Origin of the sequence: Corynebacterium sp. HMSC063G05 (assembly GCF_001810555.1) — a bacterium.
GTDB lineage: Bacteria > Actinomycetota > Actinomycetes > Mycobacteriales > Mycobacteriaceae > Corynebacterium > Corynebacterium jeikeium_D.
Genome location: NZ_KV801839.1, coordinates 1 through 57,671, shown reverse-complemented (window position 1 = coordinate 57,671; position 57,671 = coordinate 1). Strand labels below are relative to the sequence as shown.

The window sequence follows — 57,671 nt, the reverse complement described above, 5'->3', positions numbered from 1 at the left end:
GAGCGGCGGGAAGGTTGAACTGCTGACTTAGAACTTTGGGCATTGTCGGGCATACTAGCCAGGTTAGAGTACCGCCCGGATTTGGCTGCACCCGACATGACCCGACCCAACCAAACCCCAAAAGGAGCCCACACACCTATGGCATTGAGCGGACCATTCCAAGTCGGCGACCGAGTCCAGCTGACTGACTCGAAGAATCGCCACTTCACCGTCATCCTCGAGGAGGGTGGCAAGTTCTTCACTCACCGCGGCACCATCCTCCACGACGACCTCATCGGCGCCAAGGAAGGCACCACCGTCACCTCCAGCGAAGGCACCGTCTACCTGGCCATGCGTCACTTGCTGGTCGATTACGTCCTGTCCATGCCGCGCGGTGCTGCGGTGATTTACCCGAAGGATGCTGCACAGATCATCGTCGAGGGCGACATCTTCCCAGGTGCGCGCGTGTTGGAGGCCGGCGCTGGCTCCGGCGCGCTCAGCCTCAACCTGCTCCGCGCCATCGGCGCTGACGGGCAGCTTATTTCCTACGAGGTCCGCGAGGACCACATCGAGCACGCGGAACGCAACGTTGTCGACTTCATGGGTCACAAGCCCGACAACTGGGACTTGCGCCTGGGCGATCTCAACGAGGCCTCCGTCGAGTCGCTCGGCGGCCCGGTCGACCGAGTCATTCTGGACATGCTCGCTCCATGGGAATGCCTGGACACCGTTTCGAAGGTGCTTCAGCCTGGCGGCGTGCTCATGGTCTATGTCGCCACTGTTCCGCAGCTAATGAAAGTCATGGAGGGCATCCGCGCGCAGAAGTGCTTCACCGAACCACGCGCCTGGGAATCCCTGGTCCGCGACTGGAATGTTCAGGATCTCTCCGTCCGCCCGGCGCACCGTATGCAGGCGCATACCGCATTCCTGGTGTGGGCACGCAGGCTTGCCGACGGCACGGTGCCTCCGCGCCCACAGCGACGAAATCAAAAGAAGCTCTAGACCCGCCGCTTCGCGCTGGGAGGTGTAGCCGTCGTAAAGCGTGATGCGACACACGGTCTAAATCGACCAAGCAACAACGGCATCTGGCCCTATGGGTAATCTGGGATACATGACAACGCCGTCTGACAAAATCCGTGATCTTGAGCAGAAGAACTACAACCTCGGCATTCGTAATAATCGCCTGGTTGAGCTGTTGCGGGACTCCCGTAACAAGCTAGAGCTACTGCGCCAAGACATGGAGGACATGCTGGAGCCGCCTAGCACGTACGGTATTTTCCTTAAGCCGGGGCCGGAGAAAGGCACCGCAGAGGTTTTTACCGGAAATCGACGGATGCGCCTGCGGGTGCAGCCGGAGATTAATGAGCGGGCGCTTCGGCCGGGTGCGCAGGTGCGTCTGAATGAGGGCTCGATAATCGTGGAGGACTGCGGTTATCCGGAAAGCGGCGACATCGCCAATGTTCGTGAGGTGCTGCCGGATCGGGAGCGCATTCTGGCCTCGGATACTCACGGTGAGGAATTCGTGGTGTCTCTGGCTGGGGACTTGTCGCCGAAGCCGGGGGACTCGGTGATGATTGACCGCAAGTCGGGCTATGCGTTTGAGGTCATTCCGAAGTCCGAGGTGGAAAACCTGGTGCTGGAAGAGGTACCGGATGTCACCTACACGGATATCGGTGGTTTGGACAGTCAGATTGAGCAGATTCACGACGCCGTGGAGATGCCGTTCCTGCAGCCAGAACTGTTTGAGCAATACAACCTGCGTCCTCCGAAGGGTGTGCTGCTCTACGGCCCTCCCGGCAATGGTAAGACGCTGATTGCCAAGGCTGTGGCTAATTCGTTGGCTCGCAAGATTGCGCTATCCCGAGGTAAAACCGAGTCGGAGGCGCAGCGGGCGCAATCGTACTTCTTGAATGTCAAGGGCCCGGAGCTGCTGAACAAGTTCGTGGGTGAGACCGAGCGTCAGATTCGCCTGATTTTTGACCGCGCTCGCGACATTGCCGAGGATGGCAAGCCGGTTATTGTCTTCTTCGATGAGATGGACTCGATTTTCCGCACTCGTGGTTCGGGTATCTCCTCGGATATGGAAAACACAGTGGTCCCGCAGCTGCTCAGTGAACTTGACGGTGTGGAGGGGCTGGAAAACGTCATCGTGATTGGTGCCACCAACCGCGAGGAGATGATTGACCCGGCAATTCTGCGCCCAGGACGCTTGGATGTGAAAATCCGCATTGAGCGCCCGAATGAGGCTGCGGCGAAGGATATCTTCCGCAAGTACTTGACTCCAGAGCTGCCGTATAACGCAGCCGAGGTGGAGGCACACGGTGGGGTGGAACAGAATGTCGCACACCTCATTGACCAGGTTGTTGAGCGGATGTACGCCAAGACAGTAGAAAACGAGTACGTGCGAATTCGCTATGCAGATGGCACCAGCGAGGTTATGTACTACCGCGATTTCAACTCCGGCGCGATGATTTCCAACATCGTCGACCGTGCGAAGAAGTCCGCCATCAAGTCGGTTATCGCTGGCGGCGAGGCTGGTATTAGCTTGGATCACCTTCTATCCGCAGTGGCGGAGGAGTTCGCGCAGAACGAGGACCTGCCAAACACCTCGAACCCGGATGAGTGGGCTCGCATCTCCGGTCGTCCAGCGGCGCGCGTTGCCTCGGTCGAGGTGATTCGCCATGGCTAAATCCGCCGCCAGTTCTGCACAGCCGAACCGCTTCTTCGGCACGGAGATTGAGTACGGCATTTCCAGCCCGGACAACCCGGATGTCAGCCCAATTCTCACCTCCACGCAGGCCGTGCTCGCTTTCGCGCATGAGCAGGAGGAGGGCCTGTCGGGGCGCATCCGCTGGGATTACGCACCAGAGTCGCCACTGCGCGACAGCCGTGGTTTCGACCTGCGCCGTTACCACCAGCCACCGATTGTGGACCCGAACGCCGTCGGCGCTGCAAACCTGCTGGTGCAAAATGGTGCTCGCTTCTACGTCGATCACGCGCACCCGGAGTACTCCTCGCCAGAGACGGCAGCTGCCCGCGAGGCGGTTATCGCTGACCGCGCAGGTGACAAGATTATGCTGCGCGCAGCTCAGCTTGCCGCCGAAGCCACCGATGCCGAGGGCAATCTAGGTCCGACGCTGAAGCTCTACCGCAACAATGTCGATGGCAAGGGCGCCTCGTATGGCGCCCACGAGAACTACCTCTTCTCCCGGGAAACCGAGTTCGATGACATTGTCGCCGGTCTGACGCCATTTTTCGTCACCCGCCAGGTATTCACGGGCGCTGGTCGCGTAGGTCTGGGGCAGACGGGGCAGGAGTCGGGTTTCCAGATTTCGCAGCGCGCGGACTACATCGAATCTGAGGTCTCGCTGGAGACCACTTTGAACCGCGGCATCATCAACACCCGCGATGAACCACACGCCGACTCCGATCGCTTCCGACGCCTGCACGTCATCATCGGGGATGCCAACATGAGCGAGGTCGCCACCTTCCTCAAGCTGGGCACCACAGGTTTGGTCATCGACGCCATCGAGGACGGCGTGCGTTTCGACGACCTGCAGCTCCGCAACCCCGTCGAGGCCGTCCATAAGGTTTCCCGAGACCTGACTTGCACCGAGAAGCTGCAGCTGGCAGACCATGTCACGTGGATGTCCGCAGTGGAGATGCAGTACGAGTACCTGCGTCGCGTGGAGAGCTACGACCAGCAGGGCGACGTCGTCAAGCTCTGGCGTGAAGTGCTCGACGTGCTTTCCGACGACCCCCGCAAGGCAGCCCACCTGCTGGATTGGGTGGCGAAATACAACCTCATGGAGGGCCTGCGTACCCGCCTGGGCGCGGGCTGGGACCACCCGAAGTTGGCGTTGATTGATATTCAGTACTCGGATATTGATCCGGCTCGTGGGCTGTACCATGCGCTGGTGCGCCGTGGTTCGATGCGCACGCTCGTGACCGAGGAAGAAGTCGACCGAGCGGTTGAATACGCACCGGAGTCTACGCGTGCGTATGTACGCGGTGGCATTCTGCGCCGCTTTGGCAAGGATGTCGTCGCGGGCAGTTGGACCAGCTTGGTGGTGGACACCGCGGGGGTGTATCGGAGCACTCGTGACGTGGAGTCGCCTGGAATTACGCTGGCCTACATTACGCTGGATGAAGTTGACCGTTTCACTGCCGCAGAATGCGGTGACGTGTTGGAGTCTGCGGAGACAGTGGCCAAGGTGGTTGAGCATCTGCGTACTCTCGGGGCTATCCGCGAACAATAGGCACACATAGTGCAGTAATAGAGCAGTAATACTCAAAAGTTCATTTTTAAGGAGCAATATCATGGCTGGTAACACTCAGGTTTTCGGCGGCGGTTCCGGCGGAGGCGACGAGGAAGAGTTCGGCGAGGTCGCTGGCGGCGGTCAGGCTCAGGAGCACGTTGCAGCTGCTGACGACCTGCTGGATGAAATTGATGGTCTGCTGGAGAACAACGCCGAGGAGTTCGTGCGTTCGTATGTCCAGAAGGGTGGCCAGTAAAAAGTGACTGACCAGCAGGTAGGGCAGCAGGAGCCGGAAGCAACGCCGACACCGGTACCGGCACAGGCGTTGACCCGACGCATCACCGGTATTGAGACCGAGTTCGGCATCACTCTGACGCTGGATGGCTCGCGCCGTCTGGGACCGGATGAGATTGCCCGCTACATGTTCCGCCCGGTGATCGCTAAGTACGGGGCAACCAACATTTTCACCCCCAATGCTGGTCGTATGTACCTCGATGTCGGAAGCCACCCGGAGTACGCTACCGCTGAGTGCGATTCGGTCTCGCAGCTGGTAGCGTACGACCGCTCGGGCGAGGTCATCTTGAATGAACTCGCTGAAAAGGCTGAAGCAGAGCTTGCCGACGAGGGCATCGGTGGCAAGGTCTACCTGCTGAAGAACAACGTTGATACCGTCGGTAACTCCTACGGTTGTCACGAAAACTACCTGGTTGGACGTGAACTGGGACTGAAGTCCCTGTCCAAGCTGCTGCTACCTTTCTTGGTTACGCGACAGCTCATCTGTGGCGCGGGGAAGATTTTCCTGCCGTACCCAACCTCGCCGTATCACAACGATCCGATTCAGTACTGCTTCTCGCAGCGCGCGGATCATGTGTGGGAGGGCGTCTCCAGTGCAACGACGCGCTCCCGGCCGATTATTAACACTCGCGATGAGCCACACGCGGACTCCAACCGATTCCGCCGCTTGCACGTCATCGTGGGCGACTCCAACATGAGTGAGACGACGACTGCGCTCAAAATTGGCTCCACTCAGCTGGTACTGGAGATGATTGAAGCCGGCGTGAAGTTGCCGGACTTCGAAGTCGCCAACGAAATCAAGTCCATCCGTGCGGTGAGCCGCGATATGACCGGCAAGGCCGAGATTCCACTGCGCAGTGGCGAAACTGCCACCGCACTGCAGATTCAACGCGAGTTCCTGGACGCTGCGACGGAGTGGCTGAAGGTCCGCGAAGAAAACATGGTCAATGAAGACAAGGGCATTGCCGGGGCCGGCACGTCCAACGAGGAAATGGGCCGCATCGTCGAGCTGTGGGGTCGCGCGCTGGATGCCGTGGAAACCGGTGACTGGTCTCTCATTGAGCACGACATTGACTGGGCCATTAAGTACTCGCTCATGAAACGCTACCTGGATCGCGGTCTAACGCTGGAGGACCCCAAGCTTCATCAAATCGACTTGGCCTACCACGACATCCGTCCCGGCCGAGGCATCTTCCGTGCGCTGGAAGCCCGTGGTATTGCCTCGCGGTGGATTACCGATGAGCAGGTCGCTGAGGCGGTCCGCATCGCACCGCCAACTACTCGTGCGAAGCTGCGCGGTGATTTCCTCGTTGCAGCCGAAGACTCCAGTTTGAAGACCGTAGTGGACTGGACACACCTGAAAATCTCCGGCGACGATCCCATCTCCACTATGCTCGGCGACCCCTTTGCCACGGAAAACGATGAGGTCAATGAGATGATCGAGATTCTGACGGCCGCGAAGAAGACCTCGGATACGGATTCGAATAACTAGTTCCGTCCCCGGAAACTGCCCCAGGAAAAGGAGCCCCACAGTCGTGTCTGTCTCACCGGTATCGGAAAACCCCGGATCCGCTGCGATCAGTGAGAACCAACGTCAGGTTCAGCTGCTGTTGGCGCTTGCCGACGACACCGGGTGGGTCAGCGAGTCGTGGATCTCCAAACATGTCGAGGGTTACTCCCGTGTTTCCGAGGATTCCCGGGCTCGTTATTTACGTGCGGACACCGCGGCACTCCTGGCAGCCGGGGTCCCGGTGGAGGTTTCGTCGTCAAGCGCGGGCGATAAGGTCAAACGTCTGCGCCTGAACAGACTACGGTGGCCCCAGCACGACCCCGAGTTCACTGAAGCGGAGGCTTCGGTGGTTTTCCAGGCGGCGAATGCGGCGTTTGGTTCGGAGGAGCTGAGCTCGACGGCTGTGGCGGCGTGGCGGAAGCTCGCATCGTTTGCGCAGCGCAGCGCCATTGCGAAGCCGGATGAGTCGGTGGTGGTGGCCGATGCGGTGGATATGAGTCGAGTGGATTTCAGCACACTGCTGACCGCGATGACCTCGCCGCGCCGGACAGTGGAGATGTGGTACTCCCGCCAGTACGGCGTGGATGATGAACTGCGCATGCTGGAGCCGTGGGGTCTGATTAACCTGCGCGGGCGCTTTTATGTGTTGGGCTTTGATCCGCAGCGTGAGGCCGCGCGTATGTTCCGGCTCAGCCGTATCCGCGATGTGTCGGATACAGGGACGTCGGCGACCCAGCCAATGCCCGATGGTGACTTGCAACAGATTGCGGAAAACATGTTGCACCGCGGTGGCAAGACCTATCAGGCGGTTGTTCGTATCGCTCCGAATACCTGCGCTGATGTGGTGATGAAAGCGACCGCGTTGGGGGATGGGCGCTACGAGCTGCCAGCGGCACCTGTGAGTGAGATTGTGTCCACAGGTTTGAGTTACGCACCGGATTTGATTGTGGAATCACCTGAAGAGGCACGGTCGGAGATTATTGCTCGGTTGGAGCAGGTACTCGCTCGCCATGGCGGTTCGAATGGTGCGAAGAACGCTTTGGAGGGCAACTAATGACAGTGCATGCAGCCCGGGAACTGGACGCAGGTGTCAGTGTCGACGAGTTGTTGGCGGTCGTACCGTACTTTTCGCAGCACCGTTCAATGACAGAGGCCGCTACCGAACTGGCCATACCTTTTGCCCGAATTCGGGCAATCGTGGAACAGATTGCAGATATTGACCAGCCGGGACTCCTCGGAGTGCGGGCTTTTGAAGTTGATTACCGCAACAGCTTTGATGTCCGTATTCGCCCTCAGGCAACGGTGCTCAGCCAGCCACGTGCGCTCACAGCCGAAGAAACCGCGACCTTGCTGCTCATCCTGGAAACCATCGAGGACTCCGCAGCCACCACTTCCTCCGAGGCCGCGCAGACGGCCGCGACAAAACTACGCAGTGCTCTGGGAATAAACGTCCCCATCATTGACTCGACCGCTGCGGAAAATGGCAAGGCCTTTTCCTTTTCTGAGCAGATTTATTCCGCGCTGCATCAGCGCAAGGTGTTGAAGGTGCGCTACCGGAATGCCTCAGGGCAGATTACAGTCCGTGAGCTTGACTGTGTCAACGTTTATACAGTTGAATCCACGACGTATCTCCGCGCTGTCGACCGTGCGCAGGAAGACCGTCGTCAGAAGAGCTTCCGCGTCGACCGCCTGGAGGCCGCCGAGGTCCTCGACACTCCCTCCGGTTTCCACCGCCCCGAGCCTGTCGATATCCGTGATCCCCACGCCTTTGGTGCGGAAACGGGAACGTCCGAATGGGCAAGTGTGCTTATCGACGCCGACGCCACCTGGATCGCAGACTATGAACCGGTCTTCTTTACTGAAGATGAGGGAGAAGAAGAGGATACCGAACTGGTCTCTGACCAAGGCTTAGGGCAGTCGGAATTTGTCGCTGACGTGCCGATGTCCGACTTGGCCGCAACAGTCTCCTTTGTGCTCCGCCGTTCACCGAGCGTAACGGTCGCTGAGCCCTTAAAATTGAAAAACGCCGTTGTTGCGCGAGCCCGCGAAGCTTTGGCAGAGTATGGTCGAAACGACAAGGCTTAAATCAAAGCTTAAATCGCGCACGATGTGGCAACTTGCCACTTGTATTTGTATTCATTTGAAAGGTCTCTAAGCGGATGCCGAACCTAGGTCCCTGGGAAATCATCATTATCCTGGTCGTTCTTGTCTTGCTCTTTGGTGCAAAGAAGTTGCCGGATGCCGCACGTTCGCTCGGCCGCTCCATGCGTATCTTCAAGTCCGAAGTCAAGGAAATGCGCAACGATGACGAGCACCAGGAGCAGGCTGCAATTCAGCAGGCTCCGCAGGCCCAGCCACAGCAGCCGTACCAGCCGCAGCAGCAGTACCAGCAGCAGGCACCGCAGGCTCAGCCGCAGCAGCCGTACCAGCCGCAGCCTGGCCAGAACAACCCTGGCCAGCCGCAGCAGTAGTAGAAGGCCGGTTGAAGCGTGACTTCAGCTACATCCACATCACGTCCTCGGAAGCGCCAGCGTAGGCGCAATCCCGAGGGCGTGATGACTATTGTCGAGCACATTCAAGAGCTCCGGCGTCGCCTCGTTCTCGCCCTCGCTGGTATTGCCGTCGGCACTGTTGTGGGCTTTATCTGGTATCAGACCGCCTTTACCATTGGTCAGTTCCGCATACCGTTTACCTCGGTCAATGTTGGCCCTGTGCACTTTAAGTCCCTGGGTGAGTTGCTCAAGGATCCGTACTGTCAGCTTCCACCCGAGATGCGTCTCGGCGGCGGTGAGGGCGCGGAGTGTCGTCTGCTGGCGACCAGTCCGTTTGAAATGTTCATGCTGCGACTGAAGGTCGGTGCGCTGGCCGGTCTGGTGATGTCGTCGCCATGGTGGCTCTACCAGATTTGGGCCTACATCACTCCCGGCTTGGTTCGGAAGGAACGCCGCACCACGCGCAGAGTTGTGACTGCCGCCGCGCTGCTGTTTGTCATGGGTTCCGTCCTGGCCTACTACGTTGTCGCCATCGGTCTGGAGTTCTTGCTCCAGATTGGTGAAGAGACGCAAATTTCTGCACTCACCGGTTCGCAATACTTCGGTTTCCTCTTGGCGCTCATCGTCTGCTTTGGCGTGAGCTTTGAGGTTCCGCTTTTCCTGGTCATGTTGAACATGGCCGGTGTCGTTACCTACGAGAGCATCAAGGACAAGCGCAGCATCATCATTATGTCGCTGTTCATCTTTGCGGCCTTCATGACTCCGGGGCAGGAACCAATATCCATGGTCGCAATGGCAACGGCACTGACGTTGCTGGTGGAAATCGCAATCCAGATTTGTCGTCTCCATGACCGTCGTAAAGCAAATGAGCGACCTGATTGGTTGGACGTCGATGACGAGCAAGGCTCCGGACCCATTACAGCGTCCGGCCCGATTGGCTCCGCCGGCGGTATCGGTGATGTGGGCGGCATTGACGCCCCGACTTCAGTAAGTGCGCCGACGTCGATTCAGCCGGGCGGCATGCCGACGGCATCAGCGGCCCCGACGACCTCTCCGGTCTCTGGCCCCACGCCAGTGAACGCGCCGACGCCGACGCGGGCATCCCAGATGCGTCCTACTCGCAATTCGCGTCCACCACGGCCACAGGGCATGATTCCGGAGACTCCGATGCCGACGCAGGACTTGCGAAATCGTCCGACGAGCGACTTTGATGATGTTCTCTAGCGCGGTTTATGACACTCTAGAGGCATGACTCTTCTCGGCGATTTCGTCAGCCAACAGGATTTCGATCTTGACGACTTTCAGCTCCGCGCCTGCCAATCAATTGAGGCAGGGCGGGGCGTTGTCGTCTGTGCACCCACCGGTGCGGGCAAGACCATTGTTGGCGAATTCGCTATTTATGCAGCTCTTGAGCGCGGTGGCAAGTGCTTTTACACCACACCTATCAAGGCGTTGAGCAACCAGAAGTACCACGACCTAATCGAGGACTACGGCGAGGACCGCGTAGGCCTGCTCACTGGCGACACTTCTATTAATGGCGACGCGGACATCGTGGTGATGACCACCGAGGTGCTGCGCAACATGATTTATGCGGACTCGCCGACGCTGAAGAGGCTCACGCATGTGGTGATGGACGAGATTCACTACCTCGCAGACCGCGAGCGCGGCGCTGTCTGGGAAGAGGTTATTTTGAACCTCGACCAGTCCGTGGCCGTCATCGGTTTGTCCGCGACGGTGTCCAACTCCGAGGAGTTCGGCCGCTGGCTGTCCACGGTGCGCGGGCACACGGACGTCATTGTCACGGATCTGCGCCCGGTTCCGCTGCATCAGCACATGCTGGTGGGAAACCGGCTCTATCCGCTTTTCGAGGCGAAGTCGGACAAGGTCAATCAGGACCTGTTGGAGGCGTGCCGTCGTGCCGAGTTCGGCTACGGCGACGCTGGGGCCAGGGAGCGCTACCAGTACAAAAAGCACAAGGGCGGTGGACGCTCGTATAGCTGGGGCGATAAGGGGCAGCGCAAGTTCCGCCCGCCGAAGCGCGGCGATGTTATCCGCATGCTCGGCTCCATGAACATGCTGCCCGCGATCGTTTTCATCTTCTCCCGCGCGGGCTGCGAAGGCGCGCTGGCGCAGGTCGGTGCTACGCGCGCAGAGCTCACTGACCGGGATGAGCAGGAGCGCATCGCCAAGATTATCGATGACGGTGTTGCACACATTCCGAAGGAAGATCTGCAGGTTCTCGGTTTCCTGCGCTGGCGCCGCATTCTCATCCGTGGTTTTGCGGCGCACCATGCGGGCATGCTGCCTGCGTTCCGGCACATTGTGGAAGAGCTCTTTAACGAAGGCCTGGTCAAGGTTGTCTTCGCCACCGAGACGCTTGCGCTGGGCATCAACATGCCTGCCCGCACGGTCGTGCTGGAGAAGCTGGTCAAGTTCAACGGCGAAGCACATGTGGATCTCACGCCGGGTCAGTACACGCAGATGACCGGTCGCGCTGGCCGCCGCGGTATTGACACTGTCGGCAATGCAGTGGTGCAGTGGGCCCCGGCAATGGATCCGAAGGCTGTCGCAGGGCTGGCATCTACGCGCACATACCCGCTGATTTCCACCTTCGCGCCGAGCTACAACATGAGCGTCAACCTCCTGCAGACGCTCGGTTACGACGGCTCGAAGCGCGTCATGGAGCGCTCATTCGCACAGTTCCAGGCGGATGGCGACATCGTCGGAGTCGCCGCCGAACTGTCCAAGGCAAAGCAAGAAGCCGCGGCCCTGCGTGCGGAACTGCTCGGCAGGGGAGCCGACGCGCACGCTGAAGGGGCGGAGGCTGAGGGGTCGTCGTCAAGCGAGGAAGGCAGTTCGCGTGACGACGAGCGCCTGACCCAGATGCTTGAATATCTGGATCTGCGCGCGAAGCTGACCCAGGAGGAGAAGAACGCCAAGCGCCGCAATATTGAAGACCGCCACACGGAAACAGTGACCGCGCTGCGCAGACTCCGTCGAGGCGAGGTTATTCCTCTGCCGAAGGGTAAGAAGGTGCAGCTGGCGGTCGTGTACCGAGAGGACCATTCGAAGTCGAATCCACGTCCCGGTGTCATCAGTGTCGGCGGGTTCGTGGGGCGTGTAGAGCCGCATATCTTCCCAGCGGCGCCGCAGACGGTCGGCGCGATTAAGCTGCCTCGGGATGCGGACCGGCATCCGCGACGTGCGCTCGGAATTGTGCGCGCAGAGATTGGCCGCAAGGGGCTAAAGGGACCAAAGCGGCTGAAGCGTCGCACTGGTGGCAACTCGCCGGCGGTGAGGAAGCTGCGACAGGAGCTGCGCGAGCATCCGCTACATGGCGATCCTGCGGTGGAGACGATGGCTCGTCACGCCGATACGCTACGGCAGGCCGAGGCGCATGTGGCCAAGCTGCAAAAGCGCGTCGATTCCGCCTCGGATACGTTAGCGCGCACATTCGACCGCATGCTGCAGTTGCTAACACAGATGGACTACGTCGAATGGCCGGAGGGCGCGGAGCCGACAATTACCGAGGAAGGCCTGCGGCTGGCGCAGATTCACAACGGCTCGGATCTGCTGGTGGCCACGTGTCTGCGCCGCGGTATTTGGGATGATCTGGACCCCGCGGAACTGGCCGGTGCGGTGTCGAGTTTGGTCTTTGAAAACCGCAAGGCCAGCCAAGGCAGTGACGAGGTGCCGACCGAGCCGCTGGCCAAGGCGCTGGGGAATACTTATCGCATTTGGGAGGAACTGTCGGAGGATGAGCGCCGCTACCGGCTGCCGCTGACGGACTTGCCGGATATGGCTTTTGCTACGGCGATTCATCAGTGGACTGCGGGCGCACCGTTGGGGTACTGCCTGCAGGCAGCGGCCGAAAGCGGCGCGGAGCTGACCCCGGGCGACTTTGTCCGCTGGTGCCGTCAGGTCATTGATCTGTTGCAGCAGATTAAGAAGACCGGCTACTCCACGGAGATTCGCGACAATTCCGCCGAAGCTATTCAGGCGATTCGCAGGGGCGTAGTGGCGCTGAACAATTAGTTGCCGGTTACGTTGGTCAGCCGAAGCCTCGCCGCCCCGAGGCCACTCAACCGGCGACGGGCACAGGCCGACGGGTACAGTTGGCAACTATGAGCAACGGTATCTTTAGCTTTGACATCTATCAGCAGCGTCTGGATCGCACTGCGGAGCTTCTCCGCAGCCGCAATGCAGACGCTGCAGTCTTTGGAACCGGCGCTGACCTGCAGTATCTCATTGGTTCTGCGGTCACTTCGCATGAACGCCTGACGGCGCTGGTGGTCACTGCATCCGGCACCACCACACTGGTACTGCCCGCCGTGGAGCGCGGGGATCTGCCGCTGTGTGCAATCGGTGATCTCAACGCCGATGTGGTGTTGTGGGAAGACGGAGAGAATCCGCACCGCATTGTCGCCGACTTGGTGGGCCACGTGGGCACCCTCGCAGTGGGAGCCTCTTTGACCGCTGACCACTTGATTCCTATCCAGGATCTCACCGGAGCCAAGACTGTGTTGGCCGGAGACCTTCTGAAGGAACTGTTCATGCGCAAGGACGCCGCTGAGATTGATCAGTTGCGCGAGGCCGGCGCCGCTATTGACCGCGTTCACGCTCGAGTGCCGGGCATGCTGCGCGCAGGTCGCACTGAGAGCGAGGTCGCCGACGAGATCTCGGCTGCCATCCTGGAGGAGGGGCACGTCGCCATTGACTTCGTCATTGTCGGCTCCGCTGAAAATGGCGCGAATCCGCACCACGATTTCTCCGACCGCGTCATCGAGGAAGGTGACGTGGTGGTCGTCGATATCGGAGGCACCTTGCCGCTTGGCTACCACTCCGATTGCACGCGCACCTATGTCGTCGGCAAGCCGGGGGAGAAGGAAGCTGCAGCGTGGGCGGCTCTGCGCAAGGCGCAGGAAGCTGCCGTGGCGGCGGTGCGCCCCGGTGTGACGGCTGCAGAGATCGATGCGATTGCGCGTAATAGCCTCACCGCTGCGGGCTACGGCGAGTACTTCATTCACCGCACTGGTCATGGCATTGGCCTGTCCACGCATGAAGAGCCGTTCATTATGGCTGGCAATGAGCTCAAGCTCGAGCCTGGCATGGCGTTTTCGGTGGAGCCGGGTGTGTACCTGCCGGGTGAGTTCGGTATGCGGCTGGAAGACATCATCGTTGTCACCGAAGACGGCGGAGAATCGGTCAATAATGGTCCGCACGATTTAATTACCGTCTAATCGAGGTTTAGAGGAAAGGTATTTTCTAGCGCATGGGACACGTACTCGTTCTTGGTGCCACCAGCGAGATCGGCGGGGAAGTTGCCGCGCGACTGGCCAACCACAACACCTTCACGCTCGCTGCGCGCCGCACTGAGGCGCTCGACGGCATTGCCGGTCGGCTCATCGACTCCGGTGCCGTCGCGGTGCACCGCATCCACTTTGATGCCGATGACATCGCGGCACACCGCCAGTTCGTCGAGCACGCCTGGCAGCACGGTCCCATCGACACGGTGATTGTCGCGTTCGGTATCCTCGGTGATCAACGGAAGTGTGAGGAGTCCGGCGAGGCTGCTGCGGCAGTCATTCATACCGACTTCACAGCACAGGCATCGATTCTCACTGAGATTGTCGCGCGCATGGAGTCCGACATCGCCTCCGGCACGCTGCCTGTGCGCGATAAGGTCGCGGGCCGCATCATGGCCTTTTCCTCTATCGCAGGTGCCCGCGTGCGCCGCGCCAACTACGTCTACGGTTCGGCGAAGGCCGGTCTCGATGGTTTCCTCCAGGGCATGCAGGACCGCCTGCGCGGGAGCCATATTCAGCTGACGATTGTCCGGCCGGGCTTCGTCATCGGCCGCATGACCGAAGGCATGAAGCCAGCGCCGATGTCCTCGCGCCCCGCCGAGGTCGCGGAGGCCGCCGTCACTGCTTTCGACGGTCGGAAGCCCCACGTCTGGGTGCCGCGTAAATTGGCATTGCTCGCACGCGCCACACATCTGACTCCGCGCTGGATTTGGCGGAAGATGCCCCGATGAGCCCAAAGCTTCGCGTCGTCGGCATCGGCTGCGACGGGTACCCTGGCCTATCCGCCCGCGCTGTCGAGGCGTTGTCGTCGGCTCGCCGCATCATTGGCTCTCCCCGTCAGCTCCATTTGCTTGCCGACGTCAACCTGGACGCCGACCTCTCACCTTGGCCAGGTGGCTTCTGGAAGGATTGGCGGGCCACCCTGGCAGATATTGACCCCGCAGTCGATGTCATCCTCGCCAGTGGCGATCCCATGTTCCACGGTGTCGGCGTGTCCCTGGTCCGGGAGCTCGGCCGTGGCGCCGTGGAGGTTATTCCAGCGCCATCGTCAGCCTCATTGGCCTGCGCTTACCTCGGCTGGCCCTTGCATGACACTCCGGTGATTTCGCTGGTGACAGGCGAGCCGGGGCTACCTGGTGCCGCGCGTGTCGTACCGGTAGCGGATTCACTACGGCCCTTCCTGGTGCTGTGCCGAAACGCGGACTCAGTGAAAGAGGTCGCTACGGTTTTAGCCGACCGCCCAGACACCAAGCTCACCGCGCTGACCAATCTCGGCGGCACGGAAGCTACAGGGCTGCCGGAGTCCGTTGCCGCAGGCACGGTGGCGAACCCACCAGTTCCAGCTGGCAACCTCACGGTGCTGGCGGTGGAGCCGTCGGGAAGCGCGCGCGGCTGGCTGCGCGACGGTGACTTTGATTCAGATGGCCAGCTGACGAAGGCGCCGATTCGCCAAATGACGGTCGCTGCGTTGGATCCGCGGCCGGGAGCGCTGCTGTGGGATGTCGGCGGTGGCACGGGGTCGATTGGCATTGAGTGGGCTCGGCACGGCGGACGTGCGGAAATTTTCGAGCGCGATGCTGTTCGTGCAGAGCGAATTGCTAAGAATGTGGCGGCTCTGTCTGGCAATGTGACCGTCCACCGCGGAGCGGCACCAGCGGTGTTGGCGGACTCGAATCTTCGCCCAGATGCCATTTTCATCGGCGGAGGTCTCACTGCTGACGGAATGATTGAAACCTGTTGGCAACGCCTTGCCCCGGGAGGCACCATCGTCGCAAACACCGTGACGCTGGAGTCGGAGGCTCTGCTGTGGCAGGCGCGTCGCGACTATGGCGGGGATGTCACCCGGCTTTCCGTGGAGCGCGCAGGTGCAGTCGGCAGTTTCACTGCGTGGCGCCCTACGTTGCCGGTGGTGCAGTGGGTGGCGGAGAAGCCAGTAGAGCCTGCGCTACCATAGACGTAATTTCTCTGTCTAGAAAATATTGAGGACTCTGTAACTCACAATGACTGTGTATTTCATCGGTGCAGGCCCGGGGGCAGCGGATTTGCTGACGCTGCGCGCGGACCGGCTTATTCGTTCCTGCCCAGTGTGCCTTTACGCGGGATCGATTGTCCCGCCTGAGGTGCTGGAACACTGCCCCGAAGGCGCAGAGATCATCAACACCGCGCGAATGCCGCTGGATACCATCATCGAAACCATTCAGGCAGCGCATGCGGCGGGCAAGGATGTCGCACGCCTGCAGTCCGGCGACCCGTCGGTGTGGTCGGCGCTGGCAGAACAGGTCCGTCGTCTCAGCGAGCTCGGCATTGACTACGAAATCGTTCCGGGTGTGCCGGCATTTTCCGCGGCGGCGGCCGCTCTGGGCCACGAGCTCACGGTGCCAACTGTTGGCCAGTCGGTGGTGCTGACTCGTATCTCCGGGCGCGCTTCCAAGATGCCGGAGGGCGAGACCCTGGAGAACTTCGGCCGCACGGGCGCAACTCTGTGCATTCACTTGGCCGCCCACGACATCGATCGTGTGGTCGAGGAGCTCACCCCGCATTATGGTGAGCACGGTCCGGTGGCAGTCGTGGCTTTCGCATCCCGTCCGGAACAGGTTATTCTCCGCGGCACGCTGTCTGATATCGCGCAGCAGGTCAAGGATGCAGGTGTGACTCGTACGGCTGTCATCATTGTCGGCAAGGTGCTCACCGCCGAGGCGTTCCCGGATAGCTACCTCTACAGCGATGATCGTCCACGCGATGAACACGGACGGACCATTCCATGCGTGCACTAATTCTGGGTGGAACTGCTGAAGCCCGCGCCCTGGCCAAGCGCTTAGTGGGCGAGGGCTGGTTTGTCACCTCTTCACTGGCCGGTCGCGTTTCTAACCCGAAGCTGCCCGTCGGCAATGTCCGCATTGGCGGTTTTGGCGGTCCCGCAGGACTGACTCGGTGGCTCATCTCCGATGCCACTGAAGTCATCATCGATGCCACGCATCCGTATGCAGAACAGATCAGCGAATCTGCTGCTGAAGCTGCCCGCGCCACCGGTATTCCGCTTGTTGCGCTGCATCGCCCTGCGTGGGAGAAGCAGCCAGGAGACAACTGGATTGAGGTGTCCTCCATGCAGGAGGCCGCGGACGTTGTTGCCGACCGTTTCTACAGCCCGTTTCTCACTATTGGCCGTCAGCAGCTTGCTCCATTTACCGGTGACTCCAACGGCCGTTACCTCATTCGCTGCGTGGAACAGCCCGCCCCGCCGCTGCCGAAGAATCGGAAGATTATTCTCAGCCGTGGGCCTTACGACGTCGCAGCGGAGCGCAAGCTCATGCGGGATTACGCCGTGGACTGCGTGGTAACCAAAAACTCCGGTGGTGCTGCTACTTACGCCAAGATTGAGGCAGCCCGCGACCTGAAGAAGCCGGTCGTTATCGTGCAGCGCCCACAGCTGCCCGGCGCGGATATCGCCACCGTCGCCACAACGGTGGATGAGGCGTACAACGCCGTCATCCGCCGAGCGTAGCGGCTAGGGCAGCAACTCGCCAGTTCCGCTGGTGCCGCCCTCACCGTAGTGGCGTGCGGTGTAGACCCGAGTGGTCTTGCCGGCACGATACGCCTTCGTCGACGACGAACCGATAATCACCATGGTTCGCATATCGACGACATCCGGATCGAACTCCGCCAACGTGGTCACGGTAACGTTTTCCTGCTCCGAGCCAACTGCCCGTGCCACAATCACAGGCGTTGTCGGCTCGCGGTATTCCAGGGCCAAGGCTCGCAGCTCTCGGATCTGCCATCTCCGCGACTTGGATGCCGGGTTGTAGACAGCAAATGCCATGTCTGCTCCGGCTACGGCACGCACTCGCTTAACGACGACCTCCCAGGGCTTCAACCTGTCGGAGAGACTGAGCATCGCAAAGTCATGGCCAAGGGGAGCACCCACTCGACTTGCGACAGCCTGAGCAGCAGTCATGCCCGGCACGACTCGAACTGGAATGTTTCGCCACATATCGTCATCAGCGACTTCCAGCACTGCGGCCGCCATGGCGAAGACCCCCGGGTCACCGGAACTGACCACCGCAACTCGACCTCCACGCTTGGCGATATCCAGCGCCATAGTGGCTCGCTCTGCCTCTACGCGGTTGTCTGAGAGGTGGCGGCGTTGCCCGGCGCGCTCAGGAACCCGGTTGATGTAGGTGGAGTAGCCAACCAGATCCGTGGCTCGGGCCAGTTCCTCGGTGACTTCTGGGGTGGTCCAGCGCTCCGCACCCGGGCCTAGGCCGACAACGACGACTTCACCAACTGCTGGGGCAGCCGACTCAGTCGCCGTATCGGTGACTGTATCGCTCGCCGCATCATTAGCTGGCTCAGGCGCCCCAGAAACACTCCGTTCAGTTCCGTAGACAGCGGAAGGCACGACGGCTACTGCGAAGTACGGAACTTTCTCCGGGTCTGCATCGGCCAGCGGGTAGCTGGTGTGCTCATTCATGGTTGCTCGCTCGACAACGTAGGCGCGCTCGAGCATGCCTGCGGACTGCAACGCTGTACGAACCTTCTCAACGTTTTTCCCCAGCTTCATAATGACTACACAGTCTGAGGCGTCAAGAACCGCAGCGATGCGCTCGGAATCAGCGGTGGCGGGAACAACGCTGACGATTTCGGTAGCCTCGCCGAGCGGCTGACCAATCTCTGCTGCCGCCGCAGTAATGCTGGCCACTCCAGGGACAATCTCAGTGGGAAAGTCCTCGCTGAGGGCGTGATGCAGATGCTGGTACGAGCTATAGAGCATCGGGTCACCGAGCGAAAGAACTGCAACACTTCGTCCCTCGGCCAAGTGCTTGTGCAGGCGAGCAGTGGCCTCTGCATAGAAACCGGCGAGCTGCTCGCGGTAGTCGACTGGGCGCCCGGTGGTCACCGGGTATTGCAATTGCTCTTCCACGGCAGCGTCGTCACGCGCGTCAATCAGTTCGGCGGCGATTGAGCGCGCCGTGGAACGTCCGTGAGTTCCTGCATGGTAGGCGATGACATCGGCTGTGCGGATGATGTCGGCACCGCGGAGTGTAATGAGACCTGCGTCGCCGGGACCGAGTCCGACGCCGTAGAGATGACCAGGCTGAGCACTGTAGGAGCCGGACATGGTTTAGATGATCTCCTTTGCGGTCGCAATGGCATTGAGGGCAGCACAGGTGATAGCCGAGCCACCGCGACGGCCGGTGACGGTGATGTACTTCAGCTCTGGGTTTTCGGCACCGGAGTCGATAGTGGCCTGCTTTGATTCCGCGGCACCGACGAAGCCCACTGGCATGGCCAAAATGGCAGCGGGCATGGGGAAGGAGCCCTCATTAATGCGGTTGAGCAGGTGGAAGAGGGCGGTGGGAGCGTTGCCGATGGCGACAACCGCGCCCTCTAGGCGTGGCTTCCACAGCTCCACGGCGGCAGCAGTGCGCGTGGTGCCGAGTTCTTGAGCCAGCTTGGGGACGCGCTCATCACGCAGCAGGCAGATGACCTCGTTGTCAGCAGGTAAGCGCTTGCGGGTAATACCCGAGGCGATCATGTTGACATCGGTGAAGATAGGAGCGCCTTCCTCGAGAGCCTGGCGAGCTGCGCGCACAGCTCCCGTGGAAAAGACGATGTCCTTGGCCAGGTCGGTCTGACCTGCTGCGTGAATCATTCTGACAGCGACGGTTTCCTCATCGGCATCGAAGCGGGAAAGATCGCTTTCTTCGCGAATGATGGCAAACGAGTTACGGTAAATATCCGCACCGTCGGTGTTGTACTCAAAGCGCTTCATAGGCTTAAAGCCTAGTCCACAGCAGTGACTTCGTATTCTCCGTCCCCGGTGGCGAGATAGTCGAAGTAACCGCCCTTGGGCTTGCCGCAGCGACGCTCACAACCGGAGAAGTGCACGCGCCCCTCGGGCAGTCGGCCATCGGCAATTGCGTGAGAAGCATCGCCGCGGGTGTCAGCCAGAGACTTTTTGCAGCCGGGGCGTCCGGTGCAGGCGCTGACGCGCAGCCAGGTGGACTTCCGGTCGAAGATCAGGCCATTGGGCGCCAATACCTTGACGACCTGTTCGGCAACTTCCTCTTCCAAATCGTGCAGAATCAGCGAGTACCACGGAGTGACGTGCACAGGAACTTGCGTGTGCGAGATCGCACGGGCCAGACGCGCCGGGAGGACGCCAAAGCGCAGGCCAGCGGCCAGGCTAACCAGGCCATCCGGCTGGTCAATCCAACCGATCTGGCGGGAAAGCCCGGCGGTGGCATCAAAGCTCTCAGCCGGGGTCGGCTCCTGGCGACGGACTCGGGCGCCCAATTCCTCGATTACGGCATCGGCAATGCGCTCGGCCGCATTGGCTTCCGCGATGCGCCAGGCTGAACCACGGCTGTCATTCCACACCTTCGCTGTGGTGATGAGAGCCTCCACGACGTCGTCACGCGGGACGACAAGCCCCGAGGTCGCGCCGCCAATGATGAGTTCGAACGTGCCCTCATCGTGGGCGACAACGCCGAAGTCGGGGCGCTCACCGAGCACGTCACCGCGGCCGTCGTCGAAAGCCATGAGTGTGCGACCTGGCAGTGTTGCCAGCGACGGCTCCGCGATGAGAGCCTTGTCGAACTCTTGAACCAGGTCACGCACATCAGCTTTACCGCCGACGCGACCGGACAGCGGCGACTGAAGAACGTTGCGTACGCGGTCGTGGCTGGTGGAGGGAACCAGCTTCTCTTCTTCCGCGGCATCGGCGAATGCGCCGGTGTTGGTGATGCCGCGGATCTGAACATTGCCGCGGGAAGTGAAGTGAATATCACCGTCGCCGAAATTCTCGGCCAAATCGGCGAGTACGGCGAAGCCCGGCGCGGGGAGAAAGCCTCCGGGGAAGCGCAGACGACCAATTGCGCCATCAGCTGCGATATGAACCTTGCGGCTGCCGGGGCAACCGTCCTGACGAGTGCGGGTTCCTTGATCAGATGCAGTCATACTCTCAAGAATACGCAAACACACACAGAGCTGAGCCCCCGAAAACAGGGGCACATTATCCGACTCCTTTCCAGCCCAACGAAACCCTTCTGAAGTGGAGTTTTGATACCCCTCCGCGAAAAACATACAAATTCTTCACTAAAATCCACCGATTTACCTTTTTAAAACTTTATTGTTTTCATAACCTAACTTCCTCTGAATTAAGGGAAGTTTTCATTGGGTTTTCAATCTGGGGTTATTCAGGAGATTTCATGCCACATCACGACGCTGAGGCACTCACGCACGAGGCACACGACACCGTCGGCACCGGCCGTGCCTCGACACAGACACGCTCTGCTTCACGACGAAACCGTCGCACCATCCGAACGGGAATCGGGGTAGCGCTAGCAGGTCTTATGACCATCGGCCTGGCTACACCTGCAAACGCACAGCCACTAAACATCCCAGGCCTATCGGATAGTGGGCTGGCGGATAAGGTGTCGTCGTCAAGCGCAAACCGCGAACTGCCTGGTTTCGGCCATGTACCGAACCCGAATATGGAAAGGCTACTCGGCATCGAGAAGGACGATGAGGAGTCTGACAGCGAGGACGCAGGTAGGCAGCTGACCCCGGAACAGGCACGCGTGGCCGCAGCCTCGCCGCTGAATTCTCTGCCGCTGACCCCGTCGCGCACGGCAAATGCCGGCACGCTGGTCAGCAGCGAGGATGCCGAGATGATGGTGAACGACAAGCTGTGGAATGTGGATGCCAAGCGTATTCACTACAACTCCACGGATTCCCTCGGCAATCCCAGTGTGGACACAGCCCTTGTGGTGACTCCGAAGACGGAGTGGAAGGGCAGCGGTCCGCGTCCGGTCGTGGCAATCGCTCCGGGCACGCAGGGTGGCGCGGAAAAGTGCGACCCATCAATCTCCTCACAGACCGGCCTGAAGATTGAGTTCGGCCCGTTGGACATTATTGCTCCATACGAGACGATTCCGATGGTCGCGAACTTGAAGCGAGGCGCGACTGTGGTGATGATCGACCACCACCGCAATTCCCAGGGTAATCAGGACTATGTCGACAACATCGCCTCAGCACAGTCGCTGTTTGATGCCGTGTCTGCCTCACACGAGCTCGGCGTGGACAAAAATGCGCCCGTGGGAATTTATGGCTACTCCCAGGGTGGCTCCGCAGCCGCTGCAGCCGCTGAGCGTGCAAGTGTCTACGCTCCTGAGCTCAACGTCGCCGCATCTGCCGCCGGCGGCCCGCCGTCCGATCTCGCAAACGTCCTCGACCAGATTGATGGCACTACGCTGACCGCCGCGATTGCACTGGCAATCAATTCTGTCCTGGATAAGGATCCGGAGCTGCGCCGAGTCCTCAAGGAAGAAATCAGCCCCGAAGGCAAAGAACTGCTGGACAACGTAGGCAACTACTGCGCGGGTGGCTTGGGTTTCCATCACTCCTTTGAAACCACTGACCAGTACACGACTAGCGGTGAGTCGCTCAGCGAGATGATTAAGCGCTACGAGCCGGTGCAGAAGGAACTCGCACGCCAGCGCGTCGGCAACTTCGTCCCCAATGCGCCGGTATACCTCTACTCGGGTGAGCATGATGACATCATCCCCATCAACCAGGTTCGCAAGCTGCGCGATGCCTGGCTGAATCTCGGCTTCACCGATCTGGAGTACGTCGAAAACACGACTTCACCGGTGCTACCGAAGACGGGCATTAACCATATCGTTCCGATGCTCGCGGAACTGACTAATGCCACGGACTTCCTCTGGTCCCACTTCCCAGATCAGCCGGCGGAGCAGTCGCTGGAACTCTAGCAATAGACGCTGCAGTAGAGTGATGGAGAAATCCACTGCCATGCCACTGACGAGAAGCTCGGTGAAAATCCGCACGGTCGCGCCACTGTCACAGTCAGACCTCGTCATCGGCTAAAAGGCAGACTCCCGCCGACCGGGGACGCGTTGCTCCCCAGGAAGTGAATGACTACACCGTGATTCTGCTGCTGTCGACCTCGGATACCGACCTTCTGTCCGCCCGCGCGGCCGCTCAGGCCAACCCGGAGGTGTCCTACCGTTGGGCAAACCCGGCGCGTCTGCTCGACGATGATTTGCCCACGCTTGCCGACGGCGCCGATGTCGTCATCATCCGACTTCTCGGTGGCCGCCGCGCCTGGGAATCCGGCATTGACTACTTTGTGAACTCCGGTATTCCCACCGTCCTCGTCTCGGGCGAGCAGGCGCCCGATGCCGAACTCACCGAGTACTCGACAGTTCCCGCAAACGTCGCCACGCAAACGCACATCTACCTGGCGGAAGGCGGCGCGAAAAACCTCGCACAGCTGCACAATTTCCTGTCGGACACACTGCTTCTGACCGGTCTTGGCTTTGAAGAACCAGCTCGCATGCCGGCCTGGGGTTTCCTGGAGCGCGACTCCAAGGTGGCCACGGAAGATTCCCGCGGCACCGTCGGCATTATTTACTACCGCGCCCAGCACCTGGCGGGAAATACGCACTACATTGAGGCTCTCGCTGACGCTGTCGAGGCTCGCGGCTACGTCGCCAAGCCCATCTTCACCGCATCCCTGCGCACCGCCAGCGACGAACTGCTCGCAGAGCTGGCGACCTGCGACGCGCTCATCACCACGGTGCTTGCCGCTGGCGGCAACCGCCCGGCACTCGCGCAGGCTGGCCAGGACGATGACGGCTGGGATGTCGCCGCACTCGCCGACTTGAACATCCCAATCATCCAGGGGTTGGCTCTGACCTCTTCCAAGGCGGCATGGGAGGACAACGACGAGGGCCTGTCACCGCTGGACGTCGCAACACAGGTCGCCGTCCCCGAATTCGACGGCCGCATCATCTCGGTCGCGTTCTCGTTTAAGGAAATCGACTCCGACGAGCTCATTTCCTACGTCCCAGATCTCGAGCGCTGCGACCGCCTCGCCGGCATCGCCACCCGTTACGCCGCGCTCCGCCACATCGACAACGCTGACAAGCGCGTCGCCGTCATGCTCTCTGCGTACCCGACCAAGCACGCCCGCATCGGCAACGCTGTCGGTCTGGACACACCAGCATCCACGTTGAAGGTGCTGCACGCGCTTGCCGACGCCGGATACAACCTCGGCGACACCACCAAAATCCCCGGATATGCCACCGCCGAGGATGGTGCCGATGAACCAGATGCGTTCATGCACGCCATCATCGAGGCCGGCGGCCAGGACCCGGACTGGCTGACCGAAGAGGTTATGGAGGCAGCCGAACTCCGCCTGCCCGCTGCCACCTACGAGAAGTTCTTCGCTACCTTGCCGGAAGAACTTCGCTCCGACATGCAGGACAAGTGGGGTGCCGCGCCGGGCACCCTGTACGTCCACCCGGATACCCAGGACATCTACATTGCGGGCCTGACCTTCGGCAATGTCGTGGTCATGGTGCAGCCACCGCGCGGTTTCGGTGACAACCCGGTGGGTATCTACCACGACCCGGATCTGCCGCCGACGCACCATTATCTGGCTTGCTACCGCTTCCTGTCGCTGTCGCAGGCGCAGGGCGGTTTCGGCGCTGATGCCGTGGTTCACATGGGCAAGCACGGCAACCTGGAGTGGCTGCCGGGCAAGACCGTCGGCCTTTCCGCTTCTTGCGGCCCGGACGCTGCCATCGGCGAGCTGCCAATGATCTACCCCTTCTTGGTCAACGACCCGGGCGAAGGCACACAGGCCAAACGCCGTGCTCACGCCACGCTTGTCGACCACCTCATTCCGCCGATGGCCCGCGCCGAATCCTACGGCGACATCACCCGTCTGGAACAGCTTCTCGACGAGCACCAGAACATCTCCGCCATGGACCCGGCCAAGCTGCCGGCCATCCGCCAGGAGATTTGGACGCTGCTGACCGCCGCGAAGATGGACCGCGACCTCGGCTGGGACGAGCGCCCGGACGAGGAGGTTTTCGATGACATGCTCATGCATGTCGACGGCTGGCTCTGCGAGATTAAGGACGTCGCCATCCGCGGTGGCCTCCACGTGCTCAGCCAGGCACCGGAAGATGAATCCCTGATCGGCACTGTGACCACCATGTTGCGCGCCCGCCAGCTGTGGGGCGGCAAGCAGACCCTGCCGGGCCTGCGCGAAGCTCTCGGCCTGGCCGAGGATGGCACCGATGAACGCCACGCTGTGGACTCTATCGATGCACTGGCTACGGCGCTGGTAACCGCCGTGGTGAAGAATCCCGACCAACCAGTGGCACAGATCGCGGCTGATGTGCTCGGCTCCGAGGAATTTGCCGATATCGCGGCACCAAACGGCCTCGATCAGGTTGTCGAGCTGCTGCAGTTCACCCGCGACGAAATTCTCCCGCGCCTGGCTGCTACCAGCGAGGAGATCCCGCGCATTCTTTCCGCTCTCGATGGCGAATTCGTTCCGGCTGGCCCCTCCGGTTCACCACTGCGCGGCCTGGTCAACGTGCTGCCAACTGCCCGCAACTTCTACTCGGTCGACCCCAAGGCGGTGCCGTCGCGCCTGGCTTGGGAAACCGGCGTCAACCTCGCCGATGGCCTGATTGAACGCTACCGCGCCGACCACGGCGAGTACCCGAAGTCGGTTGGCTTGTCGGTATGGGGCACTTCCGCCATGCGTACCTCGGGCGATGACATCGCCGAGGTGCTCGCGTTGATTGGTGTGCATCCGGTGTGGGATGACGCATCTCGCCGTATTGTCGGCCTTGAGCCGATTCCGCTGGAGGAGCTGGGCCGACCGCGCATTGACGTGACCGTCCGTATTTCCGGCTTCTTCCGTGATGCGTTTCCGCATGTTATCGACCTTTTGGATGACGCGTTTCAGCTCGTCGTCAAGCTTGATGAATCCGATGAGGACAACTACGTGCGCGCCCATGCGAAGGCCGACCAGCAGGAGCGCCCGCGCCGTATCTTCGGTTCCAAGCCGGGCACCTATGGAGCTGGCCTGCTGCAACTTATCGATTCCGGTTCCTGGCGCGATGACGCGGACCTGGCGAAGGTCTACACAACCTGGGGCGGCTACGCCTATGGCCGCGGCGTCGACGGGGAAGAGGCCGCTGACGACATGAAGACGGCCTACCGCCGTATTCAGGTTGCCGCGAAGAATGCCGATACCCGCGAGCACGATATCGCCGACTCCGATGACTACTTCCAGTTCCACGGCGGCATGATCGCCACGGTCCGTGCACTGACGGGTTCCGCTCCAGAAGCGTATGTGGGAGATTCCACGCGCCCGGACGCCGTGCGTACCCGCACCCTGCACGAGGAGACGCGACGTGTCTTCCGTGCCCGCGTGGTCAACCCACGCTGGATGCAGGCAATGCGTAACCACGGCTACAAGGGCGCCTTCGAAATGGCCGCAACCGTCGACTACCTCTTCGGTTACGACGCGACGGCGAAGGTCATGGATGACTGGATGTACGAAACGCTTACCGACGAGTACGTTGCGAACCCGGAAAACCGCGAGTTCTTTGAACAGTCGAATCCGTGGGCTCTGCACGATATTTCCGAGCGCCTGATGGAGGCCGCAGAGCGCGGTATGTGGGAAAACCCCGACCAGGAACGCATGGATCTGCTGCGCCAGACCTACCTGGATACAGAGGGCGACTTGGAGGAGCGCGCTGACCGGTAGGCGACCGCTAGTCGTCGTCTAACCGGCCGATAGCCGTAACCACTTGCTCATCTAGTGGCGGTTACACTGGGGAACTATGAGCAAGTGGTTCACAATTATTTACCTCATCGCCGAGATTGCGGCCTTTATCGCACTTGGTGAATGGATTGGCTATGGCTGGACCGTCCTGCTGGTTCTGGGTCTATTCATTCTGGGATTGGTTTTCGCCGCCATCGAGTTCAAGCGCATCTACCAGAAGTTGCTGCTGGATACTTCTCGTACTCTTACTGAGTACGGACAGAAGCATCCGGAGGAGGCAATCAAGCGCTCGGCAAAGGGCGCGGGACACTTTGTGGCTGACTCGGCAATCCTGTTGGTTGGCTCTTGGCTGATTGCCCTGCCGGGCGTCGTCTCCACGGTTGTTGGTTTCCTCATGGTGCTACCGCCGACTCGCTGGCTGATTCGTAAGAGCGGATCGGTGGCGCTGCTCAACGGACTCCGCAACTTCAGTGACCGCAGCATGATGGTGGTCTCTCAGTACGGCATGAACCCGGGTGCTCCAGGAACTGGCGCTGGTGCTGGCGGTTTTTCGGGTTTCCCTGGATTCTCTGGTGGTTTCCCGGGTGCGGATGGCAAGGCCTTCCCACAGGATAAAATCGTCCCACCGGCACCGGACAACGCCTGGGATGATGACCAGGACGACAGCGACAAGCGCTAACTCAAAAACTCGCAAACGTAGAGAGTTCTCTTATACAAGTGCACACTAACCGCCAAGCGCGCTCCAGCGAGCACGGGAACGTCGCTCAGAAAGACGCTTCGAAAGACATTCTGGAGAATCCGAATCGCTGGCAGGCGCGCTTTCGCGCGCTTACCCCACTAAAGCAGCGCCTCGTTCTCGCCTTCATTGCAATCCTCGCTGGTGGATTGCAGTTCTTAAGCTATGCGCCCATGAGCTGGTGGTGGACGGCCTGGATCGGCCTCGCCCTGCTCATTTTTGCCTTCTTCTGCGCAGCCGATTGGAAATCCAGCGTAGTGGTGGGCTTCAGCTGGGCAACAGCGACGGCTCTTTTCTCACTGCCGTGGATCGGCTCCTTCGTCGGCATTGGCCCCTACGTGGCGCTCTCAATTGTGCTGGGACTGCTCGCAATTCCGGCGGCGCTTGCGATGTGGCTGATTGCCCAATCCAGTTTCCCCCTCGCGCTGAAGCTCCCTGGCATGGCCGCTGCGCTCGTGGCAGGGGAGGCGCTGCTAGCCCGCTGGCCTTTCGGAGGCTTCCCCTGGCTCCGCGTTGCCTGGGGGCAGGTCGACGGCCCGCTGGCCCCAGCAGTGGCAATCGGCAGCACTGCATTGGTCACTTTCCTCGCTGCTTGCGTTGGTGCGGGACTGGTCGCGCTCACGCTACGTTCCTATGCAACCTCCGCTGCGCTTTTGGTGGGAGCGTTATTCGTCGGCTGGGTTCTTCCTGCGTGGACCCAACCGCTGCCTGAGCCTACGGCCGCTGACAACACCCGTGTCGCGGTTATCCAGGGCAATGTTCCGCGCCTCGGTTTAGAGTTCAATGCCCAGCGCCGCGCAGTCCTGCAAAACCACGCCGATGCCACCAATGAGCTGGCCCGACGTGTCCACCAAGGTAAGGAAGAGCAGCCGGACATCGTCATCTGGCCCGAAAACTCCTCCGATGTCAGCCCGTTTACGGATGGGGAAGCGGCACGCATTATCGAAAACGCCGCGATGAATATTGGCGCTCCCATCGTGGTCGGCACCTTTACCTACACCAATGGGGTGCAAAACACCATGGTGGTCTGGGATCCGCAGACCGGCCCCGGCGACCAGCACGAGAAAATCTATCTCCAGCCCTTCGGCGAGACCATGCCATTCCGCGAACTGCTACGTCACTTTTCCGACATGGTCGCTCACGCCGGAGACATGACTCCGGGCAACGGCGATGCCGTGGTTACAACGCCAGGCACCGATGGTTTAAAGAAGATCAATCTAGGCGTGGCCACCTGTTACGAAGTGGTCTTCGATGGTGCCTTCCGCAACGCAGTCAAACACGGCGCAACCATGCTGGCCACGCCCACAAATAACGCCACCTTCGGTTTCACCGACATGACCTACCAACAGCTGGCCATGAGCCGCATGCGAGCCATGGAGTTCCAACGCTCCACGGCCGTCGCCGCAACCAGCGGTGTGAGCGCGATTGTGGATGCGCACGGAGACGTCGTAAAGCGGAGCAAAATCTTCGAGCAGAAGGTACTCACTGAAACTCTGCCTCAGTACGCCCACCTGACTTTTGCAGCCCGTTTCGGGACGTGGATTGAAGGTCTACTGACTGCATTCGGTATTCTTTGTGTGGTTGGTGCCGTCCTGCGTCGCCGTGGCGGAGATGCCAGGGCAGGCGCAGATGAAGTTGATGGCCGGGATACTGAGCAGAACATGCACTAAGGAGAATCACGAGTGACTGCCCTAAATGAGTCGACGCTGGTTGTCATTCCCACTTTCAACGAGCGGGAAAACCTGCCGGGCGTGATTGCACGCCTGCGCGCAGCGGAGCCTCGCGTCGACATTTTGGTTGTCGATGACTCTTCGCCAGACGGCACCGGTGAGCTCGCCGATGAAATCGCTGCCGCTGACAAGTCGGACAACAACGGCGAAGAGCACATCTACGTCCTGCACCGCGAGGGCAAGGGCGGTCTCTGGGGTGCGTACCGCGCGGGCTTCGCTTGGGGTCTCGAGCGCGACTACGAGGTTCTCTGCGAGATGGATGCCGACGGCTCCCACGCACCAGAGCAGTTCCATCTGCTGCTGGAGAAGCTCGAGGACGGTGCCGATGTCGTCATCGGTTCCCGCTACATTCCGGGCGGCAAGACCGTCAACTGGCCAATGAGCCGTCAGGTTCTCTCCCGCGGCGGCAACCTCTACATCTCGCTGGCGCTCGGCGCGGGCATCTCGGATATCACCGCTGGCTACCGTGCTTATCGACGGGAAGTTCTCGAAACCCTTGACCTCGAGAACATTGGCAAGGCTGCGTACCTGTTCCAGACCGAGCTCGCTTTTGAGGCTGTACAGGCGGGCTTCTTGGTGGAGGAGGTTCCGATCACCTTTACTGAGCGCGAGTACGGCGAGTCCAAGATGGATGGCAGCTTTGTGAAGCAGTCTCTGCTGCAGGTCACCAAGTGGGGATTCAAGCACCGCTCGCAGCAGGTAAAAAACCTGGGGTCGGAGATTGGTCGCCTGGCTGGTCACGAGTTTAAGCAGCGATTCCGCAAGTAGGGCTAGGGCAGCCCCAAAGATTGCGGCCTACCTGTGTGGAGACGGGCTGCCTGTATGACTGCGGGCTGCAAATGTGAATACGGGCTGCCTGTATGAATGGGGGCTGCAAATGTGAAACTGTCTTAGTTTATGACAGTTTCAAGCCATTTTTCAGGCCATTTTTGTCATAAACGCAGTCAGTAACTCGGATCGGCCCGCCGCAGCCAGGCACCAACAAAAAACGGGCCCGAATAAGGAGCAAAACCTTATCCGGACTCATTTTGCAGCATGTAATTCACAGCTGCAGCGCCCTAAAGCTCACTAGCGCAAGCCAGCTCAAACCTTAAGCGTTCTTCTCTGCTTCTTCGGCTTCCTTCTGAGCCTTCAGCAGGCGAGCGGCGTTACGACGACGCTTGCGCAGCAAGTCAACACGCTCATCCAGCAGCACGTCGAGCTCCTCGATGGAGCGGCGCTCACGGAGCATGTCCCAGTGAGTCCTCGGCGGCTTCACCGGCTTGGCTTCAGTGCCTTCGCCTTCAACCAGCTCACCAATTTGGCCATTCTTGCACAGCCATTCACCTGGAATTTCCGCGTCATCCGCGAATGGGACCTCGAAGATCTCACCGGATTCAGTGCGGTAGCGGACCATCATTCGCGGCGCGAGGTCATGATCGCGATCGGTCTCATACGAAACGGCGCCCATGCGACTGCCACGAAGAACTCGATCTGCCATGTGGAACGTGCCCCCTTTGGTAGAAATACTAGACCACACATTATAACGCCTTAATCTGTATTCATGCCATAATTGACTTCTGTGTCAGATCAAAAGCCGAGCACAACTACTGCCAATTGCCAGTGGTGTGGCCGCGAAATGGAGGTCGCCATCCGCGGTCGCCGTCGCAAGTTCTGCAGCCAAGCCTGCCGGCAGCGCGCGTACGAAAAACGCACTGGCGTAGCAAAAGGCGCTTCCAGGCCGATTGCCGAGCGAATCAATTCGGATCTCACGCTAAAGACCGCCACCGATGCCACGAGCAGGCCGGCGGGCGATGACGTCGTAAAGCGAATAGGGGACGGGCTCTTCGAAGTACGTTGTCTCGCCGAAGACTTGCGCACCGCGCTTGACGACGGCATGGAGACTGCCGTCCTGCAGGAGATTACGCAGGAATTGATTATGAAAACGCGCGAGGTGGAACGGTTTATCCCATAGCGGATTAAAAGGATAGGATGAGCACTATGAATTCTGGTGTCCGTAAGTCAATTATTACTTTGATAGCCGTTGCAGTTGTTGCGCTCGCAATTGTTATTGTGGGGCCAGTTTTGTATCGCGTTTTCACGCATGAAGGGGTGCGTACAGAGGATTTCGAGGCCACGGAGCTGCCTGCAGCAACAACTGATGCGAATGGCACCTGGAAGATTATCGGTGGCGATAACTCACAGAACACCTCCGTTGGTTTTACTTTTAACGAGGTACTGCCGGGCAGCAGGCGGACGACGTCCGGTTCCACTCACGATGTCACCGGTGAGCTGAAGGTTGCTGACAACAATCTTGAGGACGCATCCGTTGTTGTTGATATGGCAACTCTGACTAGCGATATTGAACGTCGTGACATCAATGTCCGCAACAATATTTTCAGCGTTGAGCAGTACCCAGAAGCTAAGTTTGAGCTTGCAGAACCACTCGATATTTCGAGCATTCCAGATAACGGCCAGTGGGCGAATATCGAGATTCCGGGACGCCTGACCATCCGCGGTGTCACCAATGATGTCACCGTACCAATGAAGGCCGCTCGTACCGAAAACTTGGTTTTGTTGTCGGGCTCTTTGCCAATCAACCGCCTGGATTACAACGTGCGCCTGCCACAGTTTGTAGCTGCATCCATCGAGGAGAACGGCGAACTCAATCTGCGCATTGTCGCAGAGAAGCAGGACGCGTAGGACGCGTAGGTTTCGCGGCTGGCAGACACAGCCATCTAAAGAGAATCGCAGTAGCGCTAATCCAAAGAGGCTTATAGCCAGCGAAAATACACCTCGATTCGTCACTGTGACGCAATAAAGCCATTTAGTCACACACCACAGAAGTCCTGCCAAAAACAATTTTGGTAGGCCAGTTGGGAGTCACAACGATATGAACACCTACGAAGCAATGCTGCTCGCACGAAAGGTGCGAATGGTACTACTGATTATCTTCATTGCATTCGTGGCCTACAAGGGCGCGTGGTGGCTCGTGGCTGTCGGCATACTCCTGATTGGCATGACGCTGTGGCAGAACAAGCGGCTGCGGGAAGAGATTGCCGTCCGCAACGCGGATGAGCTTGCAGCGAACGCCAAGGACAATGAGCAATAATCCCGACGGCATAGATCAAGCGCCAAGATAGAACACGGCAGCAGAAAAGCGGCGGCGGAAAAAGCGGCAGCCCTGGAAATTCAGAAAACCCCAGGGCCAACCACTTTCATTATTTGTCCGATAATATACATTATGACATTTTGGCCTAAGGGTCCCGTCCTCCCCATTACCGCCGATGCGCCATTACCGTCAGGTCTAACCAGCCGACCAGCCAGTCAGAATGAACCGCCAACCCGGACCGCTTTACTCACTCAGCAAACAACTATTTTTCGCTACACGTCTATTCAGGAATTTTTAGTAAGATTTCCCGCATGCCTGAACTCTCAGACACATCCAGCAGCTCAGACAGACCCAATGCGTCCGACACATCAGATAGATCTGGCTCGTCCGACGACCCAGAGCCTCGCGCCAACGTTGGCGGGCTCTCTGTAGCCGCAGTAAGCGCAATCACCGCAGCAACCGCCGCAGCATCCCCAGCGAACGCAGCGAACACTTCAGGTGATGCCGCGTGATTGTATCCGCACTCATCGTCTTAGCGGTCTTTCTATTCCTCGTTTTCGCCAACGCAATTTTCGTTGCTGTCGAGTTTTCCTACCTCACGGTTAACAGGAACGATGTCAAGAAGGCCGCAAACGCCGGCTCAAAGTCCGCATACTTAGTAGACCGTGCTCTATCACGCACCTCTACAAACCTCTCCGGCGCACAGCTGGGAATTACGGTCACCAGCCTCGTCGCTGGTTTCCTTACCGGGCCTTCCCTCGGCGTGCTCCTCGAAGCCGCATTTGGTGGCACTAGCATCTCTCCCGCCACCGTCACTGCAATCAGCACTACGGGCGCTTTCATTATCGCGACCTTCACTCAAATGGTCTTTGGCGAACTCGTCCCCAAAAACTGGGCCATCGCCGAGCCCACTAAAGTCGCAAACCTCGTGGTCAGGCCACAGAATGCCTTCATGTTCGCATTCGGCTGGCTGGTCTGGCTACTCAACAGCGCGGCTAATTGGGTGCTAAAACGGCTCGGCTTCTCCCCTGAGGAAGAGGTCGCCAGTGCCAGGACGGCGGAGGAACTCCGTGCCGTCGTCACGCGCTCTAGCGATGAAGGAAAGATTAACCCGCAGACCGCCGAGTTGGTGGCGCGATCGATCGAGTTCGGCGAGCGCACGGCGGCTGATGTGATGACGCCACGCACACAGATCATCTTTATCGAAGATCAGAGCGTCGCAGAGATGCTGACGGTCGTCGCAGATTCCGGGCACGCCCGCTTCCCCGTCGTCGGCAACAGCGTCGACGACATTCGCGGCGTGGTGCACTACACCGATCTGCTCAGCGTGCCACACGCACAACGCTTGACGACGTCGGCTGCGAGCCTGGCCAAAGATGTACTCGTGGTGAACGACTCGACCACACTTGATCCGCTGATGCGTCAACTGCGTGAGGACGCATACCAGTTCGCGGTGGTTGTCGATGAGTACGGCGGCACGGACGGCATTGTGACGTTGGAGGATCTCGTCGAGGAAATCGTCGGTGAAATTGACGATGAACAGGACGATCGTTCGTTGCTCTACAGCCGGATTAGCCCCAATACGGTGATTGTTTCCGGTCTCATGCGCCCTGATGAGTTGGGAGAGATCCTAAACCTGGTCCTGCCGGAGGGCGAAGAATCCGACACTATTGGTGGATTTATCACCGAACGCTTGGATCGCATGCCTCGCTTCGGCGACACGATTACGGTCGAAGCCACCGACCACGAAAACCTCGATGAGGAGAACTTGCCTACCACCGCTGAAGTTGCTTTTCGAGTCGAGCGCATGGCGCGTCACCGCGTTGGCCGTATTCGTGTCCAGGTGGACCTCGCCGGCAACAAGGTCACGCGCACGGATGAAGGCGCTGACCAGGACGGCACCAGTCACAACCACGTCGAGCACAACAGCGAAAAGGAGGGCTAGAACATGCCACTACTTACTCTTATTTTGCTGTTGGCCCTCAATGCCTGGTTTGTCGCCGCTGAATCTGCGATGGTCTCGGCTCGCCGCGATCAAATTGAACCGGATGCCGTCAGCGGCTCTACCAGCGCAAAGTACGCGCTGCGCGGTATCGAAAACGTGTCGGTCTCCCTGGCGGCAACACAGCTGGGCATTACCGCCTGTTCCCTGCTCATCGGTGCCGTCGGCGAGCCTGCGATTGCGCACTTCTTCGAGCCCTACATGACAGCGCTGGGACTCCCCGCGGGCACCGCCCACGTGGTTGCGCTGGCGTTGGCACTGCTGATTGTCACTTTCTTACACATGGTTGTCGGCGAAATGGTGCCGAAGAACATCGCTATTGCGGCCCCCAGCCCGACGGCGAAGTTCGTGGCTATTCCGCTGTATGTGATTGTGCGGGTGCTCAATCCGGTTATCTGGGCGATGAATACGACCGCGAACATCGTGGTTCGCAAGGTTCTTCGCGCCACTCCGAAGGACGAGGTCGATTCCTCCTTCACCGCTAGTCAGGTGCAGGATTTCGTCGCCGAGTCCGGGCGTCAGGGCCTTCTCGACAATGACGAGCTCGCGCTCCTCCACAAAGCTCTCGGCTTCGAGCATCTCACCGCCGCGGATGTCACTATGCAACTCGACACCCTCGTCACCATTGGCCCCGACGCCACTGTCGCCGACATCGAAGAGCTCAGCGCACGCACGCGCTTTTCCCGCTTCCCCATCACCGATGCCGACAGCAGCTTCATCGGCTACCTTCATGTCAAGGATTTGCTCTCGCTTGACGACGGTCACCGCGACCGACCCTTCCCGCGGAACCTGATTCGCACCTTCGCAAGCGTCAGCCCGGATGCCAAGCTCCAGACGGTCATGCGGCTTATGCAGCGCGAGCAGGCTCACTTCGCCTTGGTGACGGCGAAAAACAGTACTTCGGAGAACTCTGTCAGCGGAATCGTTGCACTGGAGGACGTACTAGAAGAGCTCGTCGGCGAAGTCCGCCAGGCAACAGCCTAGCGAGTGCGCCGACGAGCCCCGTCGATTCCAGCTGGTTACTTGCTGCTGAAAGCTAGTTAACTAATTACTTCAGTGCAGCCAGTGCGGAGTCGTAGTCCGGCTCCGTGGTGATTTCATCGACCAGCTGGTTGTAAATGACCTTGCCCTCTTCGTCAGTGACGACTACGGCACGAGCAAGCAGGCCAGCGAGCGGGCCATCCTGCTGGACAACACCGAAGGCTTCGCCGAAGCCGTGGCGGAAGTCCGAGGCAACCTCAACGTTGTCCAGGCCTTCTGCAGCGCAGAAGCGGCCGAGAGCGAACGGCAGGTCACGCGAAACATTAACCACGACGGTGTTGTCCAGCCCAGCAGCGTCCTCGTTGAAGTGACGCACCGAAGCTGCACAAACACCAGTATCTACGGACGGGAAGATGTTGTAGACGACCTTCTTACCAGCGAAGGTCTCATTGGTGACCTCACCAAGGTCACCACCGGTGAGGGTAAACTCCGGAGCCTTGTTGCCCACCTCGGGCAGGTCTCCGGAAAGCTGGACTGGGTTGGACTGAAATGCGGTTTGTGTCATAGCGCCCTTTTTACCGCCTTTCGTCCGGATCCTCCAGGCTGTTTCCTGGAAATCAGTAGAATCGTGACAGAAATGAAATTCCGGGCCGCAGTATCTTGAGCAATCTTGCGTACCTTGCGGTCCGGGCCACGCTATTCAGCGGGCCCCACGTTTAAACTCCGAGGAAAGGCAGCCATGAGTTTGATTACCGCAATTGTGTCCATCGATGTCGAAGCTGACAAGATTCCGGAGGCCGCCGAGACCATCGTCGAGATCGACGGCGTGACTGAGGTCTACTCCGTTACTGGTGACTGGGACTTGGTCGTCGTGGTGCGCGCAACTAATCACGATGATTTGGCGGAAATCATTCCAAATCTCATCAGCAAGGTCGACGGTGTTATTCGCACTCAGACTCAGCTGGCTTTCCGCACCTACTCTCAGCACGACCTGGAAAGTGCATTCTCCATCGGGCTGGAGTAGTCGCGGATTCTTCTACCGAACTGTGCGGTATGCGGTAGCTACTTAACCACTTCCGCCATCGCGCGGCCTGCCTGGCGGCCACTGAAAATACAGCCGCCCAGGAATGTACCTTCCAGCGCGTTGTTGCCGTGAACGCCACCGCCACCGAAGCCAGAGGCCTCGCCTGCAGCGTAGAGCCCCTCAAAAGGTGTTCCGTCCGGGTGCAAGCACTGGCCGTCGAGGGTGGTCTCGATGCCACCGAGCGTCTTGCGGGTCAGCATGCGCAGACGAATAGCAATCAGTGGGCCGTTCTTCGGATCCAAAATCGGTGATGGCGGCACGGAGCGGATGATCTTGTCCCCGAGGAAGTTCCGGGCCACGTTGACGTAATTGACCTGGTAGTCCTTGGAGAAGGGATTACCGGTCTGCATATCGCGCTGACGAATCTGCTCCTCGAGCTTCTCCAGGTCAATCTTCGGCGCTGCGGCTCCGGACTCCCCGCCCGAGCTCGCCTCCACAATCTCGTTCATCCCCTCGACCAGCTTTGGCAGATTGTCGGCAACCACCCAGTCTTCGCCGTTGTCCATGAACGCCTGAATAGGTGCGGCAACACCAGAGGTCACCTTGCCAATCAGCTTCTTGATCTCCTTGTCGGTCAGATCCGGATTCTGTTCTGAGCCAGAGAAAATAAACTCCTTGCCCACGATGTTCTTATTCAGCACAAACCAGGAATACGAGTGTCCGGTGGCCAGAATGTGCTTCATCGTGCCGACAGTATCGGCGCCCGGAATATATGGCGCTGGCAGGCGGCTTCCTTCTGCGTCAAACCACATGGCCGACGGCCCCGGGATGATACGGATACCGTGATTCGGCCACACGGGATTCCAGTTCTTCATGCCCTCGGTGTAATGCCACATGCGGTCACGGTTGACGAGGTTTGCGCCGGCCTGCTCTGCAATCTCGATACCACGGCCGTCAACATGCTCTGGCACACCGCAGACCATGTCCTTCGGCATCTCGCCCAGGCGCTCGGTCGGCCAGCACTTACGCACGGCTTCCAGGTTGCCGCCAACACCGCCCGTCGCAATGCACACGGCCGACCCGCGGATCTCAAAGTCCTCCCCTGTTTCCTCGCGTGACGACGCCACTCCTCGCTCTAAAGATTCACAGGGAACCAGAATCTTGCCACGCACGCCGACGGCGCGGCCATCTTCGACAATCAACTCGTCAACGCGGTGGCGATGGCAGTATTCCACCAGCCCCTTCTTCGCAGCTTCAGCGACCGGCTCTGCGAATACGCGGACGATTTCGGGGCCTGTGCCCCAGGTGAGGTGGAATCGGGGTACCGAGTTGCCGTGACCGTCGGCACGCCCTTCACCGCGCTCAGCCCACCCGACGACAGGCAGGAACTTCACGCCGAGATTGCGGAGGTAGTCACGCTTCTCCCCTGCCGCGAAGTTCAGGTAGGCCTTGGCCCACTTGCGTCCCCAGTTGTCTTCCTCGCGGTCGAACTGCGCGGAGTTGAACCAGTCAGCTTCAGCGAGCTCGCGGTTGTCCTTGACTCCGAGGCGGCGCTGCTCTGGCGAGTCGACGAGAAAGATTCCTCCTAGCGACCAGAAAGCCTGTCCGCCGAGGTTGTTGGCATTCTCCTGATCGACAAGGATGACCTTCTTGCCGGCCTGCGTGGCCTCATACGTCGCGACCAATCCGGCAAGTCCGGCGCCGACGACAACAATGTCTGCAGTACGTGTGGTGCTCTGTGCGTTCATAGTTTCGTTTTTAGACCCTAAACATCACCTTTGAGGTGGTTTTGCCTAAAAACGTGATTTATTTTTACAGGCATTATTTATCTGGCGAATTTCCAACGCGCCCGGAGCCGCCCACTGCTAGTGAGGCCTGCGTGGCGCATGCACGAGCTCGACCTGTACGAGCGTGACTTTCTCTGCGCGCACGAGCGCTTCAAACAGCGACAGATAGTAATTCCACATCCTCCGGAACACTCTGTCGTAGCCGATACCAGCGGCTTCGCGCGCATGCGCCGCAAAGAAATCTCGCTGGAGCTGCAAGGTCGTCGCGAAGTGCGCCGGAATGTACTCTTCCGCCGCGATACGCAGGCCGGTTTCCCGGTCCACCATCTTGCGCAGCTCTTCCATGGTGAAAAGCTGCAGCTGCGGCCACACGTAAGCGCGTACGAGGTCCAAGCTGCGCTCGGCGAGCGCATCGAATTTGTCCGTCGCTACCACCATTTGGACTACGATGGTGCCGCGGTCGACAAGCAGACGCTCGGCGCTCTTCAGCCAGCGCAGCGCACCTGCACGACCGAAGGTCTCCAGACGCCCGACGTTGATAACCGCCTCGAAGTCGGACTCGAATTCGCGTGGCGACGGAATGTTGCGATCCATCTGGATCACATCGACCGCGCCGCGCAATCCGGCTTTTTCCACCCGTTCCAGCACCGTTTCGGTGTGGTCATCAGAGACGGTAATAACCTCCGCGCCCGCTCCCCTTTCTGCAGCCCGAAGGGAAATTTCTCCGCCTGCCGACGGCCATTCGGCGACACGGTCTCCGGCCCGGACTCGAGCAAGATCGAGGATGTGCTCAATATTGCGCACCTGGGCATGCAGAAAATCGGCACGCGCGACGGATTTCGGGGCATCGACATAAGTCACGTCAACTGACCAGTGCGAGGGAACCCCACCCTTGCCAGCACCACGGGCATAGTTTTGAATCTGTTCCCGCGACGAGGTTCGCACTCCGGAGGCGAACAGGCCGGAACCGCCCATCAGCAATTCGCCGGAATAGAGCTCGAGCAATGAGGTCGGCAACTCTCCCGCCATATCTGGCCCATCGAGACGCGGACGTGAACGCGCGACTTTCATCAGACCACGTGCCAGCGGCCCCAACGAAGCAATATCGAGCTCGGCGCTGAGCAGTCGGCTGAGAAGCTCTGGCAAATCATCACTGGACCATTCGCCCGCGAGATAGGCCTCCCCCAATCCGAGCCATTCTGAATCAGCTAGTCGAGAATAGAAAACAGGATCAATGACGCTGAAAATGACTGGACGAAACGATTCAGAATTAGTGGGAGATTCACTGCCGCCGCTAGAGCTGGCACCACCGACTCCGTCGATAGCCAAATCGGCGTCACCCGTCGACCGAGTAATGAAGGACTCTCCGACAAACTCACCGGATTCGACCAGTTCAATGCCGTTGTCCTGGCAGAGCCGCTCAAAAGAGCGTTCCATCATTTCGGCACGTTTCGCTAGGAAACGCCCCTCTGGAATACGCGCAACCCGAGGCCATCGCTCTGCGTCAATTGCCTGCCGGCTTGCCGAATTCACCCTGCCCGAACCTCCTAACAATCGCGCCGCATAAAGGTACGAATAACGAACTGAGTTTGCTCTCGAAGCCTACCGCGCAGGGACCCAGAATAGGCGGTGGCGCACCGAGAGGATTACTATTGTGGCTTGCCGGCTAAAAGCCGAATCTAAAACTTCGAGAACTTTAAAGTCTGTGAGGAGAAAATACATGACCGAGACTCCGTACCGCCCGCACTCCGGACGCCCGCACGTGGTCGTCATCGGTTCGGGTTTCGGTGGCTTGTTCGCGGCGAAGAAGTTGCAGGGCGCCGAGGTCGACGTCACTCTCATCGACCGCACTAACCACCACCTGTTCCAGCCACTGCTCTACCAGGTAGCAACGGGCATCCTGTCCTCGGGCGAAATCGCTCCGTCCACTCGTACGATCTTCGACGGTGTTCAGAACGTTCGTGTTGTCAAGGGCGATGTCACCGACATCGACGTCGAAAAGCAGGTTGTGACTTCGGAACTGGGTCACCAGACTTCCAAGTGGGAATACGACCACCTCCTGGTTGCCGCTGGCGCTGGCCAGTCCTACTTCGGCAATGATCACTTTGCCGAGTTTGCTCCGGGCATGAAGAACATCGACGACGCACTCGAAATCCGTGCCCGCATCATCGGCGCGTTTGAGCGCGCCGAGCTGACCGACGATCCCGCTGAGCGCGAGCGCCTGCTGACCTTCGTCGTTGTCGGCGCTGGTCCGACTGGTGTTGAACTTGCCGGCCAGCTGGCCGAGCTGGCTAACCGCACCCTCGCATCGTCCTACCGCAGCTACAACCCGCACGCTGCACGCGTCGTCCTGCTTGACGGCGCACCGCAGGTTCTGCCGCCGTTTGGCAAGCGTCTGGGCCGCAAGGCTCAGAAGTCCCTGGAAAAGATGGGCGTCATCGTCAAGCTTGGCGCGATGGTGACTGACGTCAATGAAGAGGGCGTCACCTACAAGAACATGAAGGATGGAACCGAGGAGTTCATCCCGTCGTTCTGCAAGATTTGGTCCGCCGGCGTGTCCGCTTCCCCGCTGGGCAAGATGATTGCCGAGCAGACTGGCGCCGAGACCGACCGCGCTGGCCGTGTCGTTGTCAACGAGGACATGACAGCTGGTGGCTACAAGAACGTCTACGTCGTGGGCGACATGTCCAACCGCGAGAACCTGCCGGGTGTTGCTCAGGTTGCTATTCAGGGTGGCGAGTACGTCGCCGCCAACATTGCAGCTGAGGCCGACGGCCGCGATGTCGCAGAGCGTCAGCCGTTCGAGTACTTCGATAAGGGCTCCATGGCAACCGTCTCCCGCTTCTCCGCAGTGGTGAAGATGGGCAAGGTTGAGGTTACCGGCTTCATCGGCTGGATTCTGTGGCTGGCCGTCCACCTGATGTTCCTGGTGGGCTTCCGCAACCGCCTCGTCTCCTGCGTCAGCTGGGGCCTGAACGTCCTGGATCGCAACCGTTGGCAGATGGTTTCCACCCGCCAGCAGATGTACGCACGCAACGCCATCGACCGCCTGGCCGAGTTCAACAAGGACAAGGCTGAGCAGGATCTGCCGCTGGAGGTTCGCGACACTCGCCGCGAGCACCGCGCAAAAAGGAACAAGTAGTTAACTTGCAGGTGGCCAGATTAGAAAACAGCTAATCACGACAAGCCACCTGCGAGCTTCCTACCAGGCCCGTTACCACCTATAACGATTTGCTACAGCGGCTTGTCGAGTACCGCAATTCGTAGGTTGGTGCGGGCCAACAGTTTTTCATCTGCCTTGCGGGTGTGCTCAATGCGCCACAGTTGCATGGTGCGCCCCAGGTACTCTGGCTCCGCCGTGGTAACGATTACCTCGCCAGCCCGGGCGGAGCGGTAGAAATCGGTGTTATTGTTCACACCGACGACCGGCTTCTTCGCACCGCAGGCAACGAAACCAGCAATAGAGCCAGCAGTCTCACCTAGCGAGCAATAAACACCGCCATTGGCTAGGCCCCACGGTTGCAGGTGGTCGGGCCCGACCTCGAGCTCCATCTGAATTCGCTCCGGCCCGACATGGACAAACTTCGTGCCCAGCAAGGTATCTAGACCGCCGATTCCGTTATCGCCCAAGGTGCTGTTAAAAACAGCCAGCTCCTCATCGCTCAGCGCTTCCTGGCTAGCCTTCGTCGCCAGTGTCATATAATCGCGCAGCGCCTTCCTCTTCGCCTGCTCGGCGACGGAAGCTGCAGAGTTAGAGTCCTGTGAACTGCCATTATTCGCAATAGTCTCGTCAGTCATGCCAAACATTGTGCCAGCGCACGCCATCACTCGTGGCAGTTTCAACGTTAAAAGCAGTAACAATTTCTGAGTCCCAGATACAACGAACCCCGGCCAGGCTTTAAGATGGTGGGCATGACCGATAACAATGAACTCGCACAAATTGGTGTCGTCGGGCTCGCCGTCATGGGCTCGAATATCGCACGCAACTTCGCCCACAAGGGACACACCGTTGCCGTGTACAACCGCAGTCCGGAGAAAACTCGCACCCTCATCGCTGAACACGGTGATGAAGGCTCATTCATCCCGTCCGAGACCATTGAAGAGTTCGTCGCTTCGCTGGAGCGCCCGCGTCGCGCTCTGATCATGGTTCAGGCAGGTGCCGCTACTGATGCGGTCATCGATCAGCTTGCCGACGTGATGGAGCCCGGCGACATCATCATTGATGGCGGTAACTCTCTTTACACGGACACCATCCGTCGCGAGAAGGCTATTCGCGCCCGTGGCCTGCACTACGTTGGCACTGGTATTTCCGGTGGTGAAGAAGGTGCTCTGACTGGCCCATCCATTATGCCGGGTGGAACGAAGGAGTCCTACGAGTCCCTCGGCCCGCTGCTGGAGTCCATCTCCGCTCACGTTGATGGCGTTCCGTGCTGTACTCACATTTCTTCCGATGGCGCTGGCCACTTTGTAAAGATGGTCCACAACGGCATCGAGTATGCGGATATGCAGGTCATTGGCGAGGCCTACCACCTGCTGCGTGAGGCCGCTGGCCTCACCCCTGCCGAGATTGCAGATATCTTCCGCGAGTGGAATAAGGGCGACCTGGACTCCTACCTGGTCGAGATTACCGCTGAGGTTCTCTCTCAGGCCGATGAGAAGACAGGCAAGCCGCTAGTGGATGTCATCGTTGATGCTGCTGGCCAGAAGGGCACCGGCCGTTGGACGGTCAAGGCCGCTTTGGACTTGGGCATTCCAGTAACTGGTATTGGCGAGGCCGTGTTCGCTCGCGCCCTGTCGTCTTCCCTTGCTCAGCGTGAGGCTGCCCGCAACCTGCCGTCGGGAAGCCTGGCTAAGGCACCGGAAGATCGCGATGCTTTTGTGGAGCGCGTCCGTAAGGCGCTCTACGCTTCCAAGATCGTTGCCTACTCGCAGGGCTTCGATGAGATTAACGCTGGTGCCAAGGAGTACGGCTGGGAGATTGACCGCGGTGCGCTGGCGACCATCTGGCGTGGTGGCTGCATCATCCGCGCACAGTTCCTGAACCGCATCAAGGAAGCGTACGACCGCAATCCGGAGCTGCCGGCGCTGGTACTCGACGAGTACTTCCGTGACCAGGTCACCGAGTGCCTCGACGCGTGGCGCGACGTTGTCGTCACTGCAGCACAGATGGGTATCCCGGCTCCGGTGTTCTCCTCTTCGCTGGCTTACTACGACGGCCTGCGTGCGGAGCGTCTGCCGGCAGCACTGGTTCAGGGGCAGCGTGACTACTTCGGTGCGCACACTTACCAGCGTGTTGACCGCGAGGGTGCTTTCCACACCCTCTGGTCTGGCGACCGCTCCGAGGTTGAAGCGTAGTCTTGAAGTCTGTCGCTTCACGCTCTTGAAGTTAAAAGGGGTCTGAGATGCCATTTCCCAAGAAGGCAAAGCCTGATTTTGTGCCACGAGTTCTTTCCATCGCCGGCACAGACCCAACAGGTGGCGCTGGGCTCCATGCCGATTTAAAATCAATCGCCGCCGCCGGTGGTTATGGCATGGGCGTGGTCACCGCTTTGGTATCTCAGAACACCGTGGGCGTTCGTGCCGTCCACACCCCACCTGTTGACTTCCTCGTCGAGCAGCTGGCTGCTGTAACTGAGGATGTCACCATCGACGCGGTGAAGATTGGCATGTTGGGTTCACGCGAACTCACGCAGGCCGTCACCAACTGGGTTCGGGAGACCAAGCCAGCCGTGGTTGTTCTCGATCCGGTTATGGTCGCCACCTCTGGCGACCGTCTGCTTGACGAAGATGCCATGGACGCAATGCGCGACTTGGTCGCGGAAGCCACCGTCATCACGCCGAATGTTCCCGAACTGGCATTGCTTGCCGACGCCCCGGAGGCCAGCGACTTCACTGAGCTGATTGAACAGGCACTGGAGTTCGCGAGCAAAAACGATGTCATCGTGATTGCAAAGACTGGTCACTTAAGTGATGAGGAAGCCGGCAATGCAGTGGCCTTCCCCGATGGCCAGGTTTTCTTCAGCTCTTCTCCCCGCATTCACACTGAGAACACCCATGGCACGGGTTGTTCGCTGTCCGCTGCTCTAGCCACACGGATTGGTGGGGGCTCAGCGATCAACGACGCCCTGCGCTGGACTACGCGCTGGCTCAGCGAGTCCATTCGTTTCGCGGATAACCTCAACGTCGGCCAGGGGCACGGCCCCATTGACCACGGCCACAGGGCTCGTCGCCTGGAAAAGGTCGCGCTTCGCCGAATGCAACCAGTGCATCTGAACTCCAGTTTTTACCCGGAGGCCGTCGAAGGCACTGATACTGAGCAGCCGCCGAAGGAGCTGGAATCTTTCTTCGGCCACTCACTCCAGATTGCTCCGGCTGGTCCTTTTACTTCCCAGCTGTGGCGGGACATCGAGGACATCGTTGCCGAGATTGGCGGAATGTTCAGCGTCCCCACGATGCTCCGCGGCGACCTTTCCTCGGACGAAACCAACTTCTTCGTAGCGCAAGAGGCCTGGTACTTGCACCAAGTTTTCCCAGTCCTGTCGCATCTGGCAACCAAAGCACCCTGCCCGAAGGAACAGGTTCTGTGGTCGTCACTCGCACAGGAAGCCCTGGTGCGTGCGTTGGAATTGAGCAATAACGGGCTGGAAGAGACTTCTTCGGCGCTCGAGGACATCGAGCCGACAACCATCACACAGCTTTTGCTGGACGTGCATTCTTCCTGTAGCGCTTTCAACCCATATCGGGTCGCCGTAACCAGTATCGTCGCCGAAATGTGGATTGCAACCGAGCTGACTCTGCAAGGAAAATCGCTGGTTGATGAGGATTCCGCGATCGCGAACTGGGTGGAGGTGTATTCCGACCCCGAGTATGTTGACAGTGTTCAGCAGGCTCTCGAGGTCCTTGAAGAGAATATGTCTACGGCCAGCGATGCGGAGCTCAAATCTATCCGCAACATCTTCCGTCGAGCCGCCATTCTCGAGCGCGAGGCCTATGCGCAACCGGGTCGCGGTTGGTAAATGTCATGGGACGGTAGTTTTCCAGTTCACCGGACGTGCCTATTGCATGGCTGTCCGGGGATAGCGGTATTCTAACAAGCATGCCCCCTCCTGCTGAGTCCAGTGATTTCAGACAGTTGGGCACGCCGGAAGCGATTGTGAGTATTCTGCGTGCCCAGCACATAACTTCGCCTACTGCCGTGCAGGTGGCGACTTTGCCAGATGCTTTCGCTGGCAAGGACGTTCTTGCGCAGGCCCCTACAGGCTCGGGCAAAACGCTCGCATTCGGCATTCCGCTGGTCGCGTTACTCAATAACGCCTCTCCAGCGCTTCCCGGTTACCCGCGCGCGCTAATTATTTCGCCAACGCGCGAACTCGCAGATCAGATTGCTGATGTCCTGGCTGACATCGGTGCCGCTGCAGGTCTGCGTGTCTTGAGCTTGGTCGGCGGTGATTCCGTGGCCAAGCAGCAGACTCTGCTCGCGGCACCAGTCGATATCGCTGTGGTCACACCGGGTCGCGCACACGATTTGCGCCGCCGCGGTCTACTCAGCCTTGAGCACGTCCTCGCTGTCGTCGTCGACGAAGCGGACATGCTCGCTGACATGGGCTTTCTGCCCGATGTTCTGGGCCTGGTCCGTGCGTGCCCGAAGTCGGCACAGCGCATGGTCTTTTCCGCCACGATTAACGACGACGCCGCGGGGCTTATTCGCGATCGTCGCGCAAGTAGCACTGAAGTTGCGAAGCACAAGGTCACTGCCTCCCGGTTGACCATGCGCAATATGCGGCATCTGTTACTTCGGGTGGAGGACAACAACGAAGCCGACGAAGTGGTCGCCTGGATTGCCTCCCGCAAGGATCAGTGCGTCATCTTCGCCAACTCTAAGGCGCGTGTCGTGCAGCTGGCTAAGTTTCTACAGTTCTACGACATCAAGTTAGGTTTCCTCCACGGCGATCGTGGCCAGGCAACTCGTCGCGCGGTCCTCAAGGCCTTTGCCGAGGGTGAAATCAATGTCCTCGTCACCACGGATGTGGCCGCTCGTGGCATTGATATCGATGCTCTTGACTTGGTTGTGCACGCGGATCCGCCAAGGGATTCCGCGACGTATATTCACCGCTCGGGTCGGACGGCTCGTGCAGGTGCTTCCGGCACGGTAGCGATGATTGTGCGTGACCGCCAGGTTGATCAGGCCCGCGAGCTGCTGGCAGGGGCCGGCGTTGAAGCTGAAGAGCTGCGCGCCGCTCCGGGACTGCCGCGATTTGTCAAGGAACTGGGCGCACGGCGTCCGCGCCGGGCTCGTCAAGATCAGAGCCAATCGGCAGGCGGTGCTGGTGGTGCCGGTTACCGCGGGCGCGGCGGTCCGTCGGCAAGCGGAAAGAATCGTGCTGGCGGTCGCGTACACCGCCCCAAGCGAGGGAAAAAGAAGAAGAGATAATCAGTGGATATTGTTCTCAATATTGTCGCGGTTGTCGGCTTTATCGCGCTAACCGCTGGCACCGGCCTCTTTGTGGCGTTTGAATTCGCGCTGACGGGACTGGAGCGATCTACGATTGACGCCGACCGCGCCCGTTCAGCGGATGCACCTGCTGAGGCCGTTCACAAGGCGCATAATCGACTGTCCTTCCACCTCTCCGGTGCACAGCTGGGCATTACGTTGACCACGCTGGCAACTGGTTTCCTCGCGGAACCGGTGCTGGCGCAGTACTTCACGCCGATGTTGCATTGGATGGGGCTCAGCGAGTCTGCAGCGGGACCGACCGCACTGATTCTTGCGCTCATTGTGGCCACGATGTTGTCGATGGTCTACGGCGAATTGGTGCCAAAGAATGTCGCGATTACAGAGCCGTTGGCAGTAGCGCGAGTTACGGCTCGTCCGGTGATGGCGTTTAACTGGGTGTTCCATTACTTCATCCATTCGCTGAATGCTACGGCGAACTGGCTGGTGCGCAAGCTCGGTATTGAACCGGCGGATGAGTTGGCTTCGGCGCGTTCCCCGCAGGAGCTGGAAGCACTGGTGCGCAATTCTGCGGAGCAGGGGGCATTGGATGAGTCGAAGGCCGCTGTGCTCGAGTCGTCGTTACGCTTTGGCGAAACGACGGCGGAGGACCTAATGACGCCGCGGTCGACGATTACCTCCCTCGATGTCGATGACACGGCGCTGGACCTGCTGGCTGTCGCTATCGAATCGGGGCATTCCCGCTTCCCCATTACTGACGGAGACCTCGATGCCACTGTCGGTGTTGTCCACGTCAAGGACGCATTTGCGGTGCCTGCGGCGAAGCGTTCAACCACCACCATGCGGGAGATTGCACGGCCTGTGCCGACGCTGCCGCAGTCGCTGGACGGCGATGCCGTGCTGGAGGCCGTGCGTTCGGCCGGTTCGCAGATTGCGCTGGTCGCGGACGAGTACGGCGGCATCGCCGGCATTGTCACCATCGAGGATGTCGTCGAGGAAATTCTTGGCGAGGTCTGGGATGAGTACGACGACAAGGAGTCCGAGCAGGAAGTCAAACGCGCGATCGAAGGCTGGAACTGCTCTGGCCTTGTGCGTACCGACGAGCTGCCGACCAAGGTCGGATACTTCGCCCCAGAAGGTAGCTTCGAAACGCTCGGTGGATTGATTATGTTTGCGCTCGGTCGCATCCCGGAGGTCGGTGACGTCGTCCTGCTGCCAGAGACCGAACGCGATTTCATGGACGAGTTCGAATCGGGTATCGCCGGACGCTGGTACGCCCGCATTCTAGCGATGGATGACCGCCGCGTGGACCGTGCCATTTTGATCCCTGTTACCAACGAGCGCGCTAAGGAGATGTTCAACCTATGAGTGACTGGTTTGGAATCCTCCTGACTTTCTTCTTGCTGTTGGTCAACGCGTTTTTCGTGGGCGCGGAGTTCTCACTTATTGCTGCTCGCCGTGACCGTTTGGAAGCGCTGCTGGCTCAGGGAAAGAAGCGCGCACGCACAGTTATCAATGCTTCTGAGCACCTGTCGATGATGCTCGCCGCCGCACAGCTGGGCATCACCATTGCCTCGCTACTGCTGGGTAAGGTCTCTGAGCCGGCGCTGGCACATCTGCTGGAAGCTCCCTTCCAGGCGATGGGTATTCCGGAGTCGCTGCTGCACCCGCTGAGCTTTGCCATCGCATTGATGCTGGTGTCAGTGCTGCACATCATGCTCGGTGAGATGGTGCCGAAGAATATCGCGCTGGCAGGACCGGAAACGATGGCCATGCTGCTTATTCCGGTTCATATGGTCTTCTACCGTCTGACCAAGCCGCTGTTGCTGCTGTTTAACTGGATGGCTCGCCATACGCTTAAGCTGTTCGGCATTGAGCAGCGCGATGAGCTCGACACCACTGTCGATTCCACTGAGTTGGCATCGATGATTGCGGAGTCTCGTCAAGAGGGGCTCCTTGACAGCGAGGAGCACGTCCGCCTTCGTCGCACACTGGCTTCGGCCACGCGCACCATTGAGGAGGTACTGATTCCGCACGAGCAGATTCGGCGCCTCCCCACCGCACCGACTGTGGGCGATCTAGAGACGGCGGTCACCGAAACTGGTTTCTCCCGGTTCCCCGTCGCTGCGGCCAACAATGAGCCCAACGAGTACCGCGGCTATGTTCACGTGAAAGATGTCCTCGACCGCGTCATGGATCCTGCCTCCGGCCCAGAGACAGCCATCCCCGATGACGAGATTCGCCCGATGATCGAGATTCCGATCGATGCCACGCTGGATGAGGGATTGCGCATCATGCGCCGCTACAGCGCCCACATGGCAGTGGCTGTACGCGCTCGCATGCCAAAGCCGCACCTGCGCGCAAACGCCCCGGCAAGCATCGCTCCGAAGACCGGTGCTTTCTCCGGCGCGGAGCAGATCGGCATCGTGGCTCTGGAGGACCTCATCGAGGAGCAGGTCGGTGTCGTGCGCGACTGGACCCACGAGGTCTCCCCGCGTCGCAGCGGTGCGCCAAAGCAGCACTCGGCCGTGAACCAGCCCCGGACCCGACCAGGCAGCACGCAGGGACGCCAGCAGTGACGCCTACGCCCGATTCGTCTTTCGATTGGCGTGAAGCCAAAGCAAGGCATATCGCCCGCGTCGATGTCCTGACCCGCGACCACCTGTCCCGTCGCAGTCGCGGCCAGCGCCACCCGGTCTGGGACTTCATCTTCGAGTACTACCCCGTTAAGCCCGGCCAGCTCCGCCGCTGGTCACCGGGCATCGGCGTAGATCTTCCCGGTGCGACAGCCAAGGACATCAGTCACCTGAAGTTCTTTACCCTCGACACGGACGACACTACCGATAGCCCTGCCCGCAAGGACCCCACCGATACCGCCTCGGGGACGGCGCGTATGGATGTTTCGGCGTACGTCGATAAGCGAGGTAAGACGGTGGCGTACATCGGCCATCTGTTGCGTTCGACGCGCGCGAATCCGGCGCACTTTGACTGCTTTGGCCTGCATGAATGGGCGATGGTGTATCGCCAGCCGGAGCATCGTCATCCGGAGCCACTGCGGCTGGGTCAGGCAGGCACGGACGAGGTCGTCGAGGCCCACACGGTTCGATGTACGCACTTCGACGCCTTCCGTTTCTTCACGCCCGACGCCGTGCCGCTCAACGAGTTTGCCCCGACGCGCGAGACACAGCCGCACTGTGAGCAGATGGGGTGTCTGCACGCCAACATGGACTTGTATAAATGGGCGACCAAGCTCGGCGAGGCGGTCCCCGGCGACCTGTGGCTGGATACTTTCGAGCTCGCGTGCAGTGCCCGTGAGTTGGATATGCGCGCCGCTCCCTACGATCTGCGGGATTGGGGTTTTGCGCCCATTCGCATCGAAACGCCCGAAGGCAAGGCCGAGTACGTCCGCCGCCAGCGTGAGCTCAGTGCGCGTGCCGATGTTCTGCGCGGCCGTCTTCTCGAAGTGGTAGATGTCGCATTGTCCACGCAGTAAAGTTGGCAGGAGTTACGTGCGCGTTTGTGCTTTACGACGAGGTCTGCTGCGAGTCGACAGTGCCGAGCACACTCAGCATAGAAAGGGCTAGAACGACATGGGACGACACGCCTCGGGTGAGAACAACTATCGAGTGGCTAAGGGGCCTTTTATTGCCGTCTTGGTCGTAATTGTTTTGGTCGCTGCGGTTTTTGCCTGGGTTAATCTGCGCAAGAGCAACGATTCGTCGATTGATGCTGACCGTGCACGGTGTACGAAGGGTGACCTGACGCTGGTGGTGACCGCTGATCCTGCTGCGGTGGGCTCGGCACAGAAACTTGTGCAGGACTATGGCGAGTCGAATCCCGTGGTGAGGGACTTCTGTGTGCGGCCACAGATTACGGTGGCGGGCTCGCAGGAGGTTGTGAACGCCCTGTCTGAGGCTGGCGGTGCTGAAGCTGGTGAGGGAGCTCCGGAGGACCCCGCTGCGGGTGAAGCCGGTACTGGAATTATGACTCCGGGAGTCTGGATTCCCGCCGATATCTCTTTTGTGGACCAGGCGAAGAACTCAGACAAGGTCAAGGTCAACAACCCCAAGACGTGGTTGCCGCCGATTGCCAGCGGCGTGGCCTTCACAACCAATCGTGCTGACCAGCTGAACAACGCCACCTGGGAAGAGCTTGCAGGATTGCGCGTGGCCGCCCCAGGTGGCTCCGATGCGGCACTGTCGGCCGTGATTAGTGCTCGACTTGGCGGTGGCCCGGACGTCGCTCGCGAACGCGCGGGCTTGGGTGAGGTCTACACCTCCAATACTCTGCTGACCATGCTCAGCCAGAACGTTGCCGACTTCGACGGTGTGGCCGCGACCCAGCCCATGCTGCAAATGGCCGGCGAAGGGCTGAAGCTGGTCTCCCCTGCGGATGCACCCCAGTTGCATGCGCCAGTTGTCACCTTTGGCTCCGGCGGCAAGATCGACGAGAACACGGCTCGCGCGGCCGAGGACTTCCGCAACTTCGCAGCAGATCACGGCGCCGACGGCGAAGCTGCTGAGAGCGCTTTCAGCCCTGAAGTAGCAGAGAACTTTGGGGTGCTCTCGCAGATTCAGACGGACTCTTTTGCGCTGCCACAAGCATTGGAGCAGCCGGACGCGCAACAGCCCGCAACTGCGGTGGGTTCGGCGCTCCTGCTCGCTGACACCTCCGAGGGCGTCGATGTTGGGGCACTGTCTGCGGCACTGACCGGCGCTATCGATGCGGCACCTGGCGGCCGATACGGTCTGTGGACATTCGCACCCGAGGTGAACCGCCTCGCGGAACTTCCCGCGCCCGATGACGAGGCCAACAACGGCGCGGACGCCGTAAAGGGTTCGCTGGCCGAACTTCCGGCTGGTGGTGAGGCACAGTTCTGGCCAGCGCTTATCGATGCCTACCAGGCCGCCCGCGACACCTACTCCCCTGACAAGCCGAACCGTCTCGTCGTGCTCACCTCGGGTCGCGATGCCTCGGGCGCCGATGCCGCCGAGTCTGTCGAGAGGATCAAGGAACTCATTAGCCCGGACCGCCCGGTAACGATTGAGGTCATCGTGCTTCCCGACGGGGACAGCTCCAGCCCCGAGCTGCAGGAAGTGGCAAATATGACCACTGGCTCTCTGCGCATTGCGGCTGACTACGGCGATGGCCTGGCCTCTCAGTTGGCTGCGGCTATCGGTACGGAGTAAGTAGAAAAAACCGCCTCCATCTGGTCCAACCTCGGGAGAGGTAAGACGGAACCAGTTGTGGAAGGCGGTTTTCGTTTAGTTTGTTTCGGCTATTTGAGCGGCGGCCGTAGCAGCGACGCCGCTATTCAGCCGTATCGTTGGCGGTTACCGTATCTGTTGGCTGTTAGGAGATGCGACGGCGACGACGCTCAGCCAGCTCGTCGATGCCAGTGCCTGGGTTCTCCTGAGTACCGTCGATACGCTCGGACGGGAAGGAGGCGATGGTGCCAGTCAGTTCCTTCATAATGCCCGGGACAGCAATGCCGAACACTCCCTGGCCACCGTTGAGCAGGTCGATGACCTCTTCATTGGAGCGACACTGGTAGACGGTGCGACCGTCGGAAACCAGAGTGATGGTAGCCAGGTCATCGACGCCGAGGTCGCGCAGGCGGTCGACAGCCAGACGGATGTTCTGCAGGGAAATACCGGTGTCCAGCAGTCCGCGGACAATCTTCAAAACGAGGATGTCACGGAAGGAGTACAGACGCTGGGTACCTGAGCCCTTGGCGGTACGAATAGAAGGCTCCACCAGCTTGGTGCGTGCCCAGTAGTCCAGCTGGCGGTAAGAAATGCCCGCTACCTGACATGCGATAGGAACGCGGTAGCCAACCTGCTCGTCCGGCCCCATGTCGAACAGGGATTCCTGAACCGCGCGTGGCTCTTGCGAGTCCGACGCACGGAGCTCATTGTCGCCAAAGAGCGAACCGCTGTTGTCGTCGACCATATAAATTCTCCCGAGGTAGTTTCACTGCCGTTATTTATCTTTCGCCAAGGTTAATCGGCTGTCAATACATCACAGGACGACACGCCGAATCTCTAAACCTAAAGTTAAGGTTTAGAGTTTGGAGCCACAGTTTCCCCAGCTCAAGCACAACCCGGGAGCAAAACCGCAGGACGGAATGAAACTATAACTTACGAAAAGTTACCCCTTTTATGGGGTCATTCAGCGACACGCCGGAGGAAATAAGCGTCACAACTACCTCAAAAGTAGCCAGTTATTCACTCCAGTCACACGTTTAACGGTCGCCATCGGAAGCTGAATCGGCGCCACCGTCGGCTTCACCATCAGACTTCTTGTCCTCCGCATCACCATGCGGCTCGGCGAAGTAGTCAGCATCAATACTGTCGAGGAATTCCGCAAACTCCGACACCGATGCCTCGACGGAGTCGGTCTCCGACTCGTCGGTAAGCGAACCGCCATTGGTTGCGACGAGACGCGCCGCTACCGACGTGGCGTCGAGCACATCACGCGCGACATACAGCGGAACCTCAAGCTCGCTAGCGATAAGGATGAGGTCGGAGGGCCGCATATCAATCTCTGCACCACCTTCGAGCACCAGGCTGGCGATGAAAACGCCCTCATGCACGCCCGTAATCTGGCCGCGCAGGGCGCTCTGCCCCACCATGTCCAGCGTATCGACGAAGACCTCATGCATGCCCGGGCGACGCTGCGTAGCGCCGGTCTCACGGGCGGAGTACTTCGTCGCCGTCGCCAAATCAATCCAAATCGGGATAATCCGATTGGTCTCTTCGGCATGCAGGAGCAGCACTGGATCGTCCTCAGGAGGATGCGCCATCCAGTCTAGAAACTTGACTTCTACGAGTTTTTCGTCCATAACAGCGATAATTGTAGCGAGCCGCTATTTACGCGGGACTACCGACTACTTCCCCAGGTCCTTGTTGACCTGGCGCTTGACCAAAGTGCCGTGCAGCGTGACCATCAGCGCAGTCATCTCACGGCCCATCTCCACAGCCTTCTGCTTGCCGCTAGCCGCACGCGACTTACTCAGCGGACTAGCAGCGAGCGACACCAAATCTGCCTCACGGGCCGCAGCGGTACGCACAGTTTTGAGGTGGCGGGCATCCAGGCCAAACTCAGCCAGCTTGACCGCCGTCTCAGTGATGAGCAGGTCATCGCCATCGAACATGTTCAGCGTGTCCGGAGTAATCAGGCCGACTCGAACCAGTTCAGTGATGAACTTCTCGCTAGCGCCGGTGCGCTCTGCCAGCTCCGCCTGCGTCAGCGAGACCACTGCGGCTTCGCGGAACTGATCCGCCGTCACCAGTGGAGTGACCGATGCCAGCCCGTCGCCGCCAGCGTTGCCCGCATCAATTTCGTTGAGCTGCTCTTTAATAACCTTCAGCGGCAAGTAGTTATCGCGCTGAACGGTGAGAATGTAGCGCAGGCGGTCAATGTCCGCCTGGCTGTAGCGACGATAACCCGAGGAGCTACGCGACGGGCACAGCAGCCCCTCCGACTCGAGAAAACGAATTTTGGACAGCGTTACATCAGGGAACTCAACCTTGACTTCCTTCAGCACAGCACCGATGGTCTTCTTCTTGCCCACCGAGCGTGCTTGCTTCGCAGTGCTTTCCGACGAAGTCGGCTGCGAAACTGCTGATTTGCGTACTGCTGCCACTGGTCTTTTCCGAGCCTTTACAAAAATAAGGGGTTAATGCCGACAGGTGCCGACATTAACCGATGTCGAATTAGTTACCGATCAGGAAGACGAGGCGGAACTTACCGACCTGAACCTCGTCACCATTAGCCAGAACCGCGGAGTTCTTCGGCTCGCGGTTAACGTAGGTACCGTTCAGCGATCCCACGTCGACGACCTCGTAGGAGTCACCGTTCTTGCGGAACTCTGCGTGACGACGGGAAACAGTCACATCATCGAGGAAGATGTCGCTGTCCGGGTGACGACCAGCGGTGGTGACTGCCTGATCGAGCAGGAAACGCGAACCCGCATTTGGCCCCCGCTTGACAACCAAGAGTGCCGAGCCCGCCGGAAGTCCTTCAACACCGGAGACCGTGGAGTCCGTGTTAGAGCCGGACTCCATTTCCTTCAGCAAATCTGCACGGAAGACCGAGGTGGTCTCGACCGATGCCTCTGGCTGGCCGCTATTGCTAGTCATATCTTTCCCTCCGGGATAACCTTGGGCGATTTACTCGTTACTTTTTAGATAATAGCGCCCCAACCGCTTTCATGTTGTTATCTAATCCCAACCATGTTGTGACGCAGCTCACCGACAGGGTATGTACAACATGATTGATATGCGTAAATACCGACATCTGAGAGCTTTCTCTGTGGGTGTACCTAGGCCGGTCACCTGAGAAATATTTTCAAATTGTTACCAAACTTGTGGTTACGGCTTACCTAAACATCGCGGCAATCGAGCCGACGACCGAGCCACCACCATTGCTCAATGGGTTGTCGTTGACCATGTAAGTCCACGTCGAGCTCGGGCGAGCAAGACCCGTGTCCTCCAGATGTGCGCCTTCGCCGTCGATTTCGACCTCCTGGAAGGTCTGCACCGACTCGGTAACGGCATTGTTCACCAGGTTCTTAAAGGCGCCGATGGCGGCGCGGTGGAACTCATCAATGGGGCTTTCCTTAGCCAGCGCGCGCAGGTGAATCGACTCCCGCAGGTCATCCAGATCCGCCAGGTGGTCTGACCATCCGCGATCCAGGTGGCTCAGCATGATTTCCCGGGCAGCATCCTCGGCGACATCGCGCCCGACTACGGATTCGACTTCCTTGGCCCGCGCCGATGCCAACTTGGACAGTTCTTCCCAGGCTGCATTGGTAGTCAGCAGTTTCTCCCGGCGCTCATCCAGAATCTCGCGCTGGTCACCGATGAGCTTGTTGTACTTCCACGTCGTCGCATGAATCGACAGCATGGTCGCCTCTGTCACTCGCTGTGCGCGGTCGATGAACTGGTATGCCCTCTTATCCCGGACACGGCCATCATCCTCGGGCAGCACGCTCAGCGTCTCGCCAGCAGCGCCCTCGGAAATCACCGGATCATCCAGGGAGACAAAGAACACCGACGAGCCCGGATCGCCCTGGCGCCCGGCGCGGCCACGCAGCTGATTGTCCAGTCGGTCAGTGCGGTGCTTCCCCAGGCCAATGACGCATAGTCCACCGCGCTCAACGACCGCATCGCGGTTGGATTCATCTGCCCCGCCGAGACGGATGTCGGTTCCTCGCCCGGCCATCTGAGTGGACACCGTGACACGGCCAATATCGCCAGCATTGGCGATGACCTGGGCCTCCAGCTCGTCATTTTTCGCGTTCAGCACCGAGGATTCGATGCCGCGCAGGACCAGCGCATCGGCTAGTCGTTCCGATTCCGCCACGTCACGGGTGCCTACGAGTATTGGTCGACCAGTGCCGTTGAGTTCCACGACCTCGTCGACAAGCGCGGCGAACGCGTCGTCGGTGGTGGCGTAGATGCGGTCGGGCTCGTCGTCACGAATGCATGGGACGTTGGGTTCGATGACGGAGACGTGAAGTCCGTAGAACTCGCGGAACTGGTCGCCCGCGGAGGTGGCGGTGCCGGTCATGCCGCAGGTGATGTCATAGCGGCCGACGAGTTGCTGGATGGTCATGGAGTCGAGGATGCGACCGCCCTCAGAGACCTGCAGGCCCTCCTTGGCTTCTACCGCCGCCTGTAGACCGTCCGGCCAGCGCTGCAGTTCCGCCACGCGTCCCTTCGAAGCGTCGATGAGCTGGACCTTGCCGTCGCGCACGATGTAGTCGACATCGCGCTGCAGCAGCTCGTGGGCGTGCAGTGCAACGTTGACCTGAACCAGAGTGGTGCCGACGTGCTCGGCGTCGTACAGTGAGCCGATGCCAAGCAGCCGTTCGACGCGTGCGGCGCCGGTATCGGTGAGGAAGACGTTGCGACGACCTTCGTCGACGGTGTAGTCGTCGCCGAGCTGCAGGCGGCGCACCACGTCGGTAATCTGTCCGGTCGGTGCGGTGCCCGGCTCATTGCCGGCAAGCACAAGCGGGACCAGCGCTTCATCCACCAACACGGAGTCGGCCTCGTCGATGATCGCGACATCAGCGGGCGACTGCACGCGGTCTTCGATGGTCGGCGCGCAGCGGTCGCGCAGAACGTCGAAGCCGAGTTCGTTGACGGCGGCGTAGACGATGTCTGCCGCATATGCTTTACGACGCTCCCCCGGTCCCTCCTGCGGCGAAATAGCCGACACCGAGAGCCCTAGGAACCCGAACAGCGGTTGCATCCACTGCGCGTCGCGGCCTGCGAGGTAGTCGTTGACGGTCACCGAATGCACGCGGTGGCCGCGCAGCGCGAAACCGGCTGCAGCCAGGGCGCCGGAGAGAGTCTTGCCCTCACCGGTGGCCATCTGGACAACGTCTCCCTCCATGAGCGCCAGTGCGCCCTGCAGCTGCACATCAAAGGGGCGCATGGACAGGGTGCGCTGGGAAACTTCGCGGAGCGCGGCTAAAAGCTCCGGTGCGTCGGTGGCGTGTTGGCGGGTGAAGTCGGCGAGGTCAGCGTCGGAAAGCGCCTGTACCTGTGGCTCGAGCTCAGCGGCACGCGCCACCAGCCCTACGCTGCGTTTTTGGTTGCGCCCTTGCTTGCCGCTAAGAGCCTTCCAAAACCAATTAAACCCAGCCATCTTCTACCCTTCCTGCGCACGTGTGGTTGTCGGCGCGTTCTGACTCACCAGAGTAATCAATCTGGACCGCCCTTCGGAGCACCAATCGCTGCCAGCGAATTTGCACCATATGTCTTTAGTCACATCTTGAGTTTGAAACAATGGGTTTAACACTTGATGCGAGCAATTTTCGGAAGGACTTGAATCCCCTATGGCAATCGAATTCATCCCCACCGCTGACCTGGTTGACGAGATCGGCCCGGACGTGCGTTCCTGCGATACCCAGATGCGTAACCTCGGCGGTCGCCTGGAGTTCTGCGGCAAGATCTCCACGGTCAAGTGCTTCCAGGACAACGCGCTGCTGAAGAAGGTTCTCTCCGAGCCGTCTGAAGGCGGTGTCCTCGTCATCGACGGTGACGCTTCTGTGCACACGGCTCTGGTCGGTGACGTTATTGCGGGGCTCGGCAAGGACAATGGCTGGGCTGGCGTGGTCGTCAACGGCGCGATTCGCGACTCCAAGCTGATTGGCGAGATGGACTTCGGCTGCAAGGCGCTTGGCACCAACCCGCGCAAGTCCACCAAGACCGGCGAGGGCGAGCGCGACGTCGTTGTCTCCTTCGGCGGCATTGACTTCGTTCCGGGCGAGACGCTCTACGCTGACTCCGACGGTATTGTCGTGCGCTAGTGCGCTTGTGCGCTAGACGGCAGACAAAACCGCAAGCAATAGCCGTAAACAAAAGCGGGTTAAGTAGCAAAAAGTGTGTCTGACTTTCA

The 57,671-nt window shown here is 59.8% G+C and carries 49 protein-coding genes (1 of these 49 running past the window's edge); 35 read left to right on the top strand and 14 right to left on the bottom strand.

The genetic code is table 11. The features are described from left to right. Nucleotides 1–53 carry the 5' end (the start) of a RecB family exonuclease gene (locus HMPREF2751_RS01670; protein ID WP_049170646.1) on the bottom strand. Its footprint begins 835 nt before the window's first position, so 53 of the gene's 888 nt are visible here — the first part of the coding sequence; its start codon is at nt 51–53; its stop codon lies beyond the left edge, outside the window. Between the two features lie 85 nt (nt 54–138). Here HMPREF2751_RS01670 and HMPREF2751_RS01665 point away from each other — a divergent pair, with 85 nt between their 5' ends. From HMPREF2751_RS01665 to HMPREF2751_RS01595, 15 genes are all read left to right on the top strand, one after another. Next, nucleotides 139–981, top strand: a complete 843-nt coding sequence (locus HMPREF2751_RS01665; protein ID WP_049170556.1) for a tRNA (adenine-N1)-methyltransferase — start codon at nt 139–141, stop codon at nt 979–981. Between the two features lie 109 nt (nt 982–1,090). Further along, on the top strand, nt 1,091–2,668 hold the full coding sequence (gene arc, locus HMPREF2751_RS01660; protein ID WP_246823125.1) for a proteasome ATPase: 1,578 nt from the start codon (nt 1,091–1,093) through the stop codon (nt 2,666–2,668). Beyond that, nucleotides 2,661–4,238 (top strand): depupylase/deamidase Dop, encoded by a 1,578-nt coding sequence (gene dop / locus HMPREF2751_RS01655; protein ID WP_070595231.1) that lies wholly within the window; start codon nt 2,661–2,663, stop codon nt 4,236–4,238. Before arc ends, dop begins: the two co-directional genes overlap by 8 nt. Nucleotides 4,239–4,299: 61 nt before the next feature. Beyond that, nucleotides 4,300–4,494 carry a ubiquitin-like protein Pup gene (locus tag HMPREF2751_RS01650; RefSeq protein WP_005510795.1) on the top strand — a complete coding sequence of 65 codons (195 nt, stop codon included), beginning with the start codon at nt 4,300–4,302 and terminating at the stop codon, nt 4,492–4,494. A 69-nt stretch (nt 4,495–4,563) separates the two neighbouring features. After that, a complete protein-coding gene (gene pafA, locus HMPREF2751_RS01645; RefSeq protein ID WP_049193530.1) occupies nt 4,564–6,024 on the top strand; it encodes a Pup--protein ligase in 1,461 nt (486 codons plus the stop codon). A gap of 43 nt (nt 6,025–6,067) precedes the next feature. Further along, nucleotides 6,068–7,096 carry a helix-turn-helix transcriptional regulator gene (locus HMPREF2751_RS01640; protein WP_049189894.1) on the top strand — a complete coding sequence of 343 codons (1,029 nt, stop codon included), beginning with the start codon at nt 6,068–6,070 and terminating at the stop codon, nt 7,094–7,096. Further along, nucleotides 7,096–8,127 (top strand): helix-turn-helix transcriptional regulator, encoded by a 1,032-nt coding sequence (locus tag HMPREF2751_RS01635; protein ID WP_049170545.1) that lies wholly within the window; start codon nt 7,096–7,098, stop codon nt 8,125–8,127. The genes HMPREF2751_RS01640 and HMPREF2751_RS01635 overlap by 1 nt, the downstream gene beginning before the upstream one ends. A 74-nt stretch (nt 8,128–8,201) precedes the next feature. Beyond that, a complete protein-coding gene (tatA, locus tag HMPREF2751_RS01630; protein ID WP_049170543.1) occupies nt 8,202–8,513 on the top strand; it encodes a Sec-independent protein translocase subunit TatA in 312 nt (103 codons plus the stop codon). Nucleotides 8,514–8,531: 18 nt separating this feature from the next. Then, nucleotides 8,532–9,758 carry a twin-arginine translocase subunit TatC gene (gene tatC / locus HMPREF2751_RS01625; RefSeq protein WP_065421641.1) on the top strand — a complete coding sequence of 409 codons (1,227 nt, stop codon included), beginning with the start codon at nt 8,532–8,534 and terminating at the stop codon, nt 9,756–9,758. Between the two features lie 24 nt (nt 9,759–9,782). Next, nucleotides 9,783–12,569, top strand: coding sequence for a DEAD/DEAH box helicase (locus HMPREF2751_RS01620; RefSeq protein WP_049193517.1), 2,787 nt, complete (start codon nt 9,783–9,785; stop codon nt 12,567–12,569). 89 nt (nt 12,570–12,658) lie between these two features. Continuing rightward, on the top strand, nt 12,659–13,774 hold the full coding sequence (locus tag HMPREF2751_RS01615) for a M24 family metallopeptidase (protein ID WP_053093005.1): 1,116 nt from the start codon (nt 12,659–12,661) through the stop codon (nt 13,772–13,774). Between the two features lie 32 nt (nt 13,775–13,806). Further along, the gene (locus HMPREF2751_RS01610; RefSeq protein ID WP_049193518.1) at nt 13,807–14,571 is read left to right on the top strand and encodes an SDR family NAD(P)-dependent oxidoreductase; all 765 of its coding nucleotides are present in this window, start codon (nt 13,807–13,809) and stop codon (nt 14,569–14,571) included. Next, nucleotides 14,568–15,794: a bifunctional cobalt-precorrin-7 (C(5))-methyltransferase/cobalt-precorrin-6B (C(15))-methyltransferase gene (locus HMPREF2751_RS01605; protein ID WP_070549296.1), complete on the top strand. Its 1,227-nt coding sequence runs from the start codon at nt 14,568–14,570 to the stop codon at nt 15,792–15,794. The genes HMPREF2751_RS01610 and HMPREF2751_RS01605 overlap by 4 nt, the downstream gene beginning before the upstream one ends. A gap of 46 nt (nt 15,795–15,840) precedes the next feature. Continuing rightward, nucleotides 15,841–16,614, top strand: coding sequence for a precorrin-4 C(11)-methyltransferase (gene cobM / locus HMPREF2751_RS01600; RefSeq protein ID WP_016422807.1), 774 nt, complete (start codon nt 15,841–15,843; stop codon nt 16,612–16,614). Beyond that, nucleotides 16,602–17,342: a cobalt-precorrin-6A reductase gene (locus HMPREF2751_RS01595; protein ID WP_070595229.1), complete on the top strand. Its 741-nt coding sequence runs from the start codon at nt 16,602–16,604 to the stop codon at nt 17,340–17,342. The genes cobM and HMPREF2751_RS01595 overlap by 13 nt, the downstream gene beginning before the upstream one ends. Nucleotides 17,343–17,345: 3 nt before the next feature. Here the strand turns inward: HMPREF2751_RS01595 and cobJ are convergent, their stop codons facing one another. From cobJ to cobG, 3 genes are read right to left on the bottom strand one after another with little or no spacing between them, the layout of a single operon-like run. Beyond that, a complete protein-coding gene (cobJ, locus tag HMPREF2751_RS01590; protein ID WP_070595226.1) occupies nt 17,346–18,956 on the bottom strand; it encodes a precorrin-3B C(17)-methyltransferase in 1,611 nt (536 codons plus the stop codon). Nucleotides 18,957–18,959: 3 nt separating this feature from the next. Further along, entirely contained in the window at nt 18,960–19,610 is a 651-nt protein-coding gene (locus HMPREF2751_RS01585) for a precorrin-8X methylmutase (RefSeq protein WP_048734062.1), read from the bottom strand. 11 nt (nt 19,611–19,621) lie between these two features. Beyond that, nucleotides 19,622–20,797 (bottom strand): precorrin-3B synthase, encoded by a 1,176-nt coding sequence (cobG, locus tag HMPREF2751_RS01580; RefSeq protein ID WP_070595224.1) that lies wholly within the window; start codon nt 20,795–20,797, stop codon nt 19,622–19,624. A 251-nt stretch (nt 20,798–21,048) separates the two neighbouring features. On the opposite strand from cobG, the gene HMPREF2751_RS01575 reads away from it, so the two are divergent. The 5 genes from HMPREF2751_RS01575 to HMPREF2751_RS01555 all read left to right on the top strand — a co-directional run bounded on the left by HMPREF2751_RS01575 (nt 21,049) and on the right by HMPREF2751_RS01555 (nt 29,687). Next, nucleotides 21,049–22,611, top strand: coding sequence for a lipase family protein (locus HMPREF2751_RS01575; protein ID WP_070595221.1), 1,563 nt, complete (start codon nt 21,049–21,051; stop codon nt 22,609–22,611). A 173-nt stretch (nt 22,612–22,784) separates the two neighbouring features. Next, nucleotides 22,785–26,435 carry a cobaltochelatase subunit CobN gene (gene cobN, locus HMPREF2751_RS01570; RefSeq protein ID WP_070595301.1) on the top strand — a complete coding sequence of 1,217 codons (3,651 nt, stop codon included), beginning with the start codon at nt 22,785–22,787 and terminating at the stop codon, nt 26,433–26,435. A gap of 76 nt (nt 26,436–26,511) precedes the next feature. After that, the gene (locus tag HMPREF2751_RS01565) at nt 26,512–27,132 is read left to right on the top strand and encodes an FxsA family protein (RefSeq protein WP_048734054.1); all 621 of its coding nucleotides are present in this window, start codon (nt 26,512–26,514) and stop codon (nt 27,130–27,132) included. Nucleotides 27,133–27,170: 38 nt separating this feature from the next. Further along, the gene (lnt, locus tag HMPREF2751_RS01560) at nt 27,171–28,859 is read left to right on the top strand and encodes an apolipoprotein N-acyltransferase (protein ID WP_070595219.1); all 1,689 of its coding nucleotides are present in this window, start codon (nt 27,171–27,173) and stop codon (nt 28,857–28,859) included. Between the two features lie 12 nt (nt 28,860–28,871). Continuing rightward, complete coding sequence (locus tag HMPREF2751_RS01555; protein ID WP_069359522.1) at nt 28,872–29,687, top strand: polyprenol monophosphomannose synthase; 816 nt, start codon at nt 28,872–28,874, stop codon at nt 29,685–29,687. 322 nt (nt 29,688–30,009) lie between these two features. On the opposite strand, the gene HMPREF2751_RS01550 is transcribed toward HMPREF2751_RS01555, so the two are convergent. After that, nucleotides 30,010–30,399, bottom strand: a complete 390-nt coding sequence (locus HMPREF2751_RS01550; protein ID WP_005511311.1) for an RNA polymerase-binding protein RbpA — start codon at nt 30,397–30,399, stop codon at nt 30,010–30,012. Between the two features lie 81 nt (nt 30,400–30,480). On the opposite strand from HMPREF2751_RS01550, the gene HMPREF2751_RS01545 reads away from it, so the two are divergent. From HMPREF2751_RS01545 to HMPREF2751_RS01525, 5 genes are all read left to right on the top strand, one after another. Beyond that, nucleotides 30,481–30,873, top strand: a complete 393-nt coding sequence (locus HMPREF2751_RS01545) for a hypothetical protein (protein WP_224783748.1) — start codon at nt 30,481–30,483, stop codon at nt 30,871–30,873. 17 nt (nt 30,874–30,890) lie between these two features. Further along, nucleotides 30,891–31,601: a YceI family protein gene (locus HMPREF2751_RS01540; RefSeq protein ID WP_070429697.1), complete on the top strand. Its 711-nt coding sequence runs from the start codon at nt 30,891–30,893 to the stop codon at nt 31,599–31,601. Between the two features lie 190 nt (nt 31,602–31,791). After that, nucleotides 31,792–32,010 (top strand): hypothetical protein, encoded by a 219-nt coding sequence (locus tag HMPREF2751_RS01535; protein WP_049193535.1) that lies wholly within the window; start codon nt 31,792–31,794, stop codon nt 32,008–32,010. A 508-nt stretch (nt 32,011–32,518) separates the two neighbouring features. Further along, the gene (locus HMPREF2751_RS01530; protein ID WP_070595217.1) at nt 32,519–33,955 is read left to right on the top strand and encodes a hemolysin family protein; all 1,437 of its coding nucleotides are present in this window, start codon (nt 32,519–32,521) and stop codon (nt 33,953–33,955) included. Between the two features lie 3 nt (nt 33,956–33,958). Further along, nucleotides 33,959–34,996, top strand: a complete 1,038-nt coding sequence (locus HMPREF2751_RS01525) for a hemolysin family protein (RefSeq protein WP_070595215.1) — start codon at nt 33,959–33,961, stop codon at nt 34,994–34,996. Nucleotides 34,997–35,060: 64 nt separating this feature from the next. On the opposite strand, the gene tpx is transcribed toward HMPREF2751_RS01525, so the two are convergent. Further along, nucleotides 35,061–35,558: a thiol peroxidase gene (gene tpx, locus HMPREF2751_RS01520; protein WP_049170506.1), complete on the bottom strand. Its 498-nt coding sequence runs from the start codon at nt 35,556–35,558 to the stop codon at nt 35,061–35,063. A gap of 174 nt (nt 35,559–35,732) precedes the next feature. On the opposite strand from tpx, the gene HMPREF2751_RS01515 reads away from it, so the two are divergent. Further along, complete coding sequence (locus HMPREF2751_RS01515; RefSeq protein WP_005511316.1) at nt 35,733–36,017, top strand: Lrp/AsnC family transcriptional regulator; 285 nt, start codon at nt 35,733–35,735, stop codon at nt 36,015–36,017. Nucleotides 36,018–36,055: 38 nt separating this feature from the next. On the opposite strand, the gene HMPREF2751_RS01510 is transcribed toward HMPREF2751_RS01515, so the two are convergent. After that, complete coding sequence (locus tag HMPREF2751_RS01510; RefSeq protein ID WP_070546159.1) at nt 36,056–37,765, bottom strand: FAD-binding dehydrogenase; 1,710 nt, start codon at nt 37,763–37,765, stop codon at nt 36,056–36,058. 117 nt (nt 37,766–37,882) lie between these two features. Beyond that, nucleotides 37,883–39,337, bottom strand: coding sequence for a class I SAM-dependent methyltransferase (locus HMPREF2751_RS01505; protein ID WP_070595213.1), 1,455 nt, complete (start codon nt 39,335–39,337; stop codon nt 37,883–37,885). A 187-nt stretch (nt 39,338–39,524) separates the two neighbouring features. Here HMPREF2751_RS01505 and HMPREF2751_RS01500 point away from each other — a divergent pair, with 187 nt between their 5' ends. Next, nucleotides 39,525–40,946 (top strand): NAD(P)/FAD-dependent oxidoreductase, encoded by a 1,422-nt coding sequence (locus tag HMPREF2751_RS01500; protein WP_049170497.1) that lies wholly within the window; start codon nt 39,525–39,527, stop codon nt 40,944–40,946. Between the two features lie 92 nt (nt 40,947–41,038). On the opposite strand, the gene HMPREF2751_RS01495 is transcribed toward HMPREF2751_RS01500, so the two are convergent. After that, the gene (locus HMPREF2751_RS01495) at nt 41,039–41,602 is read right to left on the bottom strand and encodes a PaaI family thioesterase (protein ID WP_224433479.1); all 564 of its coding nucleotides are present in this window, start codon (nt 41,600–41,602) and stop codon (nt 41,039–41,041) included. A 105-nt stretch (nt 41,603–41,707) separates the two neighbouring features. Between HMPREF2751_RS01495 and gndA the strand changes: the two genes are divergently transcribed. From gndA to HMPREF2751_RS01460, 7 genes are all read left to right on the top strand, one after another. Continuing rightward, a complete protein-coding gene (gene gndA / locus HMPREF2751_RS01490; RefSeq protein ID WP_070429693.1) occupies nt 41,708–43,159 on the top strand; it encodes an NADP-dependent phosphogluconate dehydrogenase in 1,452 nt (483 codons plus the stop codon). Between the two features lie 47 nt (nt 43,160–43,206). Further along, complete coding sequence (locus HMPREF2751_RS01485) at nt 43,207–44,820, top strand: bifunctional hydroxymethylpyrimidine kinase/phosphomethylpyrimidine kinase (RefSeq protein ID WP_070546160.1); 1,614 nt, start codon at nt 43,207–43,209, stop codon at nt 44,818–44,820. Nucleotides 44,821–44,900: 80 nt separating this feature from the next. After that, nucleotides 44,901–46,235, top strand: coding sequence for a DEAD/DEAH box helicase (locus HMPREF2751_RS01480; RefSeq protein WP_222865657.1), 1,335 nt, complete (start codon nt 44,901–44,903; stop codon nt 46,233–46,235). 3 nt (nt 46,236–46,238) lie between these two features. After that, nucleotides 46,239–47,624: a hemolysin family protein gene (locus HMPREF2751_RS01475; protein ID WP_016422831.1), complete on the top strand. Its 1,386-nt coding sequence runs from the start codon at nt 46,239–46,241 to the stop codon at nt 47,622–47,624. Beyond that, nucleotides 47,621–48,835, top strand: coding sequence for a hemolysin family protein (locus HMPREF2751_RS01470; protein WP_049170482.1), 1,215 nt, complete (start codon nt 47,621–47,623; stop codon nt 48,833–48,835). The genes HMPREF2751_RS01475 and HMPREF2751_RS01470 overlap by 4 nt, the downstream gene beginning before the upstream one ends. Then, nucleotides 48,832–49,749 (top strand): 3-methyladenine DNA glycosylase, encoded by a 918-nt coding sequence (locus HMPREF2751_RS01465; RefSeq protein WP_070595211.1) that lies wholly within the window; start codon nt 48,832–48,834, stop codon nt 49,747–49,749. The genes HMPREF2751_RS01470 and HMPREF2751_RS01465 overlap by 4 nt, the downstream gene beginning before the upstream one ends. Before the next feature lie 97 nt (nt 49,750–49,846). Next, complete coding sequence (locus HMPREF2751_RS01460; protein ID WP_070595209.1) at nt 49,847–51,445, top strand: vWA domain-containing protein; 1,599 nt, start codon at nt 49,847–49,849, stop codon at nt 51,443–51,445. A 163-nt stretch (nt 51,446–51,608) separates the two neighbouring features. Here HMPREF2751_RS01460 and HMPREF2751_RS01455 read toward each other — a convergent pair whose 3' ends face one another. From HMPREF2751_RS01455 to secA2, 5 genes are all read right to left on the bottom strand, one after another. Beyond that, nucleotides 51,609–52,112, bottom strand: coding sequence for a MerR family transcriptional regulator (locus HMPREF2751_RS01455; protein ID WP_172620271.1), 504 nt, complete (start codon nt 52,110–52,112; stop codon nt 51,609–51,611). 388 nt (nt 52,113–52,500) lie between these two features. Continuing rightward, on the bottom strand, nt 52,501–53,100 hold the full coding sequence (locus tag HMPREF2751_RS01450; protein WP_049170474.1) for a bifunctional nuclease family protein: 600 nt from the start codon (nt 53,098–53,100) through the stop codon (nt 52,501–52,503). Between the two features lie 45 nt (nt 53,101–53,145). Continuing rightward, nucleotides 53,146–53,904: a transcriptional regulator FtsR gene (locus HMPREF2751_RS01445; protein ID WP_070595207.1), complete on the bottom strand. Its 759-nt coding sequence runs from the start codon at nt 53,902–53,904 to the stop codon at nt 53,146–53,148. A gap of 70 nt (nt 53,905–53,974) precedes the next feature. Beyond that, nucleotides 53,975–54,400, bottom strand: coding sequence for an oxoglutarate dehydrogenase inhibitor Odhl (gene odhI / locus HMPREF2751_RS01440; RefSeq protein ID WP_016422837.1), 426 nt, complete (start codon nt 54,398–54,400; stop codon nt 53,975–53,977). Nucleotides 54,401–54,638: 238 nt separating this feature from the next. Further along, nucleotides 54,639–56,918 (bottom strand): accessory Sec system translocase SecA2, encoded by a 2,280-nt coding sequence (gene secA2 / locus HMPREF2751_RS01435; RefSeq protein ID WP_070595205.1) that lies wholly within the window; start codon nt 56,916–56,918, stop codon nt 54,639–54,641. A 190-nt stretch (nt 56,919–57,108) separates the two neighbouring features. Between secA2 and rraA the strand changes: the two genes are divergently transcribed. Then, nucleotides 57,109–57,582, top strand: coding sequence for a ribonuclease E activity regulator RraA (gene rraA / locus HMPREF2751_RS01430; protein WP_048758460.1), 474 nt, complete (start codon nt 57,109–57,111; stop codon nt 57,580–57,582). Nucleotides 57,583–57,671 lie beyond the last annotated feature (89 nt).

Bases quoted from the DNA above. Each gene is read 5' to 3' on its own strand.
- HMPREF2751_RS01665 (WP_049170556.1), top strand. From the start codon at position 139: ATGGCATTGAGCGGACCATTCCAAGTCGGCGACCGAGTCCAGCTGACT.
- arc (WP_246823125.1), top strand. From the start codon at position 1,091: ATGACAACGCCGTCTGACAAAATCCGTGATCTTGAGCAGAAGAACTAC.
- dop (WP_070595231.1), top strand. From the start codon at position 2,661: ATGGCTAAATCCGCCGCCAGTTCTGCACAGCCGAACCGCTTCTTCGGC.
- HMPREF2751_RS01650 (WP_005510795.1), top strand. From the start codon at position 4,300: ATGGCTGGTAACACTCAGGTTTTCGGCGGCGGTTCCGGCGGAGGCGAC.
- HMPREF2751_RS01635 (WP_049170545.1), top strand. From the start codon at position 7,096: ATGACAGTGCATGCAGCCCGGGAACTGGACGCAGGTGTCAGTGTCGAC.
- tatA (WP_049170543.1), top strand. From the start codon at position 8,202: ATGCCGAACCTAGGTCCCTGGGAAATCATCATTATCCTGGTCGTTCTT.
- HMPREF2751_RS01620 (WP_049193517.1), top strand. From the start codon at position 9,783: ATGACTCTTCTCGGCGATTTCGTCAGCCAACAGGATTTCGATCTTGAC.
- HMPREF2751_RS01615 (WP_053093005.1), top strand. From the start codon at position 12,659: ATGAGCAACGGTATCTTTAGCTTTGACATCTATCAGCAGCGTCTGGAT.
- HMPREF2751_RS01610 (WP_049193518.1), top strand. From the start codon at position 13,807: ATGGGACACGTACTCGTTCTTGGTGCCACCAGCGAGATCGGCGGGGAA.
- HMPREF2751_RS01605 (WP_070549296.1), top strand. From the start codon at position 14,568: ATGAGCCCAAAGCTTCGCGTCGTCGGCATCGGCTGCGACGGGTACCCT.
- cobM (WP_016422807.1), top strand. From the start codon at position 15,841: ATGACTGTGTATTTCATCGGTGCAGGCCCGGGGGCAGCGGATTTGCTG.
- HMPREF2751_RS01595 (WP_070595229.1), top strand. From the start codon at position 16,602: ATGCGTGCACTAATTCTGGGTGGAACTGCTGAAGCCCGCGCCCTGGCC.
- cobJ (WP_070595226.1), bottom strand. From the start codon at position 18,956: ATGTCCGGCTCCTACAGTGCTCAGCCTGGTCATCTCTACGGCGTCGGA.
- HMPREF2751_RS01585 (WP_048734062.1), bottom strand. From the start codon at position 19,610: ATGAAGCGCTTTGAGTACAACACCGACGGTGCGGATATTTACCGTAAC.
- cobG (WP_070595224.1), bottom strand. From the start codon at position 20,797: ATGACTGCATCTGATCAAGGAACCCGCACTCGTCAGGACGGTTGCCCC.
- HMPREF2751_RS01575 (WP_070595221.1), top strand. From the start codon at position 21,049: ATGCCACATCACGACGCTGAGGCACTCACGCACGAGGCACACGACACC.
- HMPREF2751_RS01565 (WP_048734054.1), top strand. From the start codon at position 26,512: ATGAGCAAGTGGTTCACAATTATTTACCTCATCGCCGAGATTGCGGCC.
- HMPREF2751_RS01550 (WP_005511311.1), bottom strand. From the start codon at position 30,399: ATGGCAGATCGAGTTCTTCGTGGCAGTCGCATGGGCGCCGTTTCGTAT.
- HMPREF2751_RS01540 (WP_070429697.1), top strand. From the start codon at position 30,891: ATGAGCACTATGAATTCTGGTGTCCGTAAGTCAATTATTACTTTGATA.
- HMPREF2751_RS01535 (WP_049193535.1), top strand. From the start codon at position 31,792: ATGAACACCTACGAAGCAATGCTGCTCGCACGAAAGGTGCGAATGGTA.
- HMPREF2751_RS01525 (WP_070595215.1), top strand. From the start codon at position 33,959: ATGCCACTACTTACTCTTATTTTGCTGTTGGCCCTCAATGCCTGGTTT.
- tpx (WP_049170506.1), bottom strand. From the start codon at position 35,558: ATGACACAAACCGCATTTCAGTCCAACCCAGTCCAGCTTTCCGGAGAC.
- HMPREF2751_RS01515 (WP_005511316.1), top strand. From the start codon at position 35,733: ATGAGTTTGATTACCGCAATTGTGTCCATCGATGTCGAAGCTGACAAG.
- HMPREF2751_RS01510 (WP_070546159.1), bottom strand. From the start codon at position 37,765: ATGAACGCACAGAGCACCACACGTACTGCAGACATTGTTGTCGTCGGC.
- HMPREF2751_RS01500 (WP_049170497.1), top strand. From the start codon at position 39,525: ATGACCGAGACTCCGTACCGCCCGCACTCCGGACGCCCGCACGTGGTC.
- HMPREF2751_RS01495 (WP_224433479.1), bottom strand. From the start codon at position 41,602: ATGACTGACGAGACTATTGCGAATAATGGCAGTTCACAGGACTCTAAC.
- gndA (WP_070429693.1), top strand. From the start codon at position 41,708: ATGGTGGGCATGACCGATAACAATGAACTCGCACAAATTGGTGTCGTC.
- HMPREF2751_RS01485 (WP_070546160.1), top strand. From the start codon at position 43,207: ATGCCATTTCCCAAGAAGGCAAAGCCTGATTTTGTGCCACGAGTTCTT.
- HMPREF2751_RS01480 (WP_222865657.1), top strand. From the start codon at position 44,901: ATGCCCCCTCCTGCTGAGTCCAGTGATTTCAGACAGTTGGGCACGCCG.
- HMPREF2751_RS01470 (WP_049170482.1), top strand. From the start codon at position 47,621: ATGAGTGACTGGTTTGGAATCCTCCTGACTTTCTTCTTGCTGTTGGTC.
- HMPREF2751_RS01460 (WP_070595209.1), top strand. From the start codon at position 49,847: ATGGGACGACACGCCTCGGGTGAGAACAACTATCGAGTGGCTAAGGGG.
- HMPREF2751_RS01455 (WP_172620271.1), bottom strand. From the start codon at position 52,112: ATGGGGCCGGACGAGCAGGTTGGCTACCGCGTTCCTATCGCATGTCAG.
- HMPREF2751_RS01450 (WP_049170474.1), bottom strand. From the start codon at position 53,100: ATGGACGAAAAACTCGTAGAAGTCAAGTTTCTAGACTGGATGGCGCAT.
- odhI (WP_016422837.1), bottom strand. From the start codon at position 54,400: ATGACTAGCAATAGCGGCCAGCCAGAGGCATCGGTCGAGACCACCTCG.
- secA2 (WP_070595205.1), bottom strand. From the start codon at position 56,918: ATGGCTGGGTTTAATTGGTTTTGGAAGGCTCTTAGCGGCAAGCAAGGG.
- rraA (WP_048758460.1), top strand. From the start codon at position 57,109: ATGGCAATCGAATTCATCCCCACCGCTGACCTGGTTGACGAGATCGGC.